Raw genomic sequence first — 47,286 nt, 5'->3', positions numbered from 1 at the left:
TGGAAATATAGCTTTGATAATTTAGATAAATACAAAGATGGAAAAGAAATCAAGTATACAATAGACGAAGAAAGAGTAGTTGGTTATCAAACAATAGTTAAAGGTTATAATTTAACAAATAGATTATTACCACCGCCACCAACTCCAAGATTACCAAGAACAGGATTAACAGATAGTGGACTTGGAGGAGTAGGAGCAATAATTTCTGTATTAGCTCTATTTGTAATAGGTAGAAAAAAATATCTAAATTAATTATTAAATTTAGAATAATAAAATAAAAATGAAAATCCTAGGCGACATGTGTTGCTTAGGATTTTTAAATTTTATATAAAGTTAATTCATATGAAATTATATAATTCTTGTTAAACAGTCATTATGTTTATCGGATGTAGAATAGATTTTTAAAATGATAATTAGGAATTATTTATATTCGTCAAAATTAATAATTTGTTTAAGTAGTGTGCAAATAAGTTATTTTTATCTTTTTTTGGTTTGAGAAATATGTAGATATTTGGTATAATTAATTGATACTTTAAATGATAAGGATAAAAAAATGATAAAATTTGAAAATGTATTTTTTAAATATTCAAATTCAAATGAAAATGTACTTGAAGATATTAATTTAGAAATAAAAAAAGGAACATGGGTTAGCATACTTGGGAAAAATGGTAGTGGAAAATCTACTTTGATGAAACTACTTTATGGGCAGAACTTGGCTACTGATGGCGAAATTTTTTTGGAGAATAGAATATACTCTAAAGAGATTTATAGTAATATTCGTAATAAAGTAGCTGTAGTATTTCAAAATCCTGATAATCAATTTGTAGGTGCGACTGTTGAAGAAGATATTGCTTTTGGGCTAGAAAATAAAAATATTTCACCAGATAAAATGGATGAAATAATTGATGAGGTTTTATCTATAGTTGATATGCCAGAGTATAGAAAATATGAACCTTCAGCACTTTCAGGTGGACAAAAACAAAGAGTTGCTATCGCTGCTTCTTTAGCTTTAAAACCGGAAATACTAATATTAGATGAGGCAACAAGTATGCTTGATCCAAATGCAAAAAAAAATATTCTTGAATATATAAAAAAAATTAATAAAACTCAAAATATAACCATTATTTCGATAACGCATGATGGGGAAGAGAGTGTGTATTCTGATAGTATAGTTGTTTTGGAAAAAGGTAAAATAGCTTATCAAGGTAGCTATGAAGAATTGTACACTAATTTTGGAATTCTTGAGGAATATTTTTTGGAAATACCTTTTTTAGAAAAGATTAAAAGAGATTTAAATAAACATTTGAAAAAAGAAGTGTTTCTAATAAATGAGAATGAGGAGGATGTAGTGGATAAATTATGCGAATTAGTTTAAAAAATGTGAAATATATTTACAACGATAAAACTCCTTATAAAAGAGAAGTATTAAAAGATATTGATTTAGAAATAGAAAGTGGAAGTTATACAGTTATTGTAGGAGAAACTGGTAGTGGGAAATCTACATTAATAGAGCATATAAATGGCTTACTCGTTCCTAGTAGTGGGGAAGTGAGTGTTGGAACGACTCTAATTACCCTTCCTAAAAATAAAAAAGAGAGAAAAAAACTCGCAAAAGTTTTAAAGGAGCTTAGAGAAGATGTAGCTGTTCTTTTTCAATTTTCTGAACAACAACTTTTTGAAACGAGTGTCTTAAAAGATATTATTTTTGCACCACTGAATTATGGTATAGCAGAAGATGTAGCAGTAAAAAAAGCAAAAGATTTAATTAAGTTGGTTGGATTAGATGAAAGTTATTTAGAAAAATCTCCATTTGAACTTTCAGGTGGAGAGATGAGGAAAGTTGCCTTATGTGGAGTTTTAGCGTTGGAACCAAAAGTTTTAATTCTTGATGAGCCAACAGTTGCTCTTGATTATAAGAGTCGAACTGAAATAATGAATTTGGTAAAGGATTTACAGACTAAATTTAATATGACAATAGTTTTAGTAACACATAATATGGATTATGTGTTAGAGTATGGTCAAAAGGTAATTGTTCTAAACAAAGGGCAAATAGTTTTTGAGGGTGAAGTAGAAGAATTATTTTTAAATGATAAAATCCTTGCTGAAAATTCTTTGAGACGACCAGAAGTAATTGAGTTTTATAAAAGATTGCTAGAAAAAAATATTGACATAGGCATATTTCCTAGGAAATACGATCAACTTATAGAACAGTTGAAAATAAAATTAAAAGGAAAAGAAAATAATGAATAATTCTTTTATAAGTAAATATATGCCATTAAACACAGTTATTCATAATTTAGATCCTAGATTGAAATTGTTTTTTGTTATTTGTTATTTGATAGATGTTTTTATTTCGAATAATATAGCAGAATTTTTAATACTATCAGTTGTGTTGTTATTGGCAACTATTTTTTCTAAAACTAATATTAGTTTTTTATTAAATAGCATTAAGTCAATAAGTTTTTTAATTTTATTTACTTCATTAGTTCATTTGGTATTTAACAGATCAGGAAAGGTGATTTTTGAGTTTTATGGTTTTGTTTTATATAGCGGAGCGTTGCAGGGTATTTTGTTGATTACTGTAAGGTTTTGCTTGGTAGTAATGATAATGGTTGTTTTTATGGCAACTACCTCACCTAATGAAATAACTCACGCTATTGAAAAAAGTCTAGGATTTCTAAAAAAAGTAGGAATACCTATTTCAACTTTTGCATTGGTTTTATCAATTTCATTAAGATTTATTCCGACAATTTTGGAAGAAACTAATAGAATTATTAATGCACAAATATCACGTGGTTCAGACTTTAATGAGGGAAACCTTATTCAAAAAACTAGAAAATTTATTCCAATATTGATACCATTATTTATTGCAACTTTAAAAAGAGCAGATGAGCTTGCAACAGCAATGGAAGTTAGAGGTTTTTCGACAACAAATAGTAGAACTCGTTATAAAGTACTTAAATATAAAAAATTGGATTATTTAAGCTATGTATTAATTATAACAATTACAATGTTTATAGTTATATTTTAAATAATTGACTGTATCTGAGTGATTAGTAAATACTGTGAAATTAAATAATACTTTTTATGATATAAATCTAAGGAGATTTTATGGAAACTGAAATAATAAATATTTCTAAAAGTAATTACAAAGAAGAAATTTATAATAAGTTAAAAATGTATTATAAGAATAATAAACTAGTGGCTATTCCTACAGAGACTGTATATGGTCTTAGTGCAGATGCTGAGAGTGATGAGGCTGTAGAAAAAATATACATAGCTAAAGGAAGACCGAGTGATAATCCATTAATAGTACATTTTTACAAAATGGAGCAACTTGATGATATCGTTGATTGTAGTGATAAAAGAGTAGAAAAACTTATAGAAAATTTTTGGCCGGGACCAATGACTTTGATCTTAAATTTGAAAAATAATAATAAAATTTCAAAAAAGGTAACGGCTGGCTTAAATACACTGGCAATTAGGATGCCTTCTAATAAAACAGCAAGAGAAATTTTAAGAAAAACAAAAGTTTTACTTGCGGCACCAAGTGCTAATACAAGTGGAAAACCATCACCAACAAAGTTTGAGCATGTTTATCATGATTTGAATAGGAAAATTGATGTGATAATAGAAGATAAACCATCAGATATAGGATTAGAAAGCACAGTAATTGATTGTACTAGGAAGCCACTAGTAATAGCAAGACCAGGTGAAATAACTAAAGAGGATATAGAAAATGTTTTAGGAATAGGTAGTGTAAAATATAATGATGAAGTAATAGGTGAAACGAAAGTTCCGATAGCACCAGGAATGAAATATCGTCATTATTCGCCGGAAGCCGAATTGATTTTGTACAATGATAGTTTTGAAAATTTAGTAGATTTATTAAATAAAAAAAATAAAAAAACGGGTTTTATAACTTATAAGAATAAAGAACTATTTGTTGAAAATCTAAATGTTTCTGTGAAATATTTAGCGGATAATGAGAAAGATATTGAACAATCTAATAAAAATTTATATAATATTCTAAGAGAATTTGATAATGAAAAAGTAGAAGAAATATATATATTACCTATAGAAAAAACAAAAGAAACTGTTGCGTTATTAAATAGACTTAATAAAGCGATAAGTAAAAATTAAAAGCTAGGAGATTTGTAATGAAAAAGTTATATGTGGTTATACCTTGTTACAATGAAGAAGAGGTATTAAATGAAACTGCAAAGAGATTAGAAGTAAAAATGAATGATATGATCAAAGAAAATTTAATCTCTGATGAAAGTCGTGTTGTTCTTGTAAATGATGGTTCTAAAGATAAAACTTGGAAAATGATTGAAGAACTTCACGAAAAAAATTCATTGTTTAGTGGGATTAATTTAAGTAGAAATCGTGGACATCAAAATGCATTGTTAGCGGGACTTATGACTGTAAAAGATCATTGTGATGTAAGTATATCTATGGATGCTGATCTTCAAGATGATATTAATGCCATGGATGAAATGATGAAAAAGTATCTTGCAGGATGTGATATAGTTTATGGCGTTCGTTCAGCACGAACTACTGATACATTTTTCAAAAGATTTACAGCAGAAGCGTTTTATAGAATTATGGAAAAATTAGGAGCTAATACAGTATTTAATCATGCAGATTATCGTTTGATGAGTAAACGTGCTTTAGAAGGTCTAGCAGAATTTAAGGAAGTTAATTTATTCTTGAGAGGAATTGTACCAATGATTGGATATCCAACTGACATTGTGACGTATGAAAGAGCAGAACGTTTTGCCGGTGAGAGTAAGTACCCATTGTCAAAAATGTTAGCTTTTGCATTTGAAGGAATTACATCATTATCAGTAAAATTAATTCGATTTATTACGATAAGTGGTATATTAATGTTGTTTATAGCAGTTATTGTATTTTTCTACACTATGTATAGTTATTTTGCTGGATCTGCAAGACCTGGTTGGTCTAGTATGATGATTTCTATGTGGTTCATTGGAGGAATGATAATGATTTCTCTAGGAATTGTTGGTGAATACGTAGGGAAAATTTATTTAGAAACAAAAGAACGTCCAAGATTTATAATTGAAAAATTCTTAAATGAAGAAAAAAACGAGAAGGAATAATCGATGAATAAGGAAATATTAACAACAAAACTAACTAATTTTTTAGTAAAAGTAGTCGCAATTATATTTTTCATATTAATGGGCTTAAATACTCTATTAGTATTAACAAAAACGGCAATATTTCCAAAAGATTATCAAGAAACTCTATATTATAAAAATGATAATACTATACTAAATATTATTTTCTTAATAATATTTAGTATAGTTGTCTTAATATTAACGAAGTATTTAAAAAAAATTATAAGTGTAAAAAGATTAGTTCTAGTTATTATGATATATGCATTTATAATTAGCATATTGTTTGCTATTTTACGTCGTGATTATGTGCAATTTGATCCATTTAATGTTATTGATCAAGCTAATAATTTTATAAGAGAAAATTATAGTGGTCTTGATAAAGGAAATAATTATTTGTATATTTATTCTCATCAAATAACAACAGTCTTTGTTTTTCAGGTAATATTATCTTTATTTGGGAGAGCAACTTTTATACTTTATATTATGCAAAGTTTTTCCATAAGTTTTATAATATTTATGTTGTACAAGATTTCTAACATTTTGTTTAATGATGAAGATACTAATTATCTTGTGGTAATTTTAAGTGCGATATGTTTTCCACTTATTTTTTATGTAGCATTTGTTTATGGGATTTTGCCTGGGATGTTTTTAACTCTTTTGGCGTATTATTATTTTATAAAGTATACACAAAAAAAGAAATGGTATATGTTAGTAGTTAGTTTATTTACGATAAACTTAGCAATGCTATTTATAGGAAATAACTTAATTCACATGTTAGCAATTTTTGCAATAGCTGTAATATATTTTTTAAAGAATAAAGATGTAAAAATAATAGCGTTTATATTTAGTTGTTTATTTTTAATGAGTGCTTCGAAGAGTATTATTAGTAATTATTATGAAGTAAAATCACAAAAAGAAATATCTCCAGGTGTTAATAAAATAACTTGGATTGCAATGGGAATGCAAGAAGGTGATAGAGAAGCTGGTTGGTGGAATAGATTTAATTACGATATTATGCCAGAAGAGGATTATAATGGTGACCGCATCAAAGAAATTTCTATAAATTCTATAAAACAAAGATTAAATGTTTTTAGAGATAATCCTAAATATATGGTTGATTTTTATAAAAGAAAGTATGAAAATCAATTTATTGAACCAACATTTCAAAGTTTATTAGTAACAGCTCCACAAAGAAATTTCGACAATGAAACAAAATTAGAAAAAGTTAAAGATTTTTTTGTAAAACAAATTTACTTTAATGAAACTCATAGCGTTGTTAATTTTGTAATGAAAGTATTTCAAATTTTTGTTTATGTATTTAGTTTTGTGTTTGCAGTTATAATGTATAGAAGAAAAAAAGAATTGCTTACACTTATACCTACAGCATTTATTGGAGGTACTATATTTCATATGATATGGGAAGCTAAGAGTAGGTATGTATTCCCATATTTTGTATTTTTAATACCATTAGCTGCATATGGCTTAGTGATTGTTAGAAATAAAATTAAAAGTTATAAAAAAGAAAAAGAGGAACAAAATGAAAAAAGTACTATTTAGCATACTCGCTATAGCAACTTTAGGTTTGACATCTTCAACACCAATGATTTTGGCAAATGATGTCTATGTACCATTTGGTGAAAAAAATTTTTCTGATGTGGAGAGTGGAGAAAAAATAAATTTTGAAGATTTAAATTTAAAAGAAGCCTTGCTAGAGTATTATAAATTTCATATTGATAAAAACTATAAGGGAAAAGATATTACTGTAGGAATGATGAAGCAATTTACGAGTTTATCACTACCATGGATGAATATTTTTTCTTTACGTGGTTTAGAGCATGCAACGAATTTAAAAACATTAAATCTTTCGAATAATTTTATAGAAGATTTAACTCCTTTAGAAGATTTAACAAATTTGGAAGATCTAAATTTAACAAACAATAAAATAAAAGATACGCATAGCTTATCAAAATTAAAAATGTTAAGACAACTATCGCTTAGAAAAAATCTAATGAATAATTTAGATTTTTTGAATGATTTAAATGTTCAATCGTTGGATATTTCTATGAATAGTGTGTTAAAAGATTATATCCCAAACAATTTGAGATTAGATAATATGAGGAGTTTAAATATTTCAGGAATAGGCTTAGATAATATTTCATTTTTAAGAAATGCTAGTAGATTAGAAAGTCTCATTGCTGAAGAAAATACAATTAAAGATATAACTCCACTTGAAAATTTAACAACACTTAGAACTTTATATTTAGATAGAAATAATATTAGTAATATAGAAGCACTCAAAAAATTGGAAAATCTTGAGGAGTTACTTTTATACAAAAACAATGTGGAAAATTTAGAACCACTTGCTGGGAAAAAATATTTACATAGACTAATGCTTAATGATAATTTAGGACTGGAAGATATTTCACCACTAAAGGATCTTCCAAGTCTTGCTAGTCTAGATATTTCAAATACAAAAGTGAAGGATATAACAGCATTAAATAATTTAAAATATATTTATTATGTTGCAGCTAAAAATACGGCTATTAAAAATTCAGACCTTGATAATTTTGAAAAAATTAATACAAATCTTAAGAAATCAAATAATATCGATAAAAAATTAGAAGTAATAAAAACGGAAGCAGCGAAGTATTTCAGCGTGAAAAATTATATTTTTATGTTGCTGATTATTCTACTGACATTTACAGGGATAAGGAGCTATTGGAGAAGAAATAAGTAAGGAAACAAAGAAGTGGAGCTATTTGTTTTGAAAATTAAAAGACTTTTGAAATAGTTACAGTTACTCTTCGTTTTTTTCGAGAAAAGAATATAAGTGAACTAGTAATATAGTGTTAGAGTTTTAAATTAATAAAATAATAGAACATAGAAGAAGGTATAAAAGAAAAATCACAAAAAAATGAAGATAATTTTAAAATGTATTAAAAGTGTATATCTTTAAATTTTCCCCTTGCAATAAATTCTTCTTTGTGCTAGAATTACATTAATGAATAGAATTATATACTTAGGATACGATGTATAGTTAGCTTATTTTCAGAGAGGGTATGGATGCTGCAAATACCTATAAGTATTATATTATTACTACCTATATAAAGAGTATAAGATTTGCGAGCTTTAATCGCTTATGAGGAAGTTATAATGCTTCGAACTTGGGTGGTACCACGAAAAGAAATTAGTTCGTCCCTTCTTTGCTACGGCAGAGAAGGGCTTTTTTATTTTTTGAAAGTAAAAAATAACATGGTGTATGGTGCATTTAATTGATTTTCGCAAAGTAAGACTATTTCGAACCAGGTATGTAAAGATTTTATAAAAGGAGATCCTATTATGGTTAAGTTAATTTTTCCAGATGGAAATGAAAGAGAATACGATAATAAAACACCGTTAGAAATAGCGGAGAGTATAAGTGTTAGTTTAAAGAAAAAAGTTATTTCTGCAAAATTGGATGAAGATTATATTGAAGTAAATAAACCGATAACAAAAGATGGGCATCTTAAACTTATTGTCGCAGATGATGAAGACAAAGATAGTTTATATGTACTTCGTCATACATCAGCGCATGTACTTGCTCAAGCATTGAGAAGATTGTATGGAAAAGATGTACATTTTGGTGTTGGACCGGCGATTGATGGAGGATTTTACTATGATTTTGATGCGGAATATAAAGTAAGTGAAGAAGATTTTAAAAATATTGAAAAAGAAGTTAAAAAAATTATTAGTGAAAATCATGCTGTTGAAAGCCGTGAAGTAAGTCGAGCAGAAGCATTAGAAATTTTTAAAGAAGATCCATATAAAGTAGAATTAATAAATGATCTTCCGGAAAATGAAGTAATTACAATTTATACACAAGGAGATTTTACTGATCTTTGCCGTGGTGGACATGTAAGTTCTACTTCAAAAATCAAAGAGTTTAAATTATTATCTGTTGCTGGTGCGTATTGGCGTGGAAATAGTGATAATAAGATGTTACAACGTATTTATGGTACAGCTTATTTCACAAAAAATCATATGGAACAACATTTAATAAGATTGCAAGAAGCACGTGAACGTGATCACAGAAAACTAGGAAAAGAATTAGGAATTTTTACGACAAGTCAAAAAGTAGGTGCTGGATTGCCATTATGGCTGCCGAATGGAGCAACAATCCGTCGTACGATAGAAAGATATATTGTTGATAAAGAAGTAGAATTAGGTTATGATCATGTGTACACACCGATTATGGGATCTAAAGAACTTTATATAACTAGTGGTCATTGGGAACATTATCAAGAAGATATGTTTCCGCCTATGGAAATGGATCATGAAACGATGGTACTTCGTCCTATGAACTGTCCTCATCATATGATGGTATATAAAAATGAAAGACATTCATATCGTGAGTTACCTATTCGTATAGCAGAGCTAGGAATGATGCATAGATATGAAGCAAGTGGAGCAGTAAGTGGACTTCAACGTGTTCGTGGTATGACTTTAAATGATGCACACATTTTTGTTCGTCCTGATCAACTTAAAGATGAATTTAAACTTACAGTAGGTCTTATCGAAGAAGCATATAAAGATTTAGGTATTAAAAATTTCAGTTATAGATTATCATATAGAGATCCAGAAAATACTGAAAAATACTTCGATGATGATGCAATGTGGAACAATGCACAGCAGATGTTAAAAGAAACTGCTGATGAATTAGGACTTGATTATGTAGAAGCGGAAGGTGAAGCTGCATTTTACGGTCCAAAACTTGATGTTCAAGTAGAAACAGCGATTGGAAAACAAGAAACATTATCTACAATTCAACTTGATTTCTTATTACCTGAGAGATTCGAATTGGAATATATTGCAGAAGACGGGAAAGCACATCGCCCAGTAGTAATCCACAGAGGTATAGTATCAACAATGGAAAGAATGGTTGCCTTTTTATTAGAAGAATATAAAGGAGATTTACCAACGTGGTTAGCGCCAAATCAAGTAAGAATAATTCCAGTGAATAATGATTACCATTATGATTATTCAAAAGAAATAATGCTAGAACTTAAAAAATCTGGAGTAAAAGTTTCTATAGATGATAGAAATGAAAAACTTGGTTATAAAATTCGAGAAGCAGCTAGCAAAAAAATTCCATACACTTTAGTAATTGGAGATAAAGAAGTTGATAATAGAGGAGTAAATGTGAGAACATTTGGTTCACAAAATCAAAAAGAAAAAACGTTTATGGAGTTTAAAGAAAATATTTTGAAAGAAATCGCAGAAAGATTAATAGAAAAAAATGCATAAAATAGGTAGTTAGATTTTTCTAAACTATTACTTAATTAAAGGAGATAACAAATGTTACCACAACTAACAAAAGAAATTAAAGATGGAGAAATAAAAGTAGTTATTAAAACAACATTAGGGGATATGACTTTTAAACTTTTTGAAAAAGATATTCCAAAAACAGTAGAAAATTTTATTACACATGCTAAAAATGGATATTACAATGGAATAATTTTTCACCGTGTAATAAAAGACTTTATGATTCAAGGTGGTGATCCGACTGGAACTGGAATGGGTGGAGAATCTATCTGGGGTGAAAGTTTTGAAGATGAATTTTCTATGGATTATTTCCACTTTTATGGGGCATTAAGTATGGCAAATGCTGGTCCAAGTACGAATGGTAGTCAATTCTTTATCGTTCAGAATAATCATTTGGATAGTAGAACATTGTCAGCATTAGAAGCTGGTGGTTGGCCAGAAGGAGCTATAAAAGGATACGCTGAATTAGGGGGAACTCCGCACCTTGATCACAGACATACAGTATTTGGTCAGTTATTAGAAGGTGTAGAAACACTAGAGAAAATTGCAGCAGTGGAAACAGGAGCACAAGATAAACCTAAAGAAGACGTATCTATTGTAGAAATAATAGTAGGATAAAAATAATAAAGTAGGGATTGGAATAAAAACAGATTTAAGGTTTTTGTTTTTTAAAACGATCTCTACTTTGTTTTTAGTTTTTTATTAAATTTGAACAAAAATTTTTAATTTGGATTTTTGTATTGAACTAATTTTTAATAAAAAATTTAAAAAATAAAAAATTTTTCTTTAAATGTCTTGACATATATGATATAATGAAAAAAATTTGTGTGAAAAGGAGAAAAAGGATGGCACAATCAACAAGAGTTAAACCAATTTTAGATGTTCATGAGAAACCAAATTTGGCATTATGGATAACGCTTAGTTTGCAACATTTATTTGCAATGTTTGGAGCGACTGTGTTAGTTCCAATTTTAACTGGACTTCCAGCTAGTACAGCACTTACAACATCAGGTATTGGAACATTAACGTATTTATTTATTACGCGAGGGAAGATTCCAGCATATTTGGGATCATCATTTGCATTTATTAATCCTATAATTGTATTATCAACTACTCATAATGTGCAAACCGCGATGTTGGGTGCATTTTTGGCGAGTTTAGTATACGGGATAGTTGCACTGTTTATTTATAAATTTGGAGTAGGGTGGTTATTAAAACTTTTGCCACCAGTTGTAGTTGGACCAATAATAATTGTTATTGGTTTAGGTATAGCTCCAACCGCTGTTAATATGGCAATGTACAAAACTGTAGATGGAACTAAAGTTTATGATTTAAAATATTTTTTAGTTGCATTGATAACATTAGCAGCAACAATAGTATGTTGTGTTGCATTAAGAGGTTTTGCAAAACAAATTCCAGTTTTATTAGGTATAGTTTTTGGATATATCGTTGCTTGTATTGTGGGACTAGTTGATTTTCAACCAGTATTAGATGCACCATGGTTCAGTTTACCGCAATTTACAGTACCGTTTGTTACTTATACACCACAGTGGAATGTAGCAGCTTTGGCTATGGTACCAATTGCAATTGTGACTATAAATGAACATATTGGTCATCAGATGGTTTTATCAGAAGTTGTTGGTAAGAATTTTCTAAAAGATCCAGGGCTTCATCGTTCAATTTTAGCAGATGGAACGGCAATGATGTTTGCATCTTTACTAGGAGGTCCACCAAGTACAACATATGGAGAAAACATAGGTGTTCTTGCAATAACTAGAATTTTTTCTGTTTTTGTTTTAGGGGGAGCTGCAGTTTTTGCACTTGTATTGAGTTTTATCGGGAAATTTTCGGCACTTATTTCAACTATTCCATCTCCAGTAATGGGAGGAGTATCAATTCTATTATTTGGAATAATTGCTTCAAGTGGTTTAAGAATGTTAGTTGACGAAAAAGTAGATTTAAGCATTAATAGAAATTTAGTAATTTCATCAGTAATTATAGTTCTTGGAGTAGGTGGAGCAATGTTAAAATTTGAAAGTATTAATTTTGAATTACCAGCTATGGCGCTTGCTGCAATTAGTGGAGTTTTATTAAATGCCTTTTTACCAAAAGAGAATAAAGATTAACTGTTCAATTTTTATAATTAAAGAAAAATGATTTTTAGTTAGAATAAATTGTTTTTTAAAGCAAACTTTTCAAAATTAAATTTAGAAGGAAAGAGAATCTTTTTGCGATTTTAAATTAAAAAAGAACAATTTTAAGTGGTAGCTTACAATAGTGTTTGACTACCACTTTTATATCTGATATAATTTACTAGGTAAATTAATATTATTTATTAATAAGGTGGCAAGTTGCTAATCTTATTTTAATTTTCTGTTTAAAAAATAATTATACATTAAGGAGAATGAAATTGAAAAAATTATCTGCACTTTTATTAGGTTTTGCAGGTATGTTCGTATTATCTGGTTGTTCACCTCAAGATAGAAGTGGAACATTTTACGAAACTTTTGTAAAACCTATGGATATTGCTTTAAGCAAACTTCATGAATATGTTGGCAGCTGGGGTTGGTCAATCGTTATTATTACATTAATAATGCGTCTTGTGATTTTACCATTTATGCTTAATAATTATAAAAAACAAAATGAAGCACGACGTGGTCAGGAATTAGCACGACCAGAACTTGAAGTTGTGCAAGCTAAGCAAAAAGCTGCTCGTGAAAAAGAAGCACGTGCTATTTCTAATGAAGAGAAAATGCAAGCACGTAGTGAACTTATGGAACTACAAAGAGAACAAATGGCTATTATGAAAAAATATGGAGCAAATCCTTTAAGTTTAGGCGGATGTCTGCCTTTATTATTACAGATGCCATTCTTAACTGGGTTGTTCTACACATTATCTAATCCATTATATTCTGCAGGAATTACAGAATCAACTTTCTTAGGAGTATTTAATCTTGGAACTAGATCATATACGCTTCCTATAATTGCATTTGTAGTTTATGCTATTCAAACTAGACTTACTATGAAATTAATGCCACAGGTAACTCAACCTGGACAAGAACAAATGCAAGGTCAGATGCAAATGATGCAATGGTTAAGCCCAATAATGATTACTATGTTCTCATTCTGGGTAGCAGGAGCAGTAGCTGTTTATTATATTGTTGGGGGATTATTCTTGATATTCCAAACATATTTAGGACATGCATTGTATCCACCATATAAACCAGAAAAAGTGAAAAAACAAACTTTTGATCCTAATAAAGTAACATTAGTATCAAATAAGAAAAAACGTAAATAATAGAAAAAGAATCTTAGAACTTAAAATCTAAGGTTCTTTATTTAACTGTAATCTAAACTAAAGAAAAAATTTTAGGACAACATATTTTAAAGGGTATACCTAAAAAAGAATTTTAATGAAAAATAAATGTTTTTATTGACGAGAAAGTATATATATGTTAGAATTGTAATGTTGAGTAGCTCCTAGAATAGCTACTACAACCGCACGTATGGGGTAACTAAGAGAGTAATCCACCTTATATGGCGAGTCTTAGTAAAAAATATTTAAGGAGGTGCAGATATGTACGCAGTAATAGAAACAGGTGGGAAACAACTACGTGTTGAAGAAGGACAAACAATTTTGGTTGAAAAATTATCAGCTGAAGTTGATTCAACAGTAACTTTTGATAAAGTATTATTAGTTGGTGGTGAGACTTCAAAAATTGGTGCTCCTTTAGTAGAAGGTGCTACAGTTACAGCAAAAGTAGTTGCTCAAGGTAAAGGTAAAAAAATTACAGTATTCAAATACAAACCTAAAAAAAATAATCACCGTAAATTAGGTCATCGTCAACCTTTCACTAAGTTAGTAGTTGAAAAAATTAACGCTTAATTATGATTAAGGTGGAAATAAAAAAAGAAGTTGAAAAGATTAAACAGATAACTGTTGATGGACATGCCGATTTTGCTGAACATGGTTCTGATATTGTTTGTGCAGGTGTGTCAGCAATAGTATTTGGTTTAATAAATTCAGTAGATGAGCTTGATGATGAAGTTCAGTTTGATATTTCAACGAATGAAGATGAAACAGGACATTTAACATATAGGTCATTACAATCTACCAGTAAAGAACAACTTCTTCTAAATGCAATGTTGATTGCATTGAAAACAATTGAAGAAAATTATTCGAATTATATAACTATTGAAATAAGAGAGGTGAATTAGAGATGATGTTAAAATTAAATTTACAATTCTTCGCATCTAAAAAAGGAGTAGGTTCTACCAAAAACGGACGTGACTCTGAATCAAAACGTTTAGGTGCAAAAAGAGCTGATGGTCAGTACGTAACTGCAGGTTCTATACTTTATAGACAACGTGGAACAAAAATTTATCCAGGAACTAATGTAGGAAAAGGTGGAGATGATACACTATTTTCACTAGTTGATGGTGTTGTTCGTTTTGAAAGATACGGACGTAGCCGTAAAAAAGTTTCAGTATATCCACAAGCTTAATTATAAGATAGTGTTTACATTCTTAATGTAAACACTATTTTTTTATTTTCTAAAATAATATATACGAATTAGCTTTTTTTATTTGAAATTTTGTAATAATATTTTAATATTTTTCTTTTAATATTTTGGTTGTACTTTTAAAGGTTATATGATAAAATCTATTTGTGTATTACTAGATACACAGACATATATTAGGAGGACAAAAAAGTGTCAACAGTATGGCAAGAAATTTTATTTTCTTTTTTAGGAGGACTTGGTTTATTCCTGTTTAGTATTAAGTATATGGGAGATGGTCTTCAATTAATTGCAGGAGATAAAATGAGATATGTATTGGACAAATACACATCAAAACCATTAATGGCTGTTTTAGCAGGAATTTTTGTTACTGTTCTTATTCAATCAAGTACGGGAACAATTGTTATTACGGTTAGTTTAGTTGGAGCAGGTTTGTTAAAAACAAAACAAGCTATTGCTATTGTAATGGGATCAAATATTGGTACAACATTAACATCATTTATTATAGGTTTTAATATATCAAAATATTCGTTACCGCTTATATTTATAGGTGCTGCATTTTTATTTTTTACAAAATCAAAGTTAATTAATAATATAGGTCGTGTAATTTTTGGTTTTGGAGGAATTTTTTACGCCTTAAAAATGATGTCAACAGCAATGGGTCCAATGAAAGATATGCAGTGGTTCCAAACTGTACTTTCTCATATAGATGATAGTGCATGGATAGGAGTAGGAGTAGGAACACTACTAACAGTTTTGATTCAATCTTCAGCAGCAACTATTGCAATTTTACAAAATTTATATGCTGATAATGCTTTAAATTTAAATGGGGCACTACCAGTTTTATTCGGGGATAATATAGGAACTGCAATTACAACTGCAGCTCTAGCGATAGTAGGTACAAATATTGCAGCAAAACGAGTGGCAGCATCACATGTATTATTTAACATTGTAGGAACAGTAATATGTTTAATCATTTTAGGTCCATACACTGCATTTATACAATATGTAGAAACAAGTTTAGGATTAGATCCAAAAATGACTATAGCAGTTGGTCATGGTACATTTAACATATTTAATACGATACTGCAATTTCCATTTATTTGGCTTCTGGTAATTATAGTCACGAAACTTATTCCAGGAGAAGATGAACAAATTAAGTATAGTACACAATATTTAGATAAGTCTTTAATTACTAGTGCACCAGCGGTTGCTTTAGGTCAGGTACAAAAAGAATTTATTGAAATGCTGATTCTTTCTAAAAAAAGTTTAAAAAATTCTGTTGATTATTTTTTAACAAGAGAGGAATCTCTTAATGAAAAAGGAGAAACATACGAAGAGGCAATTAATAATTTTGATGAGCAGATGACGGATTATTTAACGCTGTTGTTCAGAGAAAAGTTGAGTCCTAAAGAAGGACAACAGGCTTCAATTTTATTAGACGGTACACGTGATATAGAAAGAATTGGAGATCATGCAAGAGATATTGTTGGCTCTGTAAATTATCAAATTAAGAAAAAATTAAAATTTTCGGATGAAGCAAAAGCAGAGGTAAAAGAAATGTTTAATCTTTCTAATGATGTAATTGAAAAGACTATTCAATCATTGGAAGAGGATAATATAGCTTTAGCAGGTGCAGCATTAGCTGCTTGTGAAAATATTTATATACTAGAAAAAAATGCAAGAAAAAAACATACACAACGTATGAAAGACGGAGAGTGTGAAATACCTGCTGGAGTAGTTTATATGGATTTAATTCAACATTTTACTAGAGTTTGTGAGCATGCGAGAAACATACTAGAAAAAGAAATTCAAGGTAATATTTAAAATGAAAAATAAACAAAAAATATATTTTATGTTGTTTATTATCTTTTTACTAATTGTTTTAGTTTTGTACAAATTATATCAAATACAATTAGGATAAAACACATAGAGATGAATATTTTGGAATGTAGAATTCCATTTATTCGTCTCTTTTTTTCTTTGTAAATAAAAGTATTCATGATATAATAAAATAGTCGATTTATATAAAGAATAGAAAAAATTATTGGAAGGAGATAAAAATGTTTCAAGAGAAAAAAGTATATACAACTGAGTGGGCTGGGAAAGAACTTACTGTTGAATTGGGGGAAATGGCAAAGCAAGCAAATGCAGCAGTAGTTGTTAAATATGGAGATACTATGGTTTTAACAACAGCAGTTGCTTCTAAAGAAGCAAAAGATGTAGATTTCTTCCCATTAACAGTTAATTATGAGGAAAAAATGTATGCAGTTGGAAAAATTCCAGGTGGGTTTTTAAGAAGAGAAGGACGTCCAGGAACAGAGGCGACTTTAGCAGCTCGCTTAATTGATAGACCAATTAGACCATTATTTGAAGATGGTTTTAGAAATGAAGTTCAAGTAATTTCTACTGTTTTATCAGTAGAATACGATAGTGATCCAGTAATGGCTGCTATGTTGGGAAGTTCATTAGCATTATCCGTATCCAACATTCCATTTAAAGGACCAATAGCAGGTGTAACTGTTGGGTATATTGATGGAAAATATATAATTAACCCGAATGTAGAACAATTAGAAAAATCAGAAATAGATTTAAAAGTTGCAGGTACTAGTGAAGCAATTAATATGGTCGAAGCTGGAGCACGTGAAGTTTCAGAGGAAATAATGTTAAATGCAATTATGTTTGGTCATGAAGAAATTAAAAGACTTATTGCATTTCAACAGAAAATAGTTGACGAAATTGGTCAAGAAAAGATGGAAGTGGAACTTAAAGTTATAGATGAAAATATTTACAATGAGGTTTTAGAACTATCACTTAGCGAAATGAAAGATGCTATCTCTATAAAAGATAAACAAGAACGTGATGATGCTATATCTTTAGTTAAAGAAAAAATAGTGACTATTTTTGAGGAAAGAGCGACAGATGAAGATGAGATTGATGTAGTAAAAGAAGCAAAGTTGTCTTTAGATAAGATTATAAAAGATGAAGTTCGTCGAGAGATTACTGAAGATAAAATTAGACCAGATGGTCGTGCTCTAACTGAAATTAGACCACTTTCTTCAAGAATTGATGTTTTACCTCGAACACATGGATCAGCATTGTTTACACGTGGACAAACACAATCATTAGGAGTTGTAACACTTGGTAATTTATCTGATGAACAAATTATTGATGATCTTACACAAGAAGAAAATAAACGTTTTATGCTACATTACAACTTCCCTGCATTTTCAGTGGGAGAAGTAGGTTTTAGTAGAGCACCTGGGCGTCGTGAGATTGGTCATGGAGCATTAGGAGAAAGAGCCTTAGCACAGGTGATTCCATCCAAAGAAGATTTTCCATATACGATTCGTGTTGTTTCTGAAATTTTAGAATCGAATGGTTCAAGTTCACAAGCGACTATTTGTTCAGGGTCTATGGCACTTATGGCAGCGGGTGTTCCAATTAAAGCACAAGTAGCAGGGATTGCTATGGGACTTGTTAAAAAAGATGAGCATTATACTATTTTAACAGATATTCAAGGTATGGAAGATCATTTGGGTGATATGGATTTCAAAGTTGCAGGAACAAAAGAAGGGATAACTGCTCTTCAAATGGATATTAAAATAGATGGGCTTAGTGAACAAATTTTGAAAGAATCTTTAGAACAAGCTCGTGTAGGACGATTACAAATTTTGGATCACATGAACGAAATTATTTGTGAACCAAGAGAAGAAGTTTCAGTTTATGCACCTAAAATTAAGATTATTAAAATTAAACCAGAAAAAATTAAAGACGTTATTGGTTCAGGTGGTAAAGTTATTAACGAAATTATCGAAAAAACTGGAGTTAAAATTGATATTGAACAGACTGGTGAAGTATTTATCTCTAGTCCCGAAATTGATGGAATAAATAAGGCAATCGAAATTATTGAAAATATAACTCGAGAAGCTGAAGTTGGGGAAATATATTTGGCAGAAGTTAAACGAATTGAGAAGTTTGGTGCTTTTGTGGAACTATTCCCAGGAGTAGATGCTCTTGTTCATATTTCAAAACTTGCTAAAGATAGAGTTAATAAAGTAGAAGATGTTGTGAAAATTGGAGATACTCTGAAAGTTAAGGTCATAAAAATTGATGAAAAAGGTAGAGTAGATGCAGCAGCACATTTCTAGGTGAATGTTATGGAATTATTTGAAAAAGAAAGACGTGGAATATATGTTTATTTCAAAAGTTTTAAAGATCTGAATAAACTTGAAAAATATGGACATTTTATCTCATATTCAAGAAGAGGAAGATATGCTTGTATATATGTTGATGAAAATCGAATGGATAATATTATTTCAGAGTTGAAGAAAAAGAAATTTGTTAAAAAAATCGAAATTTCTGAAATGTCAAATCTTCATCTTAGTTTTGAACATTTAGATAAAAATATCCAAATTACACAATAAGTACGTATATATGGGATGAAAACAAAATATAGTAATTTTGTTCTTATCATTAAACATTACTACCTTGAAATTATTATTAAAATAATTAAACTGTATTCTTGAGTGAGGAAAAATGAGAGTTATAGCTGGAAAGTACAAATCAATAAAACTGAATGCAGTTGATGGGATGAATACAAGACCAACGACTGATAAAATAAAAGAAAATTTGTTCAATATGTTAGAGTGCATGGATGCTAAGGTTCTAGATTTATTCGGAGGAACTGGTGGATTAGGAATTGAAAGTTTAAGTAGAGATGCGAAGCATGTTACTTTTATAGATGGAAGTAGTAATTCAATAAAAGTTATTTACTCTAATTTGGAGAAATGCAAAATTCCTAAGTCGGATTATGTAGTTTATAGAAATGACTTTAAGAGAGCGGTGAAGATATTAGGAAAAAAAGAAGAAAAGTTCGATTTAATATTCCTAGACCCGCCATACAATAAAGATCTAATTGACAAAGCACTAGATGTTATACTATTTAGTGAAATTTGTAGTGATGAATGTTTAATTGTTTGTGAAAAAAGTAATGATGAAAATATAACTATAAAGTCAGAGAAATTAGAAATAATAAAAGAGAAAAAGTATGGTATAACTGATATAGTAATCTTTAAATATATGGAGAAGTAATAATGAAACAAAAAATAGCAATTGTCCCAGGAAGTTTTGATCCAATAACTTATGGGCATATTGATATAATAAAAAGAAGTGCGAAGTTATTTGATGAAGTTATAGTTGCAATTTTGGTGAATCCTGATAAAAAGTATTTATTTACTCTTGAAGAAAGAGAAGAAATGATTGGAGAAACAATAAAAGAATTTAAAAACGTAAGAGTAGATTCATTCTCTGGTCTTTTGGTAAATTATGCAAAAAAAGTGGGATCAGATGTTATAGTTAGGGGTTTGAGAGCTGTTTCTGATTTTGAATACGAAATGCAGCTTACATTTATGAATAAAGCACTAGATGAAAATATAGAAACTTTTTATATGATGGCGAATAAGCAATATTCGTTTATTAGTTCTAGCATCGTAAAGGGTGTTTCAGGGTTTGGAGCAGATTTATCGAAATTTGTTCCTAAAAATGTAGAAGAAAAATTAGAAATAAAAATGAAGGAGAAAGAATAGTTGTGAATAAAATCCTTTTTACTGGAGGTGGTTCGGCGGGACATGTTTCTGTCAATGTTGCACTTATTCCAGAGTTCAAAAAACATGGATATGAAATTTCATATATTGGTAGTAAAAAAGGGATAGAAAAGGAAATGATTGGCAAAATTTCAGAAGTTAAATATCACAAAATAAGCTCAGGAAAATTGCGAAGATATTTTTCTTTGGAGAATTTTATTGATCCGTTTAAAGTATTAAAAGGGATATTTGATTCTATATTTATTTTAAAGAAAGAGAAACCTGATTTTGTCTTTTCTAAAGGCGGATTCGTTAGTGTGCCTGTATGTGTAGCTGCGAAGTTATTAAGGATACCAGTGGTTCTTCACGAATCAGATTTAACTCCAGGGTTAGCTAATAAAATAAATATAAAGTTTTGTAATCATATATTTACAACTTTTGAAGACACATTAAAATATCTTCCGAAAGAAAAATCTAGTTTGATTGGTGCAATAGTTCGTAATGATATTTATGGTGGCAGTAAAGAGAAAGGTTATGAATTTTGCAGTTTCACATCAGATAAACCTGTTATTTTAGTTATGGGTGGTTCGTTGGGATCTAAGGTTTTGAATGAATACATTTGGAATAATGTTGAAAAATTAACTAAGAAATATCAAATAATCCACTTAGTAGGAAAAGGCTTAATTAATAGAAATATTAGCACAGACGGATATAACCAGTATGAATTTTTATCAAAAGAGTTGTTTGATGTATTTCAAATAGTAGATTTTACAATTTCTAGAGCGGGTGCTAATGCACTATATGAATTTTTAGCACTTGATAAACCATCAATTTTGGTTCCGCTTGGCACTAATCAAAGCCGTGGTGATCAAATAGAGAATGCAAGATTTTTCGGGAAAAATAATTTTTCTATTGTATTTTCTGAAGAAGATTTTTCTACTTTGGAACTGGGAGAAATTGATAAATTTTACAATAATCTAGATATTTATAAAAAATCAATGAAAGAATATAAAGAAGAGAAAAAAGTTATTAATGATGTAACAGATTTTTATGAAAAAATATTAAATATAGTTAGGAGATAGTAAATAAAATGAAAAATATAAAACTTGTAACTTATTTAAAAGTAATATGTTTTATTTTATTATTAGTAGTTGCTGTAGGTTATCCAACAAATGACTTTGATATGATTATAGCAAATCTAGTTGAGATAAAAGGATTAGCAACATTTGCTAAGTTAATATCAACAGTATTTAATGATAAACTATTACTTCTTATTATGGTATTGCTGTCAATGTTTTTGGTCTATATAAAAGAAATTCCCAAAGCTGTATTTATGTTTTTTAGTGCAGGTTTTGGTGGTTTATTCCTTTTTGTGATAAAATACCTGGTGCAAAGAACAAGACCACTCCCAGACGTATTTTCTGGTTATAGTTTTCCTAGTGGTCACTCAACAATAGTAGTGGTATTCTTTTTGGCACTTATATTTATTATTAATAAAAAAGAATTGTTATCTATAATTGCTACAGTAGCAATTATTTTAGTGCCAATTTCGAGAATTGTTTTAGGCGCACACTTTTTATCAGATGTGATTGCCGGAGTGTTATTAGGTAGTATTGTAGTTGATTTTATGAAAGTATATTATAAAAATATATACAAAATTATAATGAGGTTTAGAAAAAATGGATAAACTTAAATCAAAAGAGGGGATAGTTGCCATAGTTTTGGCAATTATTCACTTTGTTTTATGGTATTATTTTGCCTATGTGAAATATAAAAATGTGGATGTAAAAGACTATAAATACGTACTTGGGCTTCCTGAGTGGTTTTTTTATAGTTCGGTAGTAGTAAGTATATTTATAATAATACTAGTAATTATTTTTACGAATTTATTATTTAATAATGAGATAAAAGAGGAGGAAAATAATGAAGTACGAAGTTGATTATAAAATATTAGCGTTATTTGGAATTATTTTTTTGAGTATAATACTTTTACCTCTGATTTTAAATAGAATAAGTAGAACTTCTCATGGAAGTTTTTTTGAAAAATATTATCTTGCAGACAGAAAAGTTAACGGAATAGTTTTAGCTATAACTTTAATGTCGACTTATGGTTCTGCTTCTACATTTTTAGGAGGACCAGGAGTAGCCTATAAACTTGGCTATGGATGGGTTCTTCTTGCTGTAATTCAAGTAGTTACCGGATATTTTGTATTATTGGTTTTAGCAAAAAAATTCAAAAAGGCGGCAAAAGAAATTAATGCTATTACTATAAGTGATTATTTAAAAAATAGATACAAGTCGAAGACAGTAGCATATCTTTCAACACTTGCAATGATTGTCTTTTTAATAGCGGCAATGTCAGCCCAGTGGGTAGGGGGAGCTAAACTTTTATCTGCTTTTATGGGTATTAATTATAAAACAGGTATAGTTTTGATTTCTGTTATAATTATTTTTTGTGTAGTGTTTGGTGGTTTAAAAAATATTCTAATTACGGATATGATTCAAGGATTAATAATGATCTTTTCTACTATCATATTACTTTATTTCATCATTAGTTATGGTGATGGAATAGAAAATATAACTAATAACCTTCTGACTATAAATGAAAAAATACTTACTCCCTTTGGTGCTGATGGAAGTTTGACACCAAGTTATGTATCATCATTTTGGGTATTGGTAGGTATTGGGGTTATAGGTATTCCACAAATTGCAATTAATTCGATGCTTTACAAAAATAAACGAAGTTTAAAACAATCAATTATTATTGGGACAATTGTTATTTTTATCGTGATGTTTGGAGTGCATTTAATTGGAGTTATGGCACGTGGAGTTTTCCCAGATATTAAGGATTACGATTCAGTAATTCCAATAATAACGTTAAAAGTATTGCCATGGTATCTAGCAGCGATAGTTCTTGCTGCACCTATGGCTGCGATTATAACAACAGTTAATGCACAATTTTTATTAATATCATCTGCACTTATAAAAGATATATTGTTCAATACTAAATGGGTAAAAGAAAAAGTAGTAGGAAAAAAAATACCGATTTTCGTTTATACAATCAATATACTTGTTATAATTTTAATAATGTTTATAAGTCTGAGACCACCTAGTTTAATTGTTAATGTGAATCTATTTGCTTTTGGTGGATTAGAGGCAACATTTTTATGGCCTATACTTCTAGGATTATATTGGAAAGATGCAGAGAAATTTGGTGCAATTTCATCTATGCTAGTAGGGCTTAGTAGTTATATAATTTTAAAGAATATTTATGTAATAAAAGCTATAGAACCTGTAGTTATTTCGTTAACTTTATCACTAATAGCTTTTATAATAGTTTCAAAAATAAAAAAAGAAAAATAATTGAAAAAATAGTAATAATGTAATAAAATAAAGATGTTATACAAGGAGGACATAAAATGACAAAAAAAGTGGTGGTTAAGCATACAGATGCTAAAAAATTTAAAGTTAGTGATATGTTAACTATAGGAAAAGTTTATGAGGTAGTAAACGAAACAGAAGAATATATTTTTATAAAAGATAATAGTGGAAAAGTTGGTGGCTATTACCACGATTATTTTGAAGAAGTAAAATAGTCAGCGAGGGATTTTTATGAATAAAAAGCCGATAAAAAATATTGTACTTGTAATTTTATTTATTGTACTTGCACCGTTAATTCTTATTGGAATAACTGCTTTAGGAAATACACTAGCAGGAAAATCAAAAAATACAACTCAAAATGTAACTCAGCAAGCTGCTAAAGTTCCGGAAGAGAATAAAAATACAAATCAAAATATTCCAAAAGCAAATGAAGAAAAAGTATCAAATGATAATAACAGCAATAGTTCAAATAATTCTACACAAAATCAAAATAATAGTTTAAATAATCAAAATTCTGCAAATCAAGACAGTTCAAGAGCGATTGCAGGACAATCTTATACTGTAAAATCAGGAGATACATTATTCTCAATAGCTTCTAGTGCATACGGAGAATCTAATTCTCAAAATGGAGTTGAGAAAATAAAAGAGGCTAACAATATGCAAAATAATAATTTAGCTGTGGGTCAAAAAATACAAATTCCAAAATTATAATATTAATGGAAAAATCAGTTGTCTTGTAAGTATTTAGAGATAATTGATTTTTTTATTTAATTTCACTTATAAATTATTAAAAATTATGATAGACTAGATTATGTACATAACGATAAATAATAATATAAAATAATATAAAAAGCAGGTGAAATAAAATGTTAAAATATGCTATCTTAGGGTTATTAAATAGAAAAGGAATGAGTGGCTATGATTTAACAAAAGAGTTTGATAAAGAATTGGTCAACTTTTGGAATGCAAAACACAGTCAAATTTATCCAGAATTGAAGAAATTAGAAGAATCGGGACTAATAGAACACAAAGTTGAAATTTCAGGAGAAATTCTTGAAAAAAAAATTTATTATTTAACAAAAGAGGGAAGAGAAGATTTAGTACTTTGGCTTTTAAAAAAGCAAAGTGTACCAAAAACTTCAAAAGATTCGTTCAAGTTACAAATATACCTATCTGAAATTTTAGAAAAAGAAGATCTAGTAAATATATTGAAAGACTATAAAAAAAAGAGACAAGCTAAATATGCTTTTCTATATGATAAATTTAATGAATATAAAATTAAACCAAAAATTTTTTCTTCAGAATTTTCAGATTATTTGGTTTTGAAAAGTGCGATTATGAGGGAAGACGCTTATATAGAATGGTTGAATTGGTGTTTAAATGAAATAGAAATTCAATAAAAAAGAGGTAAACATTTAGTTTATCTTTTTTTATTTTCAAAACATTAAAAAATAAACATGTAACTATTGACATAATACAGAAAAAGTGTTATATTACAATAAAGAAGTAGTAAAGGAGCAAAATTATGGTGAAAATAATAAGTAGAGAAGAAGCGGCAAAATTAATAAAAGATAATGATACTGTAGCTTTAAGCGGTTTTGGATTAGCATGTGTAAATGAAGAAACTATAATAGGTGTAGAAGAAAGATTCTTGAAAGAACAACACCCAATCAATCTTACTGTTATGCATGCAAGTGCATTAGGTGATAGAAGAAATAAAGGGATGAGTCATTGGGGACATGAACAATTAATTAAAAGATGGATTGGAGGAATTGCATTAGCATCCCCAGGTTTAGCAAAGTTAATTGAGGAGGATAAATGTGAGGCATATAATCTTCCTCAAGGAGTAATAACACAGTTATATAGAGAAATTGCAGCTAAAAGGCCAGGCGTAATAACTAAAATAGGGTTAGGGACTTTTGTAGATCCAAGAATTGAAGGAGCAAAAATGTCTCCATCAACTAAAGAAGATTATGTTCAAGTTGTAAATTTTCAAAATGAAGAGTGGTTATATTATCCATCATTTCCTATTAATGTTGGTTTGATAAGAGGAACGGTTGCGGATGAAAATGGTAACTTAACATTGGACAAAGAAGGATTGCATATGGAAGTTTTACCAATAGCACAAGCTGCTAAAAATTCAGGTGGAATAGTTATAGCCCAAGTCGAAAATATAGCAAAAGCAGGTTCTCTAAATCCAAAAGATGTTAGAGTTCCAGGAATTTTAATAGATTATATAGTAGTATCTTCACCAGAAAATCATTATCAAACAGAAAATACACAATATAATCCTGCATTTTCAGGGGAAATAAAAGTTCCGATTTCAGAAGTAGAACCTTTAGAATTGGATGAAAGAAAAGTTATAGCAAGAAGATGTGCAGCGGAATTAAAGCCGAATACAGTTTTAAATTTAGGAGTAGGAATACCAGTTAATGTTTCTACAGTAGCAGCAGAAGAAGGTGTAAGTGAACAATTAACTTTAACGACCGAAGCTGGTTCAGTAGGTGGAGTACCAGCTGGTTTAGCGGATTTTGGCCATGCATACAATAATGAGGCGATAGTAGATCATCATGCACAATTTGATTATTATGACGGAGGAGGATTGGATTTAACTGTTTTAGGTTTAGCACAAACCGATGAGAATGGAAATGTAAATGTTAGTAAATTTGGAACAAGGGTAGCAGGTTGTGGAGGTTTTATAAACATATCACAAACAGCAAAAAAACTTGTTTTTGCTGGAACATTTACAGCAGGTGGTTTGAAAACAGAAGTTAAAGATGGAAGGTTAGTTATTTTGAATGAAGGAAAAGCCAAGAAATTTATAAAAAATGTGCAGCAAATAACTTTTAGTGGAGACTATGCTTCCAAAACAGGTCAAGAAGTTATTTATGTAACTGAAAGAGCTGTGTTCAAATTAGAAGAAGGTAAATTAGTTTTAATTGAAGTAGCTCCAGGTATAGATTTAGAAAAAGATATTTTGGGTCAAATGGATTTCAAACCTGTAATTGCGAAAAACTTAAAAGAAATGGATTCCGGAATTTTTGAAGAAAAATGGGGTAAACTCTCAGAGTATATCAATAACAATAAATAAAATAAGAAAAGGAGAATAGTTTTTTATGAATAAGAATACTAGATGGGCAGTTTTATACGCTTCAATGGCAATATTATTGTGTGCGGGAGCTATATATTCTTTTAGTGTATTTGCAAAACCACTAAGTAGTTTAAGAGGTTGGTCAATGACAGAGGTAATGCTTGCATTTACTATTAATGCGGCAATAGCACCAATTCCCACAATATTAGGAGGATTTATAACAGATAAAGGAAAAGCAAATATATCAATTATTTTAGGTGGAATATTATTTGCAATAGGCTTTATTTTAACAGGATTGTCTACTACTCAAACAATGTTATATTTAAGTTATGGTATTGTTGCAGGATTAGGTCAAGGTTTTGCATATTCCGGTTGTTTGAGTAATGCTATGAGATTTTTTCCAGATAAGCGAGGACTTGCTGCAGGATTAATAACAGGAGCTATGGGAGGAGCAAGTGTAATAACTGCTCCAATAGCAAATAGTATAATTCAGAAAAATGGTGTTAATAATGCTTTTATTTACATGGGAATTGTATACCTAGTTATAATTGTAATAGCAAGTATATTTATAAAAGTTGCTCCAGCAGATTATAAACCGGAAGGTTGGGAGCCACCAATTAATTCAAAACAACATGCAGTTGTTAATAAAAATTGGAAAGAGATGTTAAAAACAGTTTCATTTTATTTGATATTAGCAATGTTTGGTATAGGTGCTTTTTCAGGATTGATGATAGCTTCAAATGCAGCTGTAATTAGTCAATCTATGTTTGGTTTAACTGCAGCAGTTGCAGCAACTTATGTAAGTGTATATGCACTATCAAATTGTTTAGGTCGTATCTTGTGGGGTGGTGTATCAGATAAGTTAGGTCATGAAAAAACGTTGATGATTATATACTCAGTTATCGCACTATCATTGTTGGCCTTAGTAAATATAAGAAATACTACTGGATTGACTGTAGGAATAATAGGATTAGGATTGTGTTTTGGGGGAATTATGGGTGTGTTTCCACCACTTGTAATGAAAAATTATGGACCTGCTAACCAAGGAGTGAATTATGGAATAATATTTGTAGGGTATTCTACTGCAGCGTTTTTTGCACCAAAGGTTGCGTCAGGTATGGCAGCTAAAAATAATGGGGATTTTTCAGGTGCATTTTATATATCAATAGTGCTAGTACTAATAGGATTAGTATTAAATATAATTTATACAATATACACAAAAAAAATATCAGAAAAATAATAAATATAAAATTAAGGAGAAAAAAATGACAAAAACAAATATTACAAAATTATTGGGGATAAAATATCCTATTTTTCAAGGAGCGATGGCTCAAATAGCTCGTTATGAGTTGGCATCAGCAGTATCTAATGCAGGTGGATTAGGAATTATAGCTTCTGGAGGAATGAGTGCAGATGAATTACGTCATCAAATACATGAATGCAAAAAATTAACTGATAAACCTTTTGCAGTAAATCTTATGTTAATGATGCAAAATATAGATGAACTTATAGATGTAATCATAGAAGAAGAAATAAAAATTGTAACTACAGGAGCAGGGACTCCACGCCCATTTATGGAAAAACTAAAATCTGCTGATATTATCGTAATCCCTGTTATCCCATCAGTAAAAATAGCGAAAAAGATGGAAGAGCTTGGAGTAGATGCTGTAATTGCAGAAGGAACGGAAGCAGGAGGACATGTTGGGGAAACAACTACAATGGCATTATTACCCCAAGTAACACAAGCAGTTTCTATTCCAGTTATAGCGGCAGGGGGAATAGCTGATGGACGTGGGGTAGCAGCAGCTTACGTACTAGGTGCACAAGGAGTTCAATTAGGTACATTATTCTTAGCAACAGAAGAGTGTCCTGTTCCAAATTCATTTAAAAATGCAGTCTTAGACGCTACTGATACTTCTACAACTGTGACTGGACGAAGAAATGGAGCTCCAGTACGCAGTATAAAAAATCCAATGATTAAAAAATATTTGGAATTAGAATATAGTAACGCTTCACGTGATGAATTAGAAGAGCTTACTTTGGGTTCATTAAGACGTGCAGTTTATGAAGGGGATGTAGAAAATGGTTCTGTAATGGCTGGTCAAATTTGCGGAATGATAACAAAAGTAAAACCTGTAAAAGATGTAGTAGAAGGTTTATTTAAAGAAGCAGATGAAGTATTAAACAATACTAAAATAGAATATTAAAAATAAATAAAATCTAGTGGATATGTTAGGATTTAGGTAACTAAGTATTCACTAGATTTTTATTTTATAATTTTGTTTTTTTAATATTTAGTTATATTAAGTTTGTTGCATATAGTTATTTATGATATAATGAGATGTATTGTATAGGAGGAGTTATGTTTAAATTTTTTACGAAGAACAGACCTAAAGAACGAAAACAAGAATTAAAAAAAATTCCAACACATGTTGCTATAATTATGGATGGTAATGGACGTTGGGCTAAAAAACGAAATATGCCAAGAATAAAAGGACACTATGAGGGGATGCAGACTGTAAAAAAAATAACAAAATATGCATCAAAATTAGGAATAAAATATTTAACCTTATATGCTTTTTCAACAGAAAATTGGGCAAGACCAAAAGAAGAAGTTAGTTATTTAATGGAACTTCCAGAGAAAATGTTTAATAGTTTTATGCCAGAGCTTATGGAAAATAATGTAAAAGTCGAAGTTATTGGCGTTGTGGAGAAACTTCCACAAAGCACAAAAAAAGCAGTTGAAGATGCAATAGAAAAAACAAAAAATAATACAGGATTAAGATTAATATTTGCTCTAAATTATGGTTCAAAGGATGAGATAATCTCTGCTGTGAAAAAAATTGCATTAGATATCAAAGATGAAAAATACTCGGTTTCAGATATAACAGAAAAAACTATTAGTAGTAATTTATATACAGCAAATACACCAAATCCGGATTTGTTAATTAGAACTTCGGGAGAACAAAGAATTTCTAATTTTTTACTTTGGCAAATAGCTTATAGTGAATTTTTATTTACAGAAGTTGCTTGGCCTGATTTCACTGAGGATGAATTTTATAATTCTTTGTTAGAATATCAAAATAGAGATAGAAGATTTGGAGGGTTAAATGAAAACTAGAGTAACGACAGCAATTATTGCTTTAATAATTTTTCTGCCTTTATTGTACGTAGGTGGAGAATATTTTAAATATACTACTTTTGCTTTAGGGGTTATGGCTATGTATGAAATTGTTAAAATGACGTTCAAACAAACGAACATAGTAATCCTGGGAGCATCATCACTTGCAGGTGCATTATTGTATTTAAAGGATGAAATTTTAAGTTTATCACAATATGCTACTGTATATTTATTAGTAATAGCGATGTTGTCAGTAGTAGTTAAAACTGGACATAAGGTTAAATTGGTAGAAATAGGTTCTATAATTTTTGTAACAGCATATATTTTTATAGGTTTTTATTGTTTATACATGCTAAGAGACTTGAGTCTTGTTCACGTAGGGTATTTATTGTTAACGATTTGGTTTACGGATAGTTTTGCGTATTTTGGAGGAATGAAGTTTGGAAAAAATAAACTTTCTCCTAAAATCAGTCCAAATAAATCGATAGAGGGTTCAGTAATAGGAAGTTTATCATCTATTATTATAGCTCTAGCATTTTACTTTACAACTAATATTTTCACTAATGTATTAGTGGCAATTTTAGTAACATTAGTAGTGAGTGTTGTTGGACAGTTTGGGGATTTAATAGAATCAGCGTACAAACGTGAATATGGAGTGAAAGATAGTAGTAACTTACTACCAGGACATGGAGGAATTTTTGATAGATTCGACTCGGTGATATTGTCAGCACCTTGTTTGATTTTATTATTAAATTTTGTAGCATAAACATAGGAAGGAGCATTAGATGCAGGGAATAATAGCATTTATATTAATATTTTTTGTAGTTGTAACTATTCATGAATTTGGGCATTTTATAGTTGCGAAAAAATCAGGAATTTTAGCACAAGAGTTTGCTATAGGTATGGGACCAAAAATTTTTCATAAAAAAATAGGAGAAACTAATTTCACTATCAGACTTCTTCCAGTCGGTGGTTATGTAAAGATGCCTGATAATGTTTTTGATTTCAACAATGATATTTCTGTTTATGACTTAAAAAAAGGATTACAGATTAGGTTGAAACTTGATGAAAATGATAAAGTTGAAAAAATTATTTTAGATAAAACTAACGATATGGATCTTTTACCATTAGAACTAAATGAATTTGATTTAACATATAATATGTTTATTGAAGGTTTCGTAGGTGATGAGATTCAACGCTATGAAGTAAGAAAAGATGCTTGTGTTGTTTTTGGTGGAATGGAAGAGCAAGTAGCTCCAGTAGAAAGAATGTTCTCATCACACTCATGGGGGAAAAAATTCTGGACGCTATTTGCAGGTCCTTTAATGAATTTTGTGCTAGCACTAGCAATTTTTTTAGGGTTAGCACTTTATACAGGGGCACCTGTGGAAAATAATGAAGCAAAATTGGGAATAGTGGCAGCAGATTCACCTGCTCAAATGGCAGGCTTAAAAACAGGTGATAAAATTACAGAAATAAACGGAACGCAGATAGATACATGGACGGGATTAGTTTCTAAAATAACAGAATCTAATGGTTCTGAACTTGATTTTAAAATTGAAAGAGATGGACAAGTTCATAATATTAAAGTAAAACCAAAAGAAGAAGTTTCGAAAAATAAGAAGGGTGAAGAGGTAAAAAGTTATAAAATTGGAATAGGAAAATGGACAGAGACTGATAAAAATTTCTTAGCATCATTAAAATACGGTTTTCAACAAACTCTTCACTATGCAACTTTGATTTTCGTTGGGATAATAAATCTTTTTATTTCATTGTTTAAAGGTGGATTTAGTTTGAATCAGTTGGGAGGTCCAGTTGCGATTTATGAGATGTCAAATGCAGCAGCTAAGAGTGGCTTAATAACTACTTTGCAGTGGACAGGTATTTTAAGTGTAAACTTAGGACTTATGAATTTAATTCCGATACCAGTACTAGACGGTGGACGAATATTGTTCGTTCTTTATGAAGCAATATTTAGAAAACCAATTAATAAAAAGGCTCAGTACTATATGACCGTAGCGTTTGGTTTATTAATGGTTGCCCTTATGTTAGCAGTAACATGGAATGATATACAAAGATTATTTGGAAAATAAAAATATAATGGAGCTGATAAAAAATCAGCTCCATTATTAATTGTACAAATAATAAATATTTGAAGTAATATGTTTTCAACACTTTGATATTTACTATCATTATAAAGATAAATTTTTTCACTAACTAAGTCGTTATTCTGAAGGTTGTACATTATTTTTGTGAGCATGACAGAAAAAACTTTATTATTAAATATATTGACGGTTTTTAATGGATAGGGATTATTTACATTATAATAATTATTTTAATTACATATCAAGTGAGATAAATAGATTTTTATTAATTAACTTATTTAATAAAGAAAATTATAAATTCATATTATTCATGTTATAATATATTGGTAGGATATTTTTTGGAGGTACATTATGAAATTTTTGCATACGGCTGATTGGCATATTGGAAGAAAATTGCAGGGTGTAGATTTATTAGAAGAGCAAAAATATATTTTGGAAAAGTTAATTGAGACTATAAAGGAACATAATCCAGATTTTTTAATCATTGCGGGTGATTTATATGATAGAAGCGTACCGAGCAGAGAAGCAACAGCATTGTTGCAGCAAATTTTGGTCGAAATTAATATAGAATGTGCCTTACCTATTTTTGCAATTAGTGGTAATCATGATAGTAGGGAGAGACTTTCTGTAGGGGAAGCATGGTTTAGCCAGCATAGTTTTTATTTGCATACTGAAATGAAACAGGTTTTTTCAAAAATTGAATTTGGCAATGCTGATATTTATATGTTGCCTTATTTTGAACCATATGAGGCAAGAGAATATTTTTCAGATGACACTCTAACATCCCACCACTTGGCAACTAAGAGGGTTATTGATGAAATTTATAAAAATATGGATGACAACAAAATAAATATTCTTATTGCTCATACTTTTGTTGCGGGAAGTTTAGAGACTGATTCAGAAAGAGAAATTTCTGTTGGGACTGTAGAAAATGTTGCAGTAGATGTTTTTGAAAAATTTGATTACGTCGCACTTGGTCATCTACATAATCCTAATGCAGCAAGCAGTGATAGGATAAAGTATAGCGGTAGTCCTCTTGCTTATTCATTTGGTGAGGCGAATCAGATTAAAGGAGTTAGGATTGTTGAAATAACTAAGGATAGGTTTGATGAAAAATTTCTTCCATTAGAACCAAGACGAAAGATGTACAATATAGTTGCTGACTATAATGAAATATTTTCAAAAAAATATCAAGAAAAATTTGATTGTAAAAATGGATTTTTTAGTATGGAACTTAGTGGACTAGAAGGGATAACAGATCCTATGCCAAGAATAAAAGAATTTTATCCAAATACATTATTATTAAAAGCAAAATCTAAAAAATCAGATAATAACAATACTTCTGAAGTAACAAAAGAAGTATTAACTAAGAGTCCTTTTGAATTAATTGAAAATTTTTATAAAGAGCAAGTTAACGAAGAACTTACAGATAAACAAAAAGAAACATTAATAAAAATTATAGGGGAGGTTGAAGTAGATGAAGCCAATTAGACTTGAATTAAGAGAGTTTGGTCCTTATAAATATGAAATAATTGACTGGAGTAAAATAATAGACGAACCTATATTTTTAATTACTGGAAAAACTGGTTCGGGGAAATCTACTTTATTTGATGCGATGACTTATGCTTTATATAATAAAACTACTGGAGGAAAAGATATATCAAGTTTAAGAACAAAAACAGCAGATGATAAGGATAGAACGATTGTTATTTTTGATTTTGAGTTAAAAAACAATCATTATAGAATTGAAAGAACTTTGGCATATTTAAAACAGGGAAATAAAAATTTAACATCTGCCAAAGTTGTCCTTATGGAGATTTTTGATAATGAAACAAAAATTATCGCAACAAAAGAGCAGGAAGTAAAAGAAAAAATTGAACAATTAATAGGTTTAGATGACAAGCAGTTTTGTCAAATTATAATATTACCACAAGGGAAATTTAAAGAATTTTTGTTATCAAAATCAAGTGAAAAAAAAGAGACCTTACGTTCATTATTTGATACATACTTTTACCAAAAATTTGTTGATAGATTGCAAGAATATTCAAAACAATTAGATGGAGATTATAAAATTAAAGAAAGAGAGCTTATTAATAGATTCGGGCAATTTGATTTTGAAACAAATTTAAGTAATTTTGAATTCTTGAAAGAAGATAATTTTCAAGAAGTTAAAGAATTTTTAGCTATTCAAGAAAGAACTGTCAAAGTACTTGATGTTGAACTTCAAAAAAAGGAAATGGAATTAGCTATTTTACAAAAAGAATACACTGAATTGGATAAATTAAATGATAAGTTTATAACTTTGAATAATTTAGTTAAGGATTTTGAAAAACTCTCAAAAGATAAGGATAAAATTTTAGAATTGAAAAAACTTGTAGAGAAGTTAGAAGAACTTGAAAAGAATAAAACTAAAATATTTGAATATGATAAACTTATAAAAAAAATAGGAGAACTTGAAAAAGATAAGGCTAGTTTAGAAAAAGAAAATCTTTTACATAAATTGGATATTGAAGAAAATAAAAAATTAAAAAAGTCTCTAGATAAAGTTAAGGAAGAAATAAAGTGTAACCGAAGTTATATTTCTAAAACAGCATATTTTTACAATAATATTGAACACTATGCTACAGCTTTTTCAGATAAAAAAGATTATAGTGAAAAAATTAAAAACTTAGAAGCTGACAAGAAAAAGTTAGACTTCCTAAATGAAGATTTAAAAAAATTAAATGATCAATTTAAAAATCTTAGTAATGATAGGGATAAACTAAATAATAACTTAATTAATTTGAAATTGGAAATTTTAAAAAAAGAATCAGAAGTTGAAAAATTAGAAAAATATAATGAGCTAGAATTAGAAATTGTTAAGGAGCTAGAAGAAATAGAAACTCAAAAAGTTGAGATAATAAGCTTAGAAGAGCAGCAAGAAAGTGTTAAATTAGAAGTTGAGAAGTTAGAAAGAAATAAAAATCAAGAAATTTTAAATACTTTTTTAGAAAAACTTCATGATGGAGATAATTGTCCACTATGTAAGCAGAAAATAGAACATTTACCAAAAATAAAAAAAGAGAATTTCATAGGCAATAACGAAAATTTAAAAATTGATTTAGACAAAATTACAACTGATCTTATTACTTTAAGAGTAAATTTTAAAAAAAATCAAGAAAATCTTAATAAGTTGGAATTAAATAAAGTTGATCAAGAAAGATTTTTGAACAAAGAAGCTAATAGTGAGCTTAAAGAATTAAAAGCTAAAAAAGAAATTACAGATAAAAAATTAGAAATTAATAATGAAAGTTTGAAAGATTTAGCAGATGAAATAGCTTTTACTGAAGAAAAAATAAACATATTATCTGAAAAACTTATTTTTGAAGATGAATATAAAGAAAAATTGTCACTTGCAAATTCAAAAGTTAATCAATATCAAGAGAGTATTGATATTAGAACAGATGAATTTGAGAAGTATTATAAGAAAATAGAAACTCAAGTTTTATTATTTGAAAAAGATATTGAGAAATATAAAAATGTGGAAAGTAAATTATTAATAAAAGAAAAAGAATTAGAAGTTGAACTAAAAAATAATAAAAAGAATTTAGAAGAGGTGACTTTTGAAAAAATAGAGTTTGACAAAAATTTTGAAAATTCAAAGCTACAGTTGTATTATTCAACCATAGAAGTTGCTAAGGAAAATTTATCTGCTGTTGAAAAATTGGATGTCTATCGAAATGAAATTTTAGAGTTTGAAGATAAAGAAAAATTAACAGTGGGTAATATTACAAGGTTGGAAAAAGAACTTTCTGATAGAGAACAACCAAATTTGGAAGAATCTAATTTAAAGGTACTGAAAAAAGAGCAGGAAGTAAATGATGTTAAAGAGGAAGTTGTAAGTATAAAAAATACATTTAAAAGTAATAAAATTCTTTACAAAATTTTATACAAAGAATTTAAACTTTGGAAAGAAAATGTTAGAGAAAGTAGAGAAATTCTTGGACTTAGCAATGTGATAAGTGGTAAGACAGATAGTAAAAAATCTTTGGAAACTTATGTACAAGGGTATTATTTAGATTTGATATTAGAAGCTGCAACGAAAAGACTTTTACAGATGACTAACGATAGATATAGCTTTGAAAGAAGAATAGAGCGATCCAAAGGTGGAGGTTTACAGGGATTAGATATAGAGATTCATGATATATATTTAAATAGTACTAGAGTGGTGAACTCACTTTCAGGTGGTGAATTGTTTTTAGCATCGTTATCGTTAGCTTTAGGTTTAGCAGAAGTTATTCAAAATGAAAGTGGAGGAATTTCGTTAGAGACGATTTTTATTGATGAAGGATTTGGTTCACTTGATACAGAGACATTAGATGTAGCAATTTCAACTTTGATAGATTTGCAATCTTATGGAAGAAACATAGGCATAATTTCTCATGTAAGTGAATTAAAGGAAAATATAAGACCTAAAATGGAAGTTTACTCAGAAAATAATTATGCGAAAATAAGAATAACAGGGATTTAAGATGAACTTTTGCGTAATTAACATATTTGTATAAAAATTGCTATAAAAAGTATTAGCAAAAGATAGAAATAAATATTTAGAAAGTAAATTTTATTATGTATGAAGTGTAATGTTTTGAAATAAGATATAGAAAGAATTTGTTATAGATAATTTATTAAAGTTGATATGAGGAGGTAGCTAATGGAATTGGAGTTGGTAGTTTCGCCAAGCGGTTTTGGTAAAACTCACTTTATTTTGGATGATATAGAAAAAACTAGAAATAATAATAAAATCATAATATTAACACCAGAACAAAATAGTTTCAATTTTGAAAAAATTCTTTGTGAAAGGTTTGGAGGAACGTTTAATATAGATGTTATGAATTTTTCTAGTTTAACAAAGAAATTTGGAAAAATGTTAGGTCTAGAAAACTTGAAAAATTTAAGTGATGATGTTAAACCATTTTATTTTTATAAAGCGGCGATTAATCTTGCTAATACTCAAAATTTTCTAGTAGCAAGAATACTTCAAGATAGTAACTTTATAGAAGTTGTGAATAAGATTATTAAGGAATTAAAAGAATATAAAGTAACTGTGGGAACTTTAGAAGAATATTTAGAAAAAAATCCTAATCTTGAAATTGCTAGAAAAAATAAATTGGAAGCAATTTTAGAAATTTACTTAGAATATACAAGGTTAATAAAAATTGATAATGTTTTTGATAAAGAAGATTATGTTAATGAACTACTATTTTACATGAAATACCTAGATCTATCAGATTATATATTTTATATAGATGCTTATTATAATTTTACTGCACAAGAGTATAGCTACATAGAAAAATTGATTTTAAATTCTAAAAAGGTAGTTTTGAGTGTGATAGCTGATGCCAACAGATATTTTAATTTTGATTTGGGTCAAATTACGGCTGGTTTTGATTTAAGTAATTTGGAATATAATCAATTTTATTTATCAGATTTGCATAAAAATGATAAATATAAACTAGATATTTTTAGAAAATCACACGAAGTAGTTGCAAGCATTAATGAAATTATTTATCGAAATATTGATATCCGATACAGGGTAGTTGCTTTGGTAAGTAAAAATGAAATTTATACATTAGCCTTTGAGATATGTAAAAATAAGGTCACTAATTTTAAAGTATTAAATAGTCACGAAAGTCGTTTTAAGGGGAGTGCAAATTTTTGTTTAGCTAGTGAATATTATAAAGCATTTAAATCATCAAGAAAAAATGATAATAGCATTGCACTTATTTGTGCAAAAAATAAGGAACTAGAAATTCGACAAGTTGCTAGAGAAATTTTAAAGTTAAAAATAAAAGAAAATATTTCTAATTCAGATGTAGCCATTTTGTACAGAGATAAAGTATATGAAAATTATCAATATATTTTTAAAGACTATGGTCTTGATATACATATTGATAAGGATATTGATGTGAGTAATCACCGGTTAATAAAATTTTTGACGCAAGTTCTTAATATAGATAAGTTGACTTTTAAAAATGGTATCTTAAACATACTAAAAACAAAACTTAGTAATTTTGAAAATATCTACAAAAGAAAAGTAATATCTTCTATTCTATTCGATAAGACAGATTTAAATGAAAAAAGTTTTTTAAAAAACTTTTCTGAATTAAGTAAAGAAGAAATTCAAGATAGGATAACTAAGGAAGAAAATGACTTGGTTATTAACGAATTTTTTGAATATTCACTAGAAGAGATCAGTTCGAATGTAAAATATATTTCTATATTTGATTTGGAGAATATTTTTAATGAAAAATTGATTACTAGTGCTTCAGATTTGGATACGAAATTTTTCGTAGAAAGTACATATAAATACAATAAAAAACAGTTAGAATTATGTAGAGAAACAATAATTGAGTTATATAATGAGATTTTAAATATTTCCAAAAAAGATAATATACCAATCAAGCGTTATGTGAAAAAAATAGAGAATTTATTTAATTATTGTAATATTCGCATGTATCTAGATAAAGAAGATGGTGAATATGATGATATAGAAGAATTAAAGATAGATAGTATAGATAGACAAGTTTATAAGAAGACATTGCAATTATTAAACAATATAATTGAAACTTTTGGGGAAGAAAAGATAAGTTACAAAAAGTTTGTAGATTTATTAACTATGGGGTTTAAAACTATAAAATATAGATCAATACCCGAAATTAATAATTCGATTGTGATGTCAACTATGGATCTAGCTAAGGTTGAGAATAAAAAAATAGTTTTTGTTATTGGTTTTAATAAAGATGTGCTACCCATGTCTAAAAAAGCTGATCTTTTGGATGATGAAGATAAAGAGAATTTTTCTGATGAGAATATATTTTTATCACCAACTGTAAAAAGTTCGTTAATAGATGAGGAGTTTGTTGCTTATATAGCTTTGACAAGAGCAATCCGAAAAACCTATATTACCTATAGTACACTTGATAAAAGTTTCAAAGAAAATTTTTCTTCGCCATATCTAGCTGTAGTGAAAGCATTATTGTCGGATTTAGAAGAAAAGACAACTGATAAAATTTTAGAGTTTAATACTACATATTACGACTATTATGTAGATAATATGAATGAAATTTTAAACAGTAAAGAATTCAATTATCTATTTTCAAAATTATATCGTCGTTTCTTAGAAGTTCAAACTAGCAATCAAGAAGAAGCGGAAAAATTATCTATATTACTGACAAAATTTTTAGAAAATTATATAGTACCTAGTATTGAAAACGAAGTAGATTCTTATAAGGTTTATGAACAGCTTCATGATAGAATTTATTTTGATAGAGATAGTGTAGTGAAAAATTATTTAGGAAAGATAATAAGAAATTATAAATTTGAATTATCATTTAATAATATAGAGAATTTTTTAAATAAAAAAAGCAAACAATTTTCAAAATTTAGTATTTCTAAAATTTCAGATTATGAAAAAAATCCATACTTATTTTTTGTAAAAAGAATTTTGGGAATTCAGGAAGAGCGTGAAGTAGATATTGATAATTTAGTAGTGGGAAGATTTTTTCATGCAGTTATGGCAGATAAAAGAATAATAGATTTTATAGGTGACTGTGCTAATCAAATAGATATAGAAGTTATAAGTGATGAAGACATTATTAAAAATTTTGCTATAAGAAAAATAGTAGAGGATGTTATTTTTGAAAAGACTAATAAAGATATAGTAGAAGTACTAAACCTTATCAAGGTTTTGAAAACACGTAGTTATATTTTAAAAAATATGATAAATAGGTTGATTTTAGCAATAGGTGTAGAAATAAAGTATAAAGCAATAACGAAATATGGTCCAGAATTTTTAGAAAAAGAGTTCTCATTAACAATTACTAACTCTAAAATAACATGTAAAGATTTAGAAACAGAGGAAATTATCGTTAAAGATTTGGATAGAGAATATAATATTCCAAATATAAATTTTGTAGGTTTTATTGATAGAGTTGATGGTTTTGGAAAAAATATAACAATAATAGACTATAAGAGTAGTAAGACAGATTTTGAATTAGAAAAAATTGAGCTAGGATTTGTTTCACAAATCTTAACTTATGCTCTTGCTTGTGAATTATTATTTAATAAAAAATCTGAAGATATTCTAGGAATATTTTACAGAGAAATTGCCAAGATTGGAAAAGATATTAATACTTATCGCTTACGAGGGCTTGCAAATAGTGATTTGATTTTACAAAGTGATTTTAAAGATGAAACTAAAAATATTGCTTATGTTCGTACAACAAAAAAAGGAATCCACGCATCTGATAGCCATAAAGTATATAATAGTGATGAGTTAGAATTTCTTATAAACAAAAATTTGCACAATATGATGAAGCTATTAGAAGAAATTTATAAATTTGATTATTCATTAAGAAAATATGACATTGAAGATGAATATTTAACTGAAAAGTGGACACTTTTTAATTATGCAGCAAATTTAGATACTCGGTTAGAATTGCTTGAGAGAGTAGAACTTAGTAAAAAGGATTTAAGAAAAAAAATCTTAGAAAGTAAAAATTAATTTAGAGGTAAAATTATGGGTGAAGCTATAAAGTAACTGGGGGTTAAAACAGTTAGTTACTTTATAGCTTCTATATTTTATCGTTTTATTGTTTAAAGAAAAAGAGTAAAATAAAAAGTAGAAAAAATTTTTTTAACTGTCTATTTTTTAATTATTTTTTAATAACTTTTGTTAAAATTTGTATTATAATAGGTTGTAGAAAACGATTTATTTACTCTTAAGAAAATAATATAAGTTATAAGAATATGATAGAACTAAAATTCTTTTAAATTTTTCAGATTTTAGTATATAAAGGAGACATATGAGAGGGACATTTTTAGAACAAATAAAAAAATATGAAAATGACACAAAATTTTGCTATATAAATAATATATATAAAGATGAAAATTTAACTTATAAAAAACTGTTGGATTATTCTGATAGACTAGCTTATTATCTTGAAAAAAAATTAGAAAATGACAAAGGACCGATAGTAGTTTATGGGCATAAACATCCTTTTATGGTAGTCTATTTTCTAGCTTGTGTAAAATCAGGAAGAGCATTTTGTCCTGTGGATATAAATACACCACAAGAAAGAGTCGAAGAGATAATAAGAACTGTTGAATCAAAGATTGTACTAATTACAGAAGAACTAAATGTTAAAAGTGAAATTATAGATATTAAGAAAGCAAAAGAAATAATTACAACGACGGAGAAAAGGATAGACGAGAAACACTATGTAAAAGATGAAGATTTATATTATATAATCTTCACCTCAGGTAGTACAGGAAAACCTAAAGGAGTTTGCATTACGTACAACAATTTAAATAATTTTTTAGATTGGTATACTGAATACTACAAAGAAAAAGATAATTTAGTATTTCTAGGACACCCGCCATTTTCGTTTGATCTTTCGGTGATGTCGTTGTGGCCAAGTATTTATATGAAAAGCACACTTATTCAAATTGATAAAAGGCACCAAGAAAATTTTAAAGATATGTTTAGTGAGTTAGAAAAATCTAATGCAAATATTTGGATTTCGACCCCCTCATTTATAGAAATGTGTTTTATTGATGAGAACTTTAATCAAAATTTGTTACCACATGTTGAACAATTTGTTTTTTGTGGTGAGAAGTTGTTCAGTACAACAGTAGAGAAAATACATGAAAGATTTCCTAAGGCACAGGTAATAAATACTTACGGACCTACAGAATCAACTGTGATGGTAACATGGATAGAAATAACAAAAGAAATAAATGAAAGATATTCTACAAATCTTCCAGTAGGGGTGGTAAAAAAAGGAAGTAAAATAGAGTTAAAAGATAAAGATGAAGATGGCAAAGGTGAAATAGTAATAATTGGAGATACTGTGGCTAAGGGGTATTTTAAAAATGATAAAATAACAAAAGAGAGTTTTGATACAGATTTTGTAAATAATATAAAATATCGCAGCTATCGAACAGGGGATTTAGGGTATTATAAAGATTCTATGTTGTTTTGTGAAGGAAGAATGGATTTTCAAATAAAACTTCATGGACATAGAATAGAGTTAGAAGATATAGATAGTAACCTTTTAAAAAATGAAAAAATACGACAAGCAGCAACTGTCCCAAATTATCAAGATGGAAGGGTAAAGTATTTAGTTTCGTTTGTCGTCTATAACAAAAAAATAGAAAAAAGGTTTGATGAAATAAAAGAAATAAAAAGAAAACTAAAAAATTTAATTCCAGAATATATGATACCTAAAAAAATAGTGTTTCTAGAAGAAATGCCGCTTAATAACAATGGAAAAATAGATAAGAAAAAATTAAAGGGGATGTAAGATGAATTATTTTGAGGGAAATGAGTTTTTCTTTTTCTTATTTCTAGCACTAATATTTGGATTTATTTTAAGGTTGTTCGAAAAAAATATTTCAAATTATATATTAGTCTTATCATTAATTTTTGCTGTAGCAATCTATGGAAAAAGTAAAGCTATGTTTGCTTACCTAATAGGATTTTTACTTTATGAATATTGTTTAGTTTTAGTAGCACAAAAAAATATAAGTAAGAAAATTATATTAAAAATCCTAGTTATTTTTTCAATATTGCCACTTGTTGTAAATAAGATATTTTCACTGACCTCTTTGCATATTTTAGGGTTTATAGGGATTTCATATATGTCATTTAAAACTATTCAGATTATGATAGAGATAAATGATGGTTTAATAAAAGAAAAAATTACTTTAAAAAATTTTCTTCAATTTTTATTATTTTTTCCAACAATAAGTGCAGGTCCTATTGATAGGAGTAGAAGATTTGAAGAAGATTTAAAAGCTCCAATAAATCGTTTAGAATATTTTGAATTAGTGGGAGAAGGTCTTTATAGACTTGTTTTAGGATTATTTTATAAAGTGGTTTTGTCAACATTTTTTTATCATTATTTAGTTTCTTTAGATTTTCAGACGACTTTATTATATTCAGTAAAATATATGTACTTATATACACTGTATTTATTTTTTGATTTTGCTGGGTATAGTTTGATGGCAGTAGGAAGTAGCAATATTCTTGGAATACGAACACCAATGAATTTTAATAAGCCATTTTTAAGTGTGGATATTAAAGATTTTTGGAATAGATGGCATATAACTTTATCAACATGGCTGAGAGATTTTGTTTTTTCTAGAGTTTTTATGGGAGCAACAAAAAAGAAATGCTTCAAAAAAAGACTCACTACAGCAATGTATGCATATATGGTAAATATGATTTTAATGGGTTTATGGCATGGATTGACTCTTAGTTATATAGCTTACGGATTTTATCATGGGATATTAATGGCTGGTTTTGAATATTATCAAAAAAAATCAAAGTTTTATAAAAAAAATAAAAATAAAAAATGGTATAAAATACTTAGTTGGTTTATCACAATAAATCTTGTAGTTATAGGTTTGTTTATTTTCTCAGGGAAAGCACAAAAAATAATAACAATTTTACTAAAGATGTAAGAAAATAAACTGTATAGTAAGCAAATATTTTAGGGTTTATATTTAAATTATGAATAAGATAAAAATTACCATAATAATTTGAAAAAGATAAAGGAGGAATCTTAATGTTAAGAGAAGAAGTTTTAGATATGTTAGAGGAAATTTGTGAGGACGAAATAGTAAAAGAGGATTTGGATATCAATATGAAAGAGGAAGGTTTGATGGATTCATTAGCTTTTGTGGAAATGTTGGTAAAAATAGAGGAGAATTTTGGAGTGAATATTGCTCCAACCGAAGTAACTTATGAAGATATTGATACCCCAAACAAGGTTATTAACTACTTAGAAAATAGGATAAAGTAAAATGATAAGATTGAAAGCGTTTTTAGTATCAATAATACTGGTTGTAGTATCGCTAATTGTAATAGATCGGGTTTATATAAAAAAGATAGAAAATTATTACAAAGTAAAAGATAATAGTGTAAGGTACAATACCTCATATGAGAAATATAAGAGTAGAGATATAATAACAAAAAATATTACTAACAATACTACAGTATTGCTAGGTTCTTCGGAACTTACAACAACAATAAATGAAAGCTATCATCCTAAAAAAATATTTAATTATAAAGATTTTAATATAATGCAAATAGGGGTGGGACATTCGCAAAATATAATTCATGCGGCAACTCTTGGCTCCATCGGAGATAATATAAAAAATAATCAAGTGGTTATGGTTCAATCGATTCAATGGTTTGATAATAAAAATGGGATTTTGAAAGGTGCATTTTTATCAAGGATTTCAGAAGAACATGTCTACAATACTATGAACAATAGTAGAATTAGCAAGTCTACAAAAGAGAAATTTATTAACAGAGTAATAGAATTATCGTCTGAGAACAAAGAGATGCATAAAAAGTTTAAAAATTACAAAAAATACTTTTTAGAAGAAAAAGGGAATGTTATCTCTAAACAATTTATGAAATTTGATAATTATATCTATAGCTTAAAAAATAAATATCAATTTTATAAAAATAAGTCAATCGAGAATTATCCAACCTCAGGTGATAGCACCCCTAACTATAATTGGAATGAATTAAAAGAAAAATTTACAAAAGAAGCACAGAAAAAAACAGATAATAATACATATGGAATTGATAATTTATATTATGATAAATACATTAAATCACAATATGATAAATTGAAAAATATTTCAAAAAATACAAAATATGATGATTCTCCGGAATATAAGGATTTAGATATATTTTTATCGATAGCAAAAGATTTAGGAATAAAGTTGAAATTTGCTATTTTTCCTGCTAATGGCAAGTGGAGTGATTATACAGGGATTGATAAACATAAAAGAGAAGTAGCTTATAATAAGTTAAAGAAAATAGCGAAAGAAAATAATGTGGATGTTCTAGATTATACGGGCAAAGAATATGAAAACTACTATCTTTGTGATACTATGCACTTAGGATGGAGAGGATGGTTAGACTTTGAAAGAGATCTTTACAAACTTGCAAAAGAAAATTAATGATAGACAAAAAATGATTTTATGGACAATATTTTTTTATATTTTAATAATGACAATTATAATATACTGTTTTGTAACGGATTTTTCTAATATAAAAGAATATGTGTATAGTAATTTTTAGAATTATAAAAAAGAAAGGTTTTAAACTGTTGAGTTAATGTTTAAAACTTTTCTTTTTTATCAATAAAACTATTCTGTCAAATTATCTGACGCAGTTTTGAAAAAAACAAAAATAAATAGTATTATGATTATGGGTATTTTAAAACTATTAATAATAAGAAAATTCGATTCGAGAAACTTAACAGATTTCGAGTCGAAGTTTTCTTTTATAGATATTTATGAAAGAAAATTTAACAAGGAAAGGGAAATATATGTACAATATAAAAATGGATATGATTCAAACTGTAGGCTTAGCAGTTATTATTTTAATAGTAGGTCGACTTTTAAGAAAGAAAGTAAAAATATTTGAAATATATTGTATACCTTCGCCAGTAATTGGAGGATTTCTATTTGCAATATTTAATTTAGTTTTAAGACAAACAAATTTAATTATTTTTGAATTTGATAATACATTACAAAGTTTCTTTATGACTTTATTTTTTACTAGCATAGGATTTAATGCAAGTTGGAGATTATTAAAAGTTGGTGGAAAAAAGGTAGTATTATTTTTAATTTTAGCAATCGTTTTGGTAATTTTGCAAAATATAATGGCACTTGGAGTAGGAATTTTAAGTGGTGTTGATCCTTTAGTGGCTTTACTTACTGGTTCTACTGCAATGACGGGTGGTCATGGAACTGCTGCAGCAATGGCTCCAATAGTTGAAGAGATGGGGCATACAGGTGCCAAAAGTGTTGCAATAGCAGCAGCAACATTTGGTTTAATTGCAGGTTCTAGCATAGGTGGTCCACTTGCTAATGGGTTGATTAGAAGGAAAAAAATAGAAGTTATTGTAGAGAAAATTGACGATGAAAAAATAAAAAATGATGAATTTTTATTTGATAATGATGTGAAAAAACTAGATGGAGAAAATTTCGCTAAAGCATTCTTTTTAATTTTACTTTCTATGTTTATAGGAAGTTATGTATCTGCTTATTTAAATCAATTTTTAAATTTTCCAAGTTATATAGGGCCGATGATTGTCGCAGCTGTTTTAAGAAATATTTCTGATTCAACGAATAAGTTTGATCTTCATTATGAAGAAATTCATATTTTAGAAGATGTATCATTAAATTTATTTTTAGGAATGGCAATGATAAGCTTAAAACTTTGGGAATTAGGTAATGTCGCTGGACAATTAGCTTTATTATTAATTGCACAAGTAGTTCTTGCTTATCTATTTATTTATTTTGTAACATTCAGAGTAATGGGAAGTAATTATGATGCTGCAGTCCTTTCAGCGGGACATGCAGGTTTTGGATTAGGAGCGACACCTAATGGAATTGCTAATATGCAAAGCGTTTGTGATAGATATAAATATTCACATATTGCCTTTTTTGTAATGCCGATAGTTGGTGCATTATTTATTGATTTTTTCAACGTAGCAATAATAAGTGGATTTTTCTCATTTTTAGCGAGATAATAGAAAAAGAGTAGTAGGTAGAAATTTCTAGCCAAGCTACTCTTCTTATCTTGTTGGTTGCACTTTTTATATTAGTTATTTTTATTGGTGAATTGCAAATAAAAGTGCAACACCTAACTCAATAAATTAATCTCGTGTAACAATGCTTCGAATGGTGTTGAAAAATTTAGACATTTTCTTGGTCTATTATTCAATTGGACTAAATTTTCAATTAGTTCAGTCAAATTAATATTACTCAAATTAGTCTTTTTAGGGTCCCTAAAAAGACCATTACTATTCTCATTAGAACCTCGTTGCCAAGAAGAATATGGATCTGCAAAGTAAAAATCTATTCCCATCTTTTCTACATCTTTATAGCAAGAAAATTCTTTTCCTCTATCAGAGGTAAAGGACTTTAAAGCTTTATTAGGAAGTAATAAACATAGAACTTTAATAGCTTTA

General features: G+C 28.4%; 42 protein-coding genes and 1 other annotated feature. Of the genes, 41 read left to right on the top strand and 1 reads right to left on the bottom strand.

Annotated features, from left to right (window positions below):
• The 41 genes from H612_RS09050 to gltS all read left to right on the top strand — a co-directional run.
• Positions 1–252: Cna B-type domain-containing protein (locus H612_RS09050; protein ID WP_035500281.1), on the top strand; the 252-nt coding region annotated here is incomplete at its 5' end.
• Positions 253–553: 301 nt separating this feature from the next.
• On the top strand, positions 554–1,375 hold the full coding sequence (locus H612_RS0103620; protein WP_027130222.1) for an energy-coupling factor transporter ATPase: 822 nt from the start codon (positions 554–556) through the stop codon (positions 1,373–1,375).
• The gene (locus H612_RS0103615; protein ID WP_027130221.1) at positions 1,360–2,250 is read left to right on the top strand and encodes an energy-coupling factor transporter ATPase; all 891 of its coding nucleotides are present in this window, start codon (positions 1,360–1,362) and stop codon (positions 2,248–2,250) included. The genes H612_RS0103620 and H612_RS0103615 overlap by 16 nt, the downstream gene beginning before the upstream one ends.
• Before the next feature lie 19 nt (positions 2,251–2,269).
• Entirely contained in the window at positions 2,270–3,031 is a 762-nt protein-coding gene (locus tag H612_RS0103610; RefSeq protein WP_245570444.1) for an energy-coupling factor transporter transmembrane component T family protein, read from the top strand.
• Positions 3,032–3,111: 80 nt separating this feature from the next.
• Positions 3,112–4,143 carry an L-threonylcarbamoyladenylate synthase gene (locus H612_RS0103605; RefSeq protein WP_027130219.1) on the top strand — a complete coding sequence of 344 codons (1,032 nt, stop codon included), beginning with the start codon at positions 3,112–3,114 and terminating at the stop codon, positions 4,141–4,143.
• 17 nt (positions 4,144–4,160) lie between these two features.
• On the top strand, positions 4,161–5,123 hold the full coding sequence (locus tag H612_RS0103600; protein ID WP_027130218.1) for a glycosyltransferase family 2 protein: 963 nt from the start codon (positions 4,161–4,163) through the stop codon (positions 5,121–5,123).
• 3 nt (positions 5,124–5,126) lie between these two features.
• The gene (locus H612_RS0103595) at positions 5,127–6,698 is read left to right on the top strand and encodes a glycosyltransferase family protein (RefSeq protein ID WP_027130217.1); all 1,572 of its coding nucleotides are present in this window, start codon (positions 5,127–5,129) and stop codon (positions 6,696–6,698) included.
• Positions 6,679–7,878: a leucine-rich repeat domain-containing protein gene (locus tag H612_RS0103590; RefSeq protein WP_027130216.1), complete on the top strand. Its 1,200-nt coding sequence runs from the start codon at positions 6,679–6,681 to the stop codon at positions 7,876–7,878. Before H612_RS0103595 ends, H612_RS0103590 begins: the two co-directional genes overlap by 20 nt.
• A gap of 602 nt (positions 7,879–8,480) precedes the next feature.
• On the top strand, positions 8,481–10,424 hold the full coding sequence (thrS, locus tag H612_RS0103580; protein WP_027130215.1) for a threonine--tRNA ligase: 1,944 nt from the start codon (positions 8,481–8,483) through the stop codon (positions 10,422–10,424).
• 51 nt (positions 10,425–10,475) lie between these two features.
• Complete coding sequence (locus tag H612_RS0103575; RefSeq protein WP_027130214.1) at positions 10,476–11,060, top strand: peptidylprolyl isomerase; 585 nt, start codon at positions 10,476–10,478, stop codon at positions 11,058–11,060.
• Between the two features lie 227 nt (positions 11,061–11,287).
• On the top strand, positions 11,288–12,568 hold the full coding sequence (locus tag H612_RS0103570; protein WP_027130213.1) for a solute carrier family 23 protein: 1,281 nt from the start codon (positions 11,288–11,290) through the stop codon (positions 12,566–12,568).
• A 278-nt stretch (positions 12,569–12,846) separates the two neighbouring features.
• Entirely contained in the window at positions 12,847–13,740 is an 894-nt protein-coding gene (locus H612_RS0103565) for a YidC/Oxa1 family membrane protein insertase (RefSeq protein ID WP_027130212.1), read from the top strand.
• 188 nt (positions 13,741–13,928) lie between these two features.
• Positions 13,929–14,000, top strand: a sequence feature (ribosomal protein L21 leader region).
• A gap of 19 nt (positions 14,001–14,019) precedes the next feature.
• Positions 14,020–14,328 carry a 50S ribosomal protein L21 gene (gene rplU / locus H612_RS0103560; RefSeq protein WP_027130211.1) on the top strand — a complete coding sequence of 103 codons (309 nt, stop codon included), beginning with the start codon at positions 14,020–14,022 and terminating at the stop codon, positions 14,326–14,328.
• Between the two features lie 2 nt (positions 14,329–14,330).
• The gene (locus H612_RS0103555; protein ID WP_027130210.1) at positions 14,331–14,660 is read left to right on the top strand and encodes a ribosomal-processing cysteine protease Prp; all 330 of its coding nucleotides are present in this window, start codon (positions 14,331–14,333) and stop codon (positions 14,658–14,660) included.
• Positions 14,661–14,665: 5 nt separating this feature from the next.
• A complete protein-coding gene (gene rpmA / locus H612_RS0103550) occupies positions 14,666–14,947 on the top strand; it encodes a 50S ribosomal protein L27 (protein WP_027130209.1) in 282 nt (93 codons plus the stop codon).
• A 207-nt stretch (positions 14,948–15,154) separates the two neighbouring features.
• Positions 15,155–16,789 (top strand): Na/Pi cotransporter family protein, encoded by a 1,635-nt coding sequence (locus tag H612_RS0103545; RefSeq protein WP_027130208.1) that lies wholly within the window; start codon positions 15,155–15,157, stop codon positions 16,787–16,789.
• 236 nt (positions 16,790–17,025) lie between these two features.
• Positions 17,026–19,113 carry a polyribonucleotide nucleotidyltransferase gene (gene pnp / locus H612_RS0103540; RefSeq protein WP_027130207.1) on the top strand — a complete coding sequence of 696 codons (2,088 nt, stop codon included), beginning with the start codon at positions 17,026–17,028 and terminating at the stop codon, positions 19,111–19,113.
• Positions 19,114–19,122: 9 nt separating this feature from the next.
• On the top strand, positions 19,123–19,389 hold the full coding sequence (locus H612_RS0103535) for a DUF2129 domain-containing protein (RefSeq protein ID WP_027130206.1): 267 nt from the start codon (positions 19,123–19,125) through the stop codon (positions 19,387–19,389).
• A 112-nt stretch (positions 19,390–19,501) separates the two neighbouring features.
• Positions 19,502–20,056, top strand: a complete 555-nt coding sequence (gene rsmD, locus H612_RS0103530) for a 16S rRNA (guanine(966)-N(2))-methyltransferase RsmD (RefSeq protein WP_027130205.1) — start codon at positions 19,502–19,504, stop codon at positions 20,054–20,056.
• 2 nt (positions 20,057–20,058) lie between these two features.
• The gene (gene coaD / locus H612_RS0103525) at positions 20,059–20,550 is read left to right on the top strand and encodes a pantetheine-phosphate adenylyltransferase (protein WP_027130204.1); all 492 of its coding nucleotides are present in this window, start codon (positions 20,059–20,061) and stop codon (positions 20,548–20,550) included.
• A gap of 2 nt (positions 20,551–20,552) precedes the next feature.
• On the top strand, positions 20,553–21,629 hold the full coding sequence (locus H612_RS0103520; protein ID WP_027130203.1) for an undecaprenyldiphospho-muramoylpentapeptide beta-N-acetylglucosaminyltransferase: 1,077 nt from the start codon (positions 20,553–20,555) through the stop codon (positions 21,627–21,629).
• 8 nt (positions 21,630–21,637) lie between these two features.
• On the top strand, positions 21,638–22,234 hold the full coding sequence (locus H612_RS0103515; RefSeq protein ID WP_027130202.1) for a phosphatase PAP2 family protein: 597 nt from the start codon (positions 21,638–21,640) through the stop codon (positions 22,232–22,234).
• Positions 22,227–22,487, top strand: a complete 261-nt coding sequence (locus H612_RS0103510) for a DUF997 family protein (RefSeq protein ID WP_027130201.1) — start codon at positions 22,227–22,229, stop codon at positions 22,485–22,487. Before H612_RS0103515 ends, H612_RS0103510 begins: the two co-directional genes overlap by 8 nt.
• On the top strand, positions 22,471–23,910 hold the full coding sequence (panF, locus tag H612_RS0103505; RefSeq protein WP_027130200.1) for a sodium/pantothenate symporter: 1,440 nt from the start codon (positions 22,471–22,473) through the stop codon (positions 23,908–23,910). Before H612_RS0103510 ends, panF begins: the two co-directional genes overlap by 17 nt.
• Before the next feature lie 56 nt (positions 23,911–23,966).
• Positions 23,967–24,143: a DUF6501 family protein gene (locus tag H612_RS10050; protein WP_169515555.1), complete on the top strand. Its 177-nt coding sequence runs from the start codon at positions 23,967–23,969 to the stop codon at positions 24,141–24,143.
• 16 nt (positions 24,144–24,159) lie between these two features.
• Positions 24,160–24,639, top strand: coding sequence for a LysM peptidoglycan-binding domain-containing protein (locus H612_RS0103495; RefSeq protein ID WP_027130199.1), 480 nt, complete (start codon positions 24,160–24,162; stop codon positions 24,637–24,639).
• A 155-nt stretch (positions 24,640–24,794) separates the two neighbouring features.
• Positions 24,795–25,328, top strand: a complete 534-nt coding sequence (locus H612_RS0103490) for a PadR family transcriptional regulator (protein WP_027130198.1) — start codon at positions 24,795–24,797, stop codon at positions 25,326–25,328.
• 125 nt (positions 25,329–25,453) lie between these two features.
• Positions 25,454–27,019 carry an acyl CoA:acetate/3-ketoacid CoA transferase gene (locus H612_RS0103485; RefSeq protein WP_027130197.1) on the top strand — a complete coding sequence of 522 codons (1,566 nt, stop codon included), beginning with the start codon at positions 25,454–25,456 and terminating at the stop codon, positions 27,017–27,019.
• A 25-nt stretch (positions 27,020–27,044) separates the two neighbouring features.
• Positions 27,045–28,259 carry an L-lactate MFS transporter gene (locus tag H612_RS0103480; RefSeq protein WP_027130196.1) on the top strand — a complete coding sequence of 405 codons (1,215 nt, stop codon included), beginning with the start codon at positions 27,045–27,047 and terminating at the stop codon, positions 28,257–28,259.
• Between the two features lie 25 nt (positions 28,260–28,284).
• Entirely contained in the window at positions 28,285–29,226 is a 942-nt protein-coding gene (locus H612_RS0103475; RefSeq protein ID WP_035500274.1) for a nitronate monooxygenase, read from the top strand.
• 155 nt (positions 29,227–29,381) lie between these two features.
• Positions 29,382–30,140, top strand: a complete 759-nt coding sequence (locus H612_RS0103470; protein WP_027130194.1) for an undecaprenyl pyrophosphate synthase — start codon at positions 29,382–29,384, stop codon at positions 30,138–30,140.
• Entirely contained in the window at positions 30,130–30,906 is a 777-nt protein-coding gene (locus H612_RS0103465) for a phosphatidate cytidylyltransferase (RefSeq protein ID WP_027130193.1), read from the top strand. Before H612_RS0103470 ends, H612_RS0103465 begins: the two co-directional genes overlap by 11 nt.
• 19 nt (positions 30,907–30,925) lie before the next feature.
• Positions 30,926–32,233, top strand: coding sequence for an RIP metalloprotease RseP (rseP, locus tag H612_RS0103460; RefSeq protein ID WP_027130192.1), 1,308 nt, complete (start codon positions 30,926–30,928; stop codon positions 32,231–32,233).
• 363 nt (positions 32,234–32,596) lie between these two features.
• Positions 32,597–33,736 (top strand): exonuclease SbcCD subunit D, encoded by a 1,140-nt coding sequence (locus H612_RS0103455; protein WP_027130191.1) that lies wholly within the window; start codon positions 32,597–32,599, stop codon positions 33,734–33,736.
• Positions 33,723–36,755 carry an AAA family ATPase gene (locus tag H612_RS0103450; RefSeq protein WP_027130190.1) on the top strand — a complete coding sequence of 1,011 codons (3,033 nt, stop codon included), beginning with the start codon at positions 33,723–33,725 and terminating at the stop codon, positions 36,753–36,755. Before H612_RS0103455 ends, H612_RS0103450 begins: the two co-directional genes overlap by 14 nt.
• 180 nt (positions 36,756–36,935) lie before the next feature.
• Entirely contained in the window at positions 36,936–40,787 is a 3,852-nt protein-coding gene (locus H612_RS0103445) for a PD-(D/E)XK nuclease family protein (protein ID WP_027130189.1), read from the top strand.
• Between the two features lie 301 nt (positions 40,788–41,088).
• On the top strand, positions 41,089–42,588 hold the full coding sequence (gene dltA / locus H612_RS0103440) for a D-alanine--poly(phosphoribitol) ligase subunit DltA (RefSeq protein ID WP_027130188.1): 1,500 nt from the start codon (positions 41,089–41,091) through the stop codon (positions 42,586–42,588).
• Between the two features lies 1 nt (position 42,589).
• The gene (gene dltB / locus H612_RS0103435) at positions 42,590–43,750 is read left to right on the top strand and encodes a D-alanyl-lipoteichoic acid biosynthesis protein DltB (RefSeq protein WP_027130187.1); all 1,161 of its coding nucleotides are present in this window, start codon (positions 42,590–42,592) and stop codon (positions 43,748–43,750) included.
• A 104-nt stretch (positions 43,751–43,854) separates the two neighbouring features.
• On the top strand, positions 43,855–44,091 hold the full coding sequence (dltC, locus tag H612_RS0103430; RefSeq protein ID WP_027130186.1) for a D-alanine--poly(phosphoribitol) ligase subunit DltC: 237 nt from the start codon (positions 43,855–43,857) through the stop codon (positions 44,089–44,091).
• Between the two features lies 1 nt (position 44,092).
• On the top strand, positions 44,093–45,265 hold the full coding sequence (gene dltD, locus H612_RS0103425) for a D-alanyl-lipoteichoic acid biosynthesis protein DltD (RefSeq protein WP_027130185.1): 1,173 nt from the start codon (positions 44,093–44,095) through the stop codon (positions 45,263–45,265).
• A 371-nt stretch (positions 45,266–45,636) separates the two neighbouring features.
• Positions 45,637–46,845 (top strand): sodium/glutamate symporter, encoded by a 1,209-nt coding sequence (gene gltS / locus H612_RS0103420; RefSeq protein WP_027130184.1) that lies wholly within the window; start codon positions 45,637–45,639, stop codon positions 46,843–46,845.
• Positions 46,846–46,958: 113 nt separating this feature from the next.
• On the opposite strand, the gene H612_RS0103415 is transcribed toward gltS, so the two are convergent.
• A partial coding sequence (locus tag H612_RS0103415; RefSeq protein WP_027130183.1) for an IS30 family transposase occupies positions 46,959–47,286 on the bottom strand: 328 nt, incomplete at its 5' end.

Source organism: Gemella cuniculi DSM 15828 (assembly GCF_000425665.1).
In the GTDB taxonomy this organism is placed as follows: Bacteria; Bacillota; Bacilli; order Staphylococcales; family Gemellaceae; genus Gemella; species Gemella cuniculi.
The sequence above is the reverse complement of the archived record's forward strand: the minus strand, read 5'-3'. Positions and strand labels throughout refer to the sequence as shown.

Excerpts from the sequence above, each read along its gene's own strand:
- H612_RS0103620 (WP_027130222.1), top strand. The coding sequence starts at position 554 with ATGATAAAATTTGAAAATGTATTTTTTAAATATTCAAATTCAAATGAA.
- H612_RS0103615 (WP_027130221.1), top strand. The coding sequence starts at position 1,360 with ATGCGAATTAGTTTAAAAAATGTGAAATATATTTACAACGATAAAACT.
- H612_RS0103610 (WP_245570444.1), top strand. The coding sequence starts at position 2,270 with ATGCCATTAAACACAGTTATTCATAATTTAGATCCTAGATTGAAATTG.
- H612_RS0103605 (WP_027130219.1), top strand. The coding sequence starts at position 3,112 with ATGGAAACTGAAATAATAAATATTTCTAAAAGTAATTACAAAGAAGAA.
- H612_RS0103600 (WP_027130218.1), top strand. The coding sequence starts at position 4,161 with ATGAAAAAGTTATATGTGGTTATACCTTGTTACAATGAAGAAGAGGTA.
- H612_RS0103595 (WP_027130217.1), top strand. The coding sequence starts at position 5,127 with ATGAATAAGGAAATATTAACAACAAAACTAACTAATTTTTTAGTAAAA.
- H612_RS0103590 (WP_027130216.1), top strand. The coding sequence starts at position 6,679 with ATGAAAAAAGTACTATTTAGCATACTCGCTATAGCAACTTTAGGTTTG.
- thrS (WP_027130215.1), top strand. The coding sequence starts at position 8,481 with ATGGTTAAGTTAATTTTTCCAGATGGAAATGAAAGAGAATACGATAAT.
- H612_RS0103575 (WP_027130214.1), top strand. The coding sequence starts at position 10,476 with ATGTTACCACAACTAACAAAAGAAATTAAAGATGGAGAAATAAAAGTA.
- H612_RS0103570 (WP_027130213.1), top strand. The coding sequence starts at position 11,288 with ATGGCACAATCAACAAGAGTTAAACCAATTTTAGATGTTCATGAGAAA.
- H612_RS0103565 (WP_027130212.1), top strand. The coding sequence starts at position 12,847 with ATGAAATTGAAAAAATTATCTGCACTTTTATTAGGTTTTGCAGGTATG.
- rplU (WP_027130211.1), top strand. The coding sequence starts at position 14,020 with ATGTACGCAGTAATAGAAACAGGTGGGAAACAACTACGTGTTGAAGAA.
- H612_RS0103555 (WP_027130210.1), top strand. The coding sequence starts at position 14,331 with ATGATTAAGGTGGAAATAAAAAAAGAAGTTGAAAAGATTAAACAGATA.
- rpmA (WP_027130209.1), top strand. The coding sequence starts at position 14,666 with ATGTTAAAATTAAATTTACAATTCTTCGCATCTAAAAAAGGAGTAGGT.
- pnp (WP_027130207.1), top strand. The coding sequence starts at position 17,026 with ATGTTTCAAGAGAAAAAAGTATATACAACTGAGTGGGCTGGGAAAGAA.
- H612_RS0103535 (WP_027130206.1), top strand. The coding sequence starts at position 19,123 with ATGGAATTATTTGAAAAAGAAAGACGTGGAATATATGTTTATTTCAAA.
- rsmD (WP_027130205.1), top strand. The coding sequence starts at position 19,502 with ATGAGAGTTATAGCTGGAAAGTACAAATCAATAAAACTGAATGCAGTT.
- coaD (WP_027130204.1), top strand. The coding sequence starts at position 20,059 with ATGAAACAAAAAATAGCAATTGTCCCAGGAAGTTTTGATCCAATAACT.
- H612_RS0103515 (WP_027130202.1), top strand. The coding sequence starts at position 21,638 with ATGAAAAATATAAAACTTGTAACTTATTTAAAAGTAATATGTTTTATT.
- H612_RS0103510 (WP_027130201.1), top strand. The coding sequence starts at position 22,227 with ATGGATAAACTTAAATCAAAAGAGGGGATAGTTGCCATAGTTTTGGCA.
- panF (WP_027130200.1), top strand. The coding sequence starts at position 22,471 with ATGAAGTACGAAGTTGATTATAAAATATTAGCGTTATTTGGAATTATT.
- H612_RS10050 (WP_169515555.1), top strand. The coding sequence starts at position 23,967 with ATGACAAAAAAAGTGGTGGTTAAGCATACAGATGCTAAAAAATTTAAA.
- H612_RS0103495 (WP_027130199.1), top strand. The coding sequence starts at position 24,160 with ATGAATAAAAAGCCGATAAAAAATATTGTACTTGTAATTTTATTTATT.
- H612_RS0103490 (WP_027130198.1), top strand. The coding sequence starts at position 24,795 with ATGTTAAAATATGCTATCTTAGGGTTATTAAATAGAAAAGGAATGAGT.
- H612_RS0103485 (WP_027130197.1), top strand. The coding sequence starts at position 25,454 with ATGGTGAAAATAATAAGTAGAGAAGAAGCGGCAAAATTAATAAAAGAT.
- H612_RS0103480 (WP_027130196.1), top strand. The coding sequence starts at position 27,045 with ATGAATAAGAATACTAGATGGGCAGTTTTATACGCTTCAATGGCAATA.
- H612_RS0103475 (WP_035500274.1), top strand. The coding sequence starts at position 28,285 with ATGACAAAAACAAATATTACAAAATTATTGGGGATAAAATATCCTATT.
- H612_RS0103470 (WP_027130194.1), top strand. The coding sequence starts at position 29,382 with ATGTTTAAATTTTTTACGAAGAACAGACCTAAAGAACGAAAACAAGAA.
- H612_RS0103465 (WP_027130193.1), top strand. The coding sequence starts at position 30,130 with ATGAAAACTAGAGTAACGACAGCAATTATTGCTTTAATAATTTTTCTG.
- rseP (WP_027130192.1), top strand. The coding sequence starts at position 30,926 with ATGCAGGGAATAATAGCATTTATATTAATATTTTTTGTAGTTGTAACT.
- H612_RS0103455 (WP_027130191.1), top strand. The coding sequence starts at position 32,597 with ATGAAATTTTTGCATACGGCTGATTGGCATATTGGAAGAAAATTGCAG.
- H612_RS0103450 (WP_027130190.1), top strand. The coding sequence starts at position 33,723 with ATGAAGCCAATTAGACTTGAATTAAGAGAGTTTGGTCCTTATAAATAT.
- H612_RS0103445 (WP_027130189.1), top strand. The coding sequence starts at position 36,936 with ATGGAATTGGAGTTGGTAGTTTCGCCAAGCGGTTTTGGTAAAACTCAC.
- dltA (WP_027130188.1), top strand. The coding sequence starts at position 41,089 with ATGAGAGGGACATTTTTAGAACAAATAAAAAAATATGAAAATGACACA.
- dltB (WP_027130187.1), top strand. The coding sequence starts at position 42,590 with ATGAATTATTTTGAGGGAAATGAGTTTTTCTTTTTCTTATTTCTAGCA.
- dltC (WP_027130186.1), top strand. The coding sequence starts at position 43,855 with ATGTTAAGAGAAGAAGTTTTAGATATGTTAGAGGAAATTTGTGAGGAC.
- dltD (WP_027130185.1), top strand. The coding sequence starts at position 44,093 with ATGATAAGATTGAAAGCGTTTTTAGTATCAATAATACTGGTTGTAGTA.
- gltS (WP_027130184.1), top strand. The coding sequence starts at position 45,637 with ATGTACAATATAAAAATGGATATGATTCAAACTGTAGGCTTAGCAGTT.